This is a genomic window from Nostoc sp. 'Peltigera membranacea cyanobiont' 210A, assembly GCF_002246015.1.
Taxonomy (GTDB): Bacteria; Cyanobacteriota; Cyanobacteriia; order Cyanobacteriales; family Nostocaceae; genus Nostoc.
Window position 1 is genome coordinate 57,672 of sequence record NZ_NOLJ01000015.1, and the last position, 57,671, is coordinate 115,342.

The window sequence follows — 57,671 nt, forward strand, 5'->3', positions numbered from 1 at the left end:
AATGGGCTGATGTTTCGTTACCACTACCTGTGAGGTCTACATAACCTACTCGGTTGGGAGACAAGATACGAAAGCAGTCTTGACCTTTAGGAGACAGGTTAACATGACCTGTAGGACTCAAAGGTGCAGAGCCAACAAAGAAAAGGTGTTGGGCAGCAATAAAGTCTTGCAGTTCTTCAGTAATACAGTCAAACAATTTAGACATAGACTGTCTGATTTATATTTACAAATTGATCGTTTTCTCAGCCTATGTCTTAGCTAAAAATCTAGCAAGGTATAATTACTGATGTCTGGTTTATCGGAAGGGAGTGGGGAAAACTGTTACTGTCTCATATACCGACTAGCCATTTGGATGGCATCAGCGATATCGACATCACCATCACCATCAGCATCCAAAAAGGAATTTAGGACAGGATTTCCACCAGCTTGGGGATTTTGAGCATTGGCTCCTGATTGCAAAAACTTTAGCACCAAAGGTACTGCCAAAGGCAGCAATTGTTGAACGATACCAGCATCCAACCCAGTGCGTTGGGCAGCAACTTGAGCTACTTGCTGTTGTATCTGAGGAGAAAACAACGAATTGACGGCTTGGGGGTTGGGAGAAGTACCAGCGTATTGACTGACTAAATTTTGTGTGGCTTCATTACCATCTGTGGCTTGTTTGTCTTGTAAAGCAGAACGCACTTGACCACCCACAATTGACAAAACTGATTGAATGGTAGAAGGATCTGCGCCTGTGCGATCGCTCAACTGCTGTACAGTGTTAACAATGCTTCCTATTTGACCTAAGCTGCCCTGTTGATTGGGATTAGCGACAGCACCAAGAATTTGATCGAAAAGTCCCATAAGTTTGTTTCTCTCTTTGTTCTCAAAAACTTGCCAAAACTGGCTGGAAGTTTTTTGTGTACACGGACTTTTGTAAGTCTATTAAAAGATTAGAACACGTAAACTTATAATTAACGAATAAAATTTTAACAGCTACTAGCTCAAGTATGAGAAATCGATCGAGCAATGACAAATTCTGTGCTTCGATTTAACTCAGATTGGCAAGTAATTTTACCCTGATGTTTTTTGTTTTTCTACTACAATCTCAGATGCGTAGGTGTAATCCGCCGCAGGCATCGCTAGCCTTAAACCCTTAATGCGTCGTGGTTTGGTGTTGATATCATGTCCGTCAAATCACCCATAATAAAAGAACCCCACCCCCGACCCCTCCCCGCAAGCGGGGAGGGGAGCTAAAGCGGAGCTTTTGCGGGGTGGGGTTCCGGTTATTATGGTTAATTACCCGGACATCATATGAGAAATTCTTTAAAGTTCCAACTAAAAAGAATAAATCGCTGTCTGTAGAAGAATATTCATCTATGTTTCAGACAGCGATCGCAAAACGCTCGATTTATTTGACCGATATTTGCTCTACGCTAATGCCGCTACTTTCTCTAGTAAGCCTTGAAACAACCTCAAGCCATCACTACCCCCTAGCATTGCGTCTGATGCCCTTTCTGGGTGCGGCATCATTCCCAATACATTGCCCCGACGATCGCAAATCCCGGCAATGTTGTTCAGTGAACCGTTGGGATTTTCCCCTTCATAGCGAAACAAGACTTGCCCGTTATCTTCAATTTCTGCGAGAGTGGCTGCATCAGCGTAGAATCTACCCTCTCCGTGGGCAATGGGCAAAGTGATAACTTCACCAGTTGTATAAGCTTGCGTCCATAGATTAGTACGCTCAACTTTCAAGGGGACGCGATCGCAAATAAAATGTAAATCCCGGTTTCTGGTTAACACCCCTGGCAATAGTCCAGCTTCAGTTAATACCTGAAACCCATTACAAATACCGAGGACAAACTTACCCTTTTGGGCGTGTTCCACAACCTGCTGCATCACGGGTGAAAAACGTGCGATCGCACCACAGCGCAGATAATCCCCGTAATCTTATTTTCACTCAGTTGGAACAGAAAGTTATAGTATAGCGATCGCAGCATTCAGCAAAAGCCCGTGCAAACCAAGTATCTAGCCAAAATTTTCGTGACCCTTCGTCCTTCAGTTTTAGACNGTCTAAAACTGAAGGACGAAGGGTCACGAAAATTTTGGCTAGATACTTGGTTTGCACGGGCTTTTGCTGAATGCTGCGATCGCTATACTATAACTTTCTGTTCCAACTGAGTGAAAATAAGATTACGAAGCGGTTAAAGTTAATCGATCGATTAGCTCATCTAACAGCTTCAAACTACAGTGGCATACTTAAATAATTGTCTATGAGAGCTATACGCACCCGCAGTCAAGAGCGTATTTTCAACCTACTGAAAACTATCAAAAAAGGCATTTCCGCCCAAGATATTTACGTAGAACTACGTAATACGAATCAGAGTATGGGTTTAGCAACAGTTTACCGTTCTCTAGAAGCCTTAAAACTAGAAGGCATGGTACAAGTGCGGAATTTAGCTAACGGTGAAGCCCTCTACAGCCTAGCGCAGCAAGACAAACACCACCTAACTTGCTTGCAATGTGGTGTCTCAATTCTGATTAATCAATGCCCAGTTCATGATTTAGAAAACCAGCTAGAATCAAGCCATAAGTTTAAAGTTTTTTACCACACCCTAGAGTTTTTTGGGTTGTGCAGTCAATGTCAGGTAAACCAAGCTCCTGAGATTGGTCAATAATCATACCAATTTTATGAGAGGAATAAAGCGTTTTTTACTTCTGAATTCTGAATTCTGCTGTAATAAATGCTTTTTTTAAATAAAACTCAACCAACTAAATACATCTGCAACTGTTAATTGCCAATTTTCCAAAACACTCAAAACGGGTAAAATATCTTGCTGTTCTTTTAATTCTGGTAATTTATTGGGTTCAAAAATCATGATTGACTCATCAGCAGAATCGAGCAACCAACCTAGCTTTGCTCCATTTTGAATAGAAAATGTAATTTTGCGGATAACTCGGTTAGGTGATTGCTCTGGTGAGAGAATTTCAATTATCCAATCTGGAGGAATCTCAAATTTATTTGTAATTTTTCCATTAGGAAGCAATGGAATTCTTTGCCATTCAAACACAGCAATATCTGGTACTATCGAACGACCTTCAAATGTACAGCGTAATTCAGGAAAGGCATAAGCTAATTTTTGTAGTTTTGCAACTTGATTTATGGCAGAAGCTAATTCAATTTGTAAAGTACTGTGTTCTCCTTGGGGCATAGGTTTTTGGTATATTTGCCCGTTAAAATACTCGCTTGCTGGTTTTGTCTCTGGTAGTTTTAAGAACTCTTCTACATTTAATGCTGTAGTTGACTTAATAGATAATGTCATAATTTTTAACTTATCAAAACTTGATTATTTCATCATGAGAAGAATCAGACGGTAGTGTATAGCGATAGCCCGTCATAGACATTGCATTTTTTTCACTAACCATTGTAATTTTATCAAATGGGCTAGATGAAATGTGAGGTGTTGCCCGTTGTAGATATCGCACTAATTGACTACATAAGGGCTTCACAGCTACCACTAGTTATAGTGCTACCGTCCGAACCAAAGCAAGTATGGTGTTGAAAAATGAAGGTCAAAAGACAAAAAATTACTGTTGAAGAATTGTTGAGGAGATATGCTGCCGGGGAGCGAGATTTTACTTATGTTGCTATTGATGACTGGCGTGAAGATTTGCCCAAAGGTGTTGACCTCAGTGGTATTAATCTGGAGGGTTCCGCCCTCAGTGTTGACTTTAGTGGTGCTATTTTGAGAGAAGCTAATTTTCGATATACTGTCTGGGGCCACTGTAATTGGCAAGAAACCGATTTCAGTGGTTCCGACTTTACTGGGATTAACAATGTTGTAGAATGCGTCTTCGTTCGCTGCAACTTTAGTAATACTATCTGGGATCAAGCCAATTTGTGGCAATCCACCTTTGAAGATTGCAACCTAATTGGTGCCAACTTTGATAATGCCGATTTTAGCGAAGTTGACCTCTATGGGTAAATTCTGAGAAGAAATAGCTGAAAAAATATTGTCAGTAGATAATTGTGATTGTCTCGTTCCCAGTCTGAGACTGGAAACGAAGTTTGAAAAGGGTTTTAAACTGAAGTTGACACCAATGCCACTCCTCACTCCTAACCAGGACGGTTATTTTCTAATCCTGGGATTTGCTTGGAAAACAACTCGTTAGAGTCAATTTGACCATTTGAGATAACGGAACGCATACCCTCGAAAGCAGCAGGAATAGTACGCGGATCTATAAATAATACCTTGCTGCTATCGCTTCTACCAATTGTTGCGCCCATATCCAAATAACCCAAGGCAAACAGTACTTCCACTGCTTTATTGGCATTGGGATTTGTTTGGAGTTTTTGGGCAATAATTTCTGCTGATTCTGCGATCGCTTGGGCTTTTAAAACTTGTTGCTGACGTTCTGCTTGAGCCTTCAGAACAATTGACTTTTGTTCAGCTTCTGCTTGCAGAATTGTCGATTTTTGACGGGCTTCCGCATCCAATATTTGCGCCTCAGCTTTACCTCTGGCGCTATTGACAGCAGCTTCGCGTTCACCCTCAGAAGTTAAAATTGCTGCCCGTTTGCGTCGTTCTGCCGACATTTGCAATTCCATCGATTCACGCACTGCCTGAGACGGAATAATATCTCGCAGTTCTACTCGTGTCACTTTCACACCCCAAGGATCGGTAGCAACATCCAAATCCTGTAATAAAAGTTCACTGATGTGAGAACGAGCAGTAAAGGTTTGATCCAATTCCAGTTGTCCCATTTCGGCGCGAATTTGAGTCAGCACCATATTTACCATTGCCGACTGGAGATTTTCTACCTTATACCAGGCTTTTTCCATATCCACGATGCGCCAGTAAAATACTGCATCTACCTCAATGCCAACGTTGTCACGGGTGATGCACTGTTGGGGAGGAATATCTAAGACTTTTTCGCGGATAGTTTCTCGGTAAACAACTCTATCTAAGAAAGGAACGACAAAGTTTAGTCCTGGTTCCAGTTTTTTGTTATAGCTACCCAATCTTTCAACCAAAGCTTGATTGCCCTGATTGATGACTTTCACCGAACCTGCCACAGCAGAACCACCAAGAGCTAAAAATACTAGTAAAAAAAACTGTTCCATTGTGAATCTCCTAATTTTTAAGTATTAAATGTCACTCAAAAGAAGAGGAGAGTAAGGGACAAGGTAGCAAAAGAAGACGAGGAACTACTGCCCCCTGCCTCCTGCCCCCTGCCTCCTGCCTCCTTCCTAAGAATTCAACAGATTTTCCGGTACAACAATCAAAGTAGTACCTTCCCTCCTAACCACATAAACTCTTTGATGCGGTGGTATGGTAAATTTGTCATCGTCACATCTTGCTTGCCAAGAATTTCCCTCATACCGCACCCGCCCTGTTTTTCCAGGCAGAATTTCTGTTAAGGTTTCAGCTATGACTGCATCCCGAATTTTTGATTTGCGTTGTCTTGGTTGCAAAAACCGACGAGAAAGCACAATTAATACTGTGGAAAGCAAGAGCCAAACCACAATTTGCAACCATACACTTCCCATACCCACTCCAGACAGCAGCGCCACCCCAAAAGCGCTAATTCCCATCATGAAGGCGACAAACGCCGATGGTAAGAACAGTTCTGTTAAACACAAAACTGCTCCTGCCAGAAGCCAGATTAAGGTAAAACTTGGCATAGCGCCATCCTAGTTTCTACGATTGACGTAAATGCATTTCTACTATTAGATACAGCCAGACATAAGTTATTTACAGAAAACAAAACTGGGTATTTATACCAACAATTTTGATTAATTTCAGTAACAAGGTGTAGCTAGCGGTACACAAGTCCAGTTTATTCTAGCCTTCAATTCATTGCCAGCTAAAGTTAATCGAAGTTTATGTATAAAGAAGAATTCAGAACTCAGAATTCAGGAGTCAGTATAAATTTTGTAAACTCTTTGATAGCGCAGTGGTAGCGAGTATTCTCCCTTGACGCTAGCCTCTCCCTTTGGAAAAAGGGGAGACGCTAAGGGCAAACGAGCGTTGCGTCTAAATATTGGTTTAAAACCTTGTCCCTTGTAGGCAAAAATAAGTATTACATATTACCATTCCCAAACTCTATCCTTTTTTGGGTAGAGTATTCTGAATTCTAAATTCTGACTCTTAAATTCTGAATCCTGAATTCTGACTCCTAACTCCTATATTTATGATTTCTACTCAACTGATAATTTTTTGTATAAATCCACGCTGTAATAGCCCCATTAATCCTATGGGAGATAACGTTTGTGCTAGTTGCCAAACTCCTTTGGTTCATCGCTATCTTTGGGCGACTGGCTCATTGTCTGCTTACATCCCACCAGGCACAAAGGTAGCAGATAGGTATGAGGTAATTAAACAACAGATTTGGCTGGATACTCAACCGGGACTGCCGCCAGATGTACCTGAAGAATTGCCAACGGAAGTACTTCCTTATTTACAGTTATATCAAGAGCGGTTACATCTGCCCCAGGCTTATGGGTTTGTTAGTAATCTTGAGCAAGATACAACTGATATCCTCTTATTGGAAAATGCGCCAATAGATAAGACAGGAAATATCTATCCAACTATTGTTGAGGCTTGGGAGGAAGCCACGGCAGTACGACAAGTTTATTGGTTGTGGCAAATTCTCCAACTTTGGACACCTCTAGCAGAATTGGGACTTAGCCGCAGTTTACTAGTAATAGACAACTTGAGAGTCGAAGGTTGGTGTGTGCAACTGTTGGAACTCTACCAAACACCAGCTGATGAAAAGCTGAGTTTACAAAATCTGGGGGAGTGTTGGCAGTTTTGGGTAGCTTCTGCAAAGGCATCAGTAGCCAAAGGATTACAGAACATTGTGCAGGAGATGTGTGAAACTGAGATTGAGTTAGAGGAAATTAATATTCAACTCAATAATTTACTACTAGCGGCTGCGGCAGAATTGCCATTAGTCTTGAAGGTGGCAGGCTCTACAGATATTGGCCCAATGATGGCGCAAAATGAAGATGCTTGCTATCCCAATAGTTTGAGTGATTTAGATGAACCTTTATTGCGCCACTTGTCGATTGTTTGCGATGGCATTGGCGGGCATGAAGGCGGTGAGGTTGCGAGTCAGTTGGCAGTGCAGTCTGTAAAGTTACAAATTCGCGCTTTACTAACTGAGGTGACAGAACAAACTGCACTTTTTTCACCTGAGTTGTTGCAGGAACAATTAGAAGCAAGCTTACGGGTGGTAAATAATGTAATTTGTGCCCGCAATAACGAACAAAAACGCCAGGGCAAAGAACGCATGGCTACAACTATTGTCATGGCGTTGCAAGTTCCACAACGAGTCCAGACAAGTACTGGGTGGCAATCAAATAATACCCATGAGCTTTATTTGGCTAATGTTGGCGATAGCCGTGCCTATTGGATTACTCGCAATTATTGCCAGCTACTAACAGTAGATGATGATGTGGCAACGCGAGAAGTACGCTTGGCTAAAAGCTTGTATCGAAAGGCACTTTTAAGACCAGATGCAAGTGCCTTAACTCAAGCATTGGGGACAAGAGATTCAGAATCTTTGCGTCTCAAGCTTCAGCGATTTATTCTGGAAGAAGATGGCATTTTGCTGCTGTGTTCTGATGGTTTAAGTGATAATAACTGGGTGGAACATTCTTGGCAGGATTATGCAATACCCGTGTTAACAGGGCAAATGACAGTTGAAGATGCTGTCCGCAACTGGATTAACTTGGCAAACGAAAAAAATGGGCGTGATAATACTTCGGTTGTTCTCACTTATTGCCGCGTCTCTCCAGAATACTTAGTACCTGTGACTCCGGCGTTGCCAGAAGAGATTATAGAAGCAGAAATACAGGAAGAGGAATTAGAGGAACTAAAAGAACTAGAGGAACTAGAAGAACCAACTTCTTTTACAGAAAGTTCGCAAGCTTTGCTAGATTTGGATCTAGATTTGGATCTAGATTTGGATCTAGATTTGGATCTTTCAGAGGAACCACCTCTTAACCCAGAAATTCCACCAACTTTAATTACAAAACCAAAGTGGGATAAACGTTTGGTAATGCTGGGGGGAGTGTTGGCGTTACTTGTAGGGGGTACAAGTCTGGGATTATTTGCTTGGTGGCAAATTAATCCTCAAGGATTCCAGCAGATGTGTCGGCAACTTCCCCAAAAAGTGCAGTCAGCGTGTCCGACTGGGAAATAGGTTATACCGAAAAGTTCTAATGTTGATGAGAAATATTGCAGTATTGATAAGGAATATTGTAATGTTGATGAGAAATATTGCAATGTTTGGGAGAAACATTGCAATGTTGACAAGAACTACTTCTATATTCAAAGTGATAGAAAAGAAAGTAGCGATCGCTAAAAAGCTGCCATTTGTACGATTATCAGAAGGCAAGTTGTCTTCCCATTCAATCATCTCCCTCTTACAAGGCTTTGGGTTTGATAAACTTAAGGGTCATGCGATCGCTCTCCCCAATAGTAAGGAAGCGTTCCCTATCCTTTTCACCTTGGCTCAAGGTTGGTGGTAGTGTCCAAACTCCGCCCGGATAGTCCTTGGTATCTTTTGGATTGGCGTTAATCTCTGATTTGGCCACCAATTTGAAGCCAGCCTTCTCCACAGCAGCAATTACCCCATCTTCAGACATATAGCCTGTTTTTATACTCTCTTCTAAAAAAATCCCTTCAAGGGCGCGGTGTTCTTCCACTCCTAAAATGCCCCCTAGCTTCAATGCTTTGTAAGCCGCAGCGTAAACCTGCTCGGCATAGCCAGCTTTCACCCAGTTGTGAATATTGCGGAAGGTAACAACTATGTCCACAGAGTTTTCTGGGGCTAGAGTAAGTTCATTTGGGGGATTGATTTGGGCTACTTTGACTTTACCAAAAATCTCTGGATTCGCTGCCAGTTTCTCTTGCAAAGCCAAAGCGGGTTTACTTGTGCTTGGAGCAAAGTTAGTAACTATCAGTTGTCCTTTGGACGCTAGAAAGGGGGCTAATATCTCAGTATACCAGCCAGTACCTGGCCACAATTCAACCACCGTCATATTTGGGTGCAGACCGAAGAATTCGAGAGTCTGGGCTGGGTGGCGGTACTTGTCTCGGAGGCGATTCTGCTCTGAGCGATGACTGCTGGTGAGTATAGTTTGAAGTGTAGTTGCGCCGTTGAATGTCGCTTTTTCGCTCTCGTTGGCTAAAACATTGGGGGATATCACAGCTGCCAATACAAGGAAAGCTAGAGTCAGGGCTTTCAGTAAACCTTGGCGGAGGATGAGATTTTGTGTAAATTTCATAGCTGTTGTTTTCATTTTCCCCTTCAGCATAAGGGTTATTGACATCTTCCTCGATTGAAAATCGGGGGATTCTAAACTGATGTTGCTACGGGGTCTAAAAGACCGACTCCGCAACGTTTACGATATGATTTATTTAATCGCGTAAACAAATCAATTCGTTGTGGCACTGTCAAAGATGCCCTACCCACCTTGGCTAGATTTAAACCTAGCTGTGTGGCTACTTTTCTCATGATGTTGGCGCTTCCGTTGCAATCTGCATTGACAATGAAGCCATCACGACTTTTATATAATCCTCGTTCTATCCTCTTTCCTGAAGCTTTCCACCCTTGGGGCTTTTCGCCGTGTTTGGGCAGGGAGTCGCAATCAAGAAACGATGCCTTACTTGTATATGCCTCTTCAGTAATTGTCAAAGTAATTCCGTATTCTGGGCAGAGTTGTTTCAACCTCTCAATTAATCGACTAGTAGGAATAACGACAAAGTTTTGATTATTGCGTTTACCCATGTTGGAATTTTGTTTTTGTCCCGGATTCCAACCAATAACAATGTTGCCTACTTGGTCGTTAAGGCATTGGTTGATAATGAATCTAGCAGCCTTATTAATTGCATCTCGCATTTGGTTATTCCGTTTGCGTTGCACTCTATCAAGGTTAGAATCCCAATAAAAATCTGATTTTCCTTGCTTATATTTAGCAACTAAACGTGAATAACCTTGATTCAATGATCTGAGTTTGCGTCCATCAATAATTAAACTTTTTCCACGGGTTGAAACACCTGTCAGCCAATTAGATCCGCCGTGGTCAAAACTCCATGCTTGCGTGTAATCTAATTGGGGATTATTTTCTATCGGTTCTTTACTATCATCAATTACCCAGTCAATCCATAATTGCCCAAAGTTTGGTCGTACTGTTACTTCCTTAACCCAGCTTGAATCGATAAATTCTGGGAGATATAATCTAATCTCAGTCAGCAACTCTGGCTTGCTTTCCTTACTGATTGAAGGCTTGAAATATCCCTCATTAAAATTTAGAGCCTGACGCGGAAACGTAACAGCAGCTAGACCTCCCTTCTTACGATATTTTGGCAAAGATGGTTTATCGACCTCACCATTGTAATAAACTTTTACCAGTCCGTTGTAAGCTGTAATCGACTCGCCAACCGACTTTAACGTTTGTTGCGCTGATTGAGCCGCCATTGCTTTGTAATGCACATTCTGTTTAAGAATTAAATCTAATTCTGGATAAGTTGTAGTGCATCTATAAGTTTTCCATCCACTACGCAAATCATCATCACGCCAATAAGTAGTAAACGCACTTGTACTGAGCGAAGTCGAAGTATTACCATTTTCTTGTAATTTGGCGTAATGAATTTTCTTGATTTCGTACAAAGCACAATTAATTAAGCTGTTAGCATTCTCGCATTGGTTTAGCCAAAAAGCTGTTTCTTCATCATTAAATTTAGCTCTAATTGAACAGGTTTTATACACTTGTTTTTACCTCCTATCTATTAGCCGGAGGTTCTCAGCATAGGTACGATAGCGACAGCAAACCCTTTAAGTATATAGGATATAGAAAAGTCCCCAGCTTTAGGTTGCTAGGGACTAACTACTTTCGGCTTGTAAACTGATTTACTGATTTAGCAGTCCGATAGCCATTTCAAGGTGCATCTTAGCTTTGTGCAAGTTTAGTAAACTCTCTTGGTCGTATCGGTCAGGGTAGCTCATAGCCTTGCGCTCTAAAGTTATCCGAATTAGTGCCGCTTGTTCATCGGTGGGGGAGTTCATCTCATCTACGACTCCTTCGAGGAATTGAATAACACTAAAACCTGGTGACTTCAACCCTCTACCCTGTCTTAGTTGAGCGAGTGCTATCTGTGGGAATGCCATCAAGGTGACAATCCAACTAGTCTTGTACCCTCCATTCCCGGTAGGCTTTAATCCGTAACGCCTGCATAAGTCTCTCAACTCAGCAGTGGTTTTGATTTCGAGTTCTGACCTTGTGAACATAAAATAGAATTACCCATTTGTAAAAGTGGTATCGGTGGTGAACTGTTTTGACAGACGTGAACACCACCGATTTAAAACTCTATCTATATGTTCACGTATCGTTCAAGCTATATTTACATCTCTCAACAATGCCTAACCCTAAAGGTAATCCAGAAAATTTAAAACCACTTAAGTCTGATAGAGAAGAACCGCTAACACAAAATCTTAATTTTCGTGTCACCGAAAAAATGAAGGAAGAGGTAAAGGCACAAGATGACCCTCCTGAGTTTTGTAGAGAAGCTATTCAGAAAGCACTGGATGAGAAAAAAGGGAAGTAGTGAAAAGTTGTTGGAGTTTAGTGCAGCAGCTTTTCTAAAAATTGAGATTTTTGGTTAAAACTGAACCGTATTGCAGCTGGTTTAAAAAATCAGTGAAAAACACCACTTTTTGAAATAACAGAAAATGCTAAAAATCCCCACTCAAGAAGGCTACGGTGTATACACCGTAGCTCAAGAAGCAGGGATAGTGGAGTTGTGAAGTTTGGGGTCTTCTCGCCCACACAGCGCGTTCACAATCGCTGTGGCATGGCTTTTAGGTTCCCAGTTCACCGTACTGGGTTCTGATACCAATTCTGTATGAAGATGCGCCAAACTATATGAGGAACGAACCGCAAAGGGCGCATTCGCGCAGCGTCTCGTCAGAGAAGGACACAAAGAAGAAAGAAAATTTGGCGCAGCCTCACAAAGAAATGGTATGAGGGTTCCAAATTATTTTATGGCTTTCAAATTCAATTTTTTTATTAAGTGTTCTCTTAAGTTATCGATAGTACACCACTCAGACATTAAGTTGTTACTAGACAACGATTTAGCACAAGTGTCATACCAACCCCATTCGGCTTGCATTACCTCCTGATCAACAGGAATACTCTCCCAATTGCTCAAATTAGCAATCCAATGAACCTTAACCCATCGAAAAATCCCCCACGAAGACTTTTCCCATTGAGGTTCATCCTCACTTCCTTCATTCACCAGTTCAACTATGTGTGTCAGGTATCTCTTTTTGTACCCATCTGGTATTTTTTTTTGCTCTCCTGTAGTGTTGTCTTTGCACTCATGCGGGACTTGAGAAAGGATGATAAGAGATCCTTTTTTTTGTAGTTCACGCGCGTGAGATTCTACTACTGTTCTACTTTCACGTCTTTTAAAGTTCAACCGAAAGTAAGCTCCAATAGGATATTCAGGATACGCCCACTGTGTCTCATCACCTTGGTCAGTGACATTTTTGATAGAATCCAAACGATTACAATCCATTATTTCTTACTACTGCCTTGTAGTAACTAGACCTTTTTCCATATCTAGTTTGCCCAAACTCTCATTAAAAACTCTTAGGTTTATTTTCGCCCTACCTCGCCAAGTGCAGATGTACGCGCAAAATTCCTTGAATTACCTCTTGTACAGCTTCTTTACTTAAGCTGCCATCTACTCGCACAATTCTTGAGGGATGGGATGCTGCTAAATGTGCGTATCCTTGCTGAACGCGCCGATGAAAAGCGATTGTCTCTTGTTCAATGCGGTCTAGTCCTACTTTATCTGAGAGTTTGCGGGCTAGTCCTACTTCAACATCGACATCTAGCCAAATAGTTAGGTCGCTTTCTAAGCCACCAGTAGCAATATTATTAAGCTGATTAATTAAACTCATGTTCAGACCGCGACCATATCCTTGGTAGGCAATGGTAGAGTCAGTGTAGCGATCGCATAAAATATATTTCCCAGCTGCGAGATTTGGTTTAAGTTCTTGTTCAACGTGTTGCGATCGGTCAGCAGCGTACAATAAAAGTTCTGTCACCTCTGCAACTGGCTCGCCCTGAGCGGGTGACTTTTCTAGTAGCAAGCGGCGAAGATGTACACCTAACTCTGTTCCTCCTGGTTCGCGAGTTACCAGCACAGAAACACTGAGACTTTCCAACCACTCAGAACAAAGCTGCATTTGGCTGGTTTTGCCACAGCCTTCCACCCCTTCAAATACAATTAATTTCCCACCCATGCTTTTTTGTTCGCTGCTATAAACTGATTCGCTGACGTTTCATCAGATCAAGAATAGCGCGAAGTGTAAAATATTAAACTGCAATTGCGTAGGCGTAGCCCATCGTAGATATCGCAGTCTATGATTTAGTTGCCTGAAAATTGCTGTAATATCATGTCTGGATAAATAGTTATGATTCCCACAGTGATTGCACCCCACCCCCAACCCCTCCCCGCTTGCGGGGAGGGGAGACAAAGCGTAGCTTTGGCGGGGGTGGGGTTCTTCGGGTTTAATAAGCAATCAAGCGGTATAGTATCTCGCCAGCTTTCGGCACAAGTAATATACCTTCATCTTCTCGGTTAGCCCATTCAGTGGGTTGAATAGTCGCCGGATCACGATAGTTTAAGTTATGAGCAGCACAGCGTTCAGCAGAAATACCAGTAGCTAAAGTAACACGAATTCGGGCTTGTTCTCCTTTTATCGGATCAAAAGTACCCATCCCTTTTAAGTGAGTACTATGTGCTAGCACTCCAGCAGGATACTCTTGGAATTTATGCCACTGTTTGAGAAAGTAATCCCTGACATGATAGCCAACTTGGGATAAAATTTCGCCGTGTGTATAGCTAAACTCGGTAATGTGAGGAGCATATATAATTACTTCGCCTCCATCGGCCACTACTGGCTCTAGCTTGTACATTCCTTTTGCTGCTGTCCAAATGTCATCATACATTTGGGGCATGACTGAAAGCACTTGTTTAAAAGGCCGATCTACATATTTAATATGCAGTTTAGCTGATAGTTTTGCAGCGTCTTCCCAGGCTGACTCTGGTTGATCTATATAAATTCCAGCTAGCTGATTTGTTTTCGGTGCAACGACCATCGCCAAACAAAGCTTTGGGGTAGAAATCAGGTTAGCGGCTCGGTTAATCAAACGCCGGACTGGTGTGATTCCTAGCGTACCAATAATTTCGTAACAAGTAATTAAAGCACCTAACCAGTGTGAGAGATTAATTACTTCTTGACCACCAATACCAGGAAAAAAATATTTATTGCCACCAGAAAAACCGACAACTTCGTGAGGAAAAACTGGTCCACAGATCGCGATTAAATCGTATTCTATTACAAGCTTATTAATACGCACATCAACTGACTGATGTAGCATTCCACTACTAATCTCTGCTATCTCTTCTGCTGAAATTACTCCACAAGAAATAAAAGTATCTGGATCGTTCCAAAGATGGTTAAATATGCGAATTTTTTTAAAAGTTGTTTCTCGCTCCTCCGGTGTCACTCCTACCAAGTGATTGATTTGTTCTTCACTCATGGGATTGTGTGTACCCAGAGCAATTAAAAAATCCAGAGCCGCTACCCTTTGACTCAACTCCTGATGAAGCAATCGAAACATTTGCGGGATGGGAGCAGTGCGGGTACTATCTGGAATTAACACCAAGATGCGCTGTCCATCCAACTTAGGGTCTGATAAAGCTTGATGAACTAGCGCCGAAACTTGCTCATCTGAAAGTGTTCCGTTATTTACAGCCAGTGAATACATTATTAAACTCCACTGTAGATACTAAATCCACCGTCTACCGGGACAACTACCCCGTTAACAAAACTAGAACCAGAACTACATAACCAAATCAAGGTGCTGAGTAATTCATCTGGTTTTCCGAAACGTCCGGCGGGAGTATGGTCAATAATTTTTTGCCCGCGAACGGTCAAACTGCCATCTGCATTTAAGAGTAAATTTCGATTTTGTTCGCCAATAAAAAAACCTGGTGCGATCGCATTTACTCGCATTCCATCACCATACTTTTGGGCGAGTTCTACAGCTAACCAGCGAGTAAAGTTATCTATCCCCGCTTTTGCCGCTGAGTAGCCAACCACCCGACTAATCACCCGAATGGCAGACATAGAAGAAATATTCACAATGCAACCGTGGGGTTGACTTCTTTCCACCATTGCTTGACCAAAAACCTGACAAGGCAGGAGAGTGCCAACTAAGTTGAGGCTAACTACTTCCTCAAAGGCTGTATGTGGCATATCAAAAATATTCCCATCAGGAGTAATTGTGGCAGCCGGAATATTACCGCCAGCCATATTTACCAAGATATCTATTTCACCCCAACGCTGTATAATAACATCCTTAGCGATTTCTAATTGGGAGCGATCGCTAACATCTGCCACCACAGCCATACTTTCTCCACCACCAGCAGTAATCTCAGCCACCACCGCCCCCGCCCTGACTTCATTGCGACCCAAAACGACCACTCGCGCTCCAGCCAGAGCCAAACCCTTTGCCATAGCCCCACCAAGCACACCAGAACCACCAGTAACTACCGCTACCCGCTCCTTCAAGCTAAAAAGTTTACTTAAAATCAACTCCGACATCACCCATTCCCCCTCTGCGCTTTCCTCCGCGCTCCTTTGCGTTTAAATTCCCCCTCAATTCCCCTCAAACTTATAAGCAACCTTAGCGAGGTCATAAGCCAAAGCACGAGCCATACCATACCCTTCCTCCTCCTCAACCAATCCCCGTGCTACCAATCCAGCCAACCAATTACAAGCTACCCGCCGCCAGACATTATGACGAGCCGGAATCGAAATAAAAGCCCGCGTATCATCATTAAACCCGGCAGTATTATAAATTCCCGCAGTTTCCATTACCTGATTGAAATAACGCTCCATACCATTTACGCTGTCATGAAACCACCAAGGCGGCCCGAGCAATACACTGGGATAATGACCAGCTAACGGAGCCATTTCGCGGCTATAAGTGCTTTCATCCATACCAAAAATGATTAAATGGAAGCGGCGATCGCTACCGTAAGCTGATAATAACGGGTGCAGATTGTGAGTCCACTCTATTTTTACGGGAATATCAGCACCTTTATCAGATCCAAATTTCTCAAATAATGCAGGGTTATGGTTACGCATCACACCACAATGCATTTGCATCACCAAGCCATCTTCCACACTCATCCGCGCCATTTCCATGAAGATATGACCGGTAAAATGTTCGACATCACCTGGATTCAGCTTATTGGCTAATGCTCTCGCAAAGATAGCTTCGGCTTCTTGGTCAGAAAGGCGTGTGGTATAAGGTGTAGCTGCACCTTGATCGGTAGCTGTCGCGCCCATTTTTTTAAAGAAAGCTCGACGTTCTTCGAGAGCTTGGACAAAATTGGCGTAAGTATTAATTTCTCTACCGATACTGCTTTCCAACTTGCTAAGATTTTCCCGCCAACCAGGAGCATCCAGATTAACCACTGCATCGGGGCGAAAAGTTGGTCTAATTTGAGTAAAACCTTCTTCATGGAGCGATCGCTGATTCTCAAGGTTATCACTGGCGGCATCGGTAGTACAAAGCACTTCGATGTTAAAGCGTTTGAATAAAGCGCGAGGGGAAAACTCTGGTGAGGCTAACAAACGTTCTAGATAATCATAGATATGTCCGGCATTGTGAGAGTTTAAAGGTTCATCCATCCCAAAAACGTTAGTTAGTTCCTCTTTCAACCACAACCCGGACGGAGTACCCTGGAATAGATAAAAATGGTCGGCGAACAATTGCCAGATTTTACGATGGTCGGTTTCTCCTGGTGAACCATCATTGGTTGGTATGCCCAAAGCTTGCAGAGATACGCCCCGACTATAGAGCATCCGCAACAGGTAGTGGTCAGGGATAATCAGTAATTCCGTCGGTGAACCAAAACGGGCTGCGGGATTAGCTAACAAAGCTGGATCTACGTGTCCATGTGGGCAAACTAGAGGTAACGCAGATATACTATCAAAAAATTGATGGGCTAGTCGTCTTTGAACTGGTTCTGGAGAAAAGCAGCGATCGGGAGATAAACTCGGTTTTTTAGTTAACATAATTTTTGTATAAATTGTTTTGAGTTTTAAATTGTTAATAATGCTGCACTACTACTACGCTTTAATAGAACAGGAGATAAAACGCGGTTTTCCACAGTTTTTTCTTCTATTAAATCGAGTAACATTTGCATGGCATAGCCACCAATTTCCAACATTGGCTGGCTGATTGTGGTCAGCGCCGGCGTAACGTAACCGCCTAAAGCAATACCATCAAATCCGACGAGGCTTAAATTTCGCGGTACTAAAATACCTAATTCTTGGCAAGCTAACAGAGCGCCAATTGCTACCATATCGTTGTAACAAAATATGCCTGTAACTTCCGCAGCCAATAGTTTAGACAGCATATTTTGTCCGGTGTTCACATCGCTGGTTCTGGTATCATATTCATCACTAATTGAAACCCAATCAGTATTTTGTGGAATACCAGCTTCCGTAAGGGCCATTTGATATCCTTCTAGGCGCTGCTTATTTGACCTGCTGCGATCGCCTACACCCAGATAACCAATAGCAGTGTGTCCCAGACTAATTAGATGCTCTGTCGCTAATTTAGCACCTAAGCGATCGTCTATTGCAACTGAATGAAATATTTCCGATTGATCTTCAGTTTGACTGTTAATCAGAACTGTTGGCACAGCAATTTGTGTGAGTTGTTTAGTATGCTGTTTACTAATTCGCGAGTCGGCTATTAAGATACCGTCCACCCTGCGGCGATGAAAAGTATCAATAGCTGCCATTTCCTGCTCAAAATCTCGGTGTGAAGCACTCAATAAAACACTCAAACCCGCTGGTTTGGCTATCTTCTCGATTCCCTCTACCACCTCAGCATAAAAGGGATCTGAAATTGAAGTTACTACTACACCAATAGTATTAGTACGTTTATTTTGCAAACTTTGAGCAATAGCATTCGGCACATAGCTCATCTCCTCTGCCAGTCGCTTAATTTCTTCTCGCACTTTCGGGCTAATGAGAGCGTTATCTCGCAAAGCGCGTGAAACTGTAGAATGAGAAACGCCTGCTCTGCGGGCAATATCTTCAATTGAAATTCTTCGTTTATTCATTATTTTATCTTAGCTTTTAAATATTGCACACGTGTGCATTTGTATGTATTATAGAAAATAATCGTTATTTGTCAAGAGATTTTAATACAACTCACATTTCGCATGGAAAGGAGTTAAAAGTCCTGACTTTCACCTCCATTGATGATTACAACTACAAGTTACGAATTACAAATTCCGAATTAGTTGAACTTTTATTAAGAAAAAAATGATTATTATCGTCATGGGTGTATCTGGTTCTGGAAAAACCACCATCGGAAAACTACTAGCAGACTCCTTAGAATGGGAATTTAGCGACGCTGATACTTTCCATTCGCCAGAGAATGTTGAGAAAATGCGGCGCGGTATCCCTCTGAGTGAAGATGACAGAATACCTTGGTTACAAGATTTGCAAACAGCTATAAAGCATTGGCTGCAAGAAAATAAAAATGTGGTGCTAGCGTGTTCGGCTTTAAAAGATAGCTATCGGCAATTTTTGGTAGTGGATAGCGATCGCACCAAACTAGTTTACCTCAAAGGGTCTTATGAGTTGATTCAAATGCGCTTACAAGAGCGGAGCAATCATTACATGAGCGAAAAACTGCTCGATAGTCAGTTTTATACCCTTGAAGAACCAGTAGATACTCTATGTATGGATGTTGCACAGCCACCCCAGATAATTGTCCAAAACATTAGAACTGCTTTAGAAATTTAGCTTATTGGTGACAACCGTAATATTAAGATTAATCACGTATCTAGGAAAACACGAACTTTTGGCAACTAAATCACATCAGATGTAAGTCTAAAGGAATATCAAAGCAAGCAGATAACTGTAATGGTAGGAGAAAAGTAGTGTTTCTAAGATTAGCGCAACAGCATCAGCAATTCGTCCAAGACTTGGTAATGAACCTACAAGCCTTGACAATTATACTTGAGCGGCGTGGCTATACTGCCTCATGTTATACATGCGGCGAGCAAATGAAGAGTGCTTCATTTATGGTTAGCCTAAGAGAAAAGCACCTGATTCGGTTTTTAGTATCTGATTACGGGATTACTTGGATGGAGTTGTGGGACGATCGCGAATTAATGAAGTTGGAGGGTGCAGAAGCCATAAACCAGCTACAAGAGTTGGCTAATATTGTCAAGTATTACACTGCTGTACAATTGACAAATTGATACCGCGCTGGTTGAATCCGACAAAATCATAATAAGTATAGCTTTTGCACACGTGTGTAAACTAAAAGATTAGCTTATGTTTAATAAATTTATGCACAGGATAGATGTGCATAAACAAAAGCACCATTTTTATTCTGAACCAAACAGATCGGATAAAACACTTGGTGAAGTAGAGCGTGCATAGGTATGCAAAGACGAAATGAAACTTTACACACATTTTTGCACACGTGTGCAAAAATAAATAATAAGTCCAATACAGCTTTGCACACCTGTGCATAATAGAGTGTGAAAGTACCATTTAACAAATACAATATCGACAAGTAGGAAGATATGTCTCAAACTCTAAATAATGCTACTCTTCAAGTTCAAAACAATCCCTTACATTCACTAGAAGAGTGGGAAGAAGACTTACTTAATCGTTATCCCGATCCAGATAGCATAGTTAAAGAAGGTAAAACCACCGAAGAGTACAGGAATTACGAAACGACTATTAGAGATACGGTCAAAGAGTTTTATCGGTTAAATCATATTAATCAAACATATAATTTTGTACTTCAAAAAGAAAAAGAATTTTTGAAGTTTGATAAAAAAGAAATGTCTGTTTGGGATGCGGTCGAATTTTTGAATCAATTAGTCGATGATTCCGATCCTGATACAGACATGGATCAGTTACAGCATTTATTGCAAACATCAGAAGCCATTCGCGCCGATGGTCATCCTGATTGGATGGTACTTACTGGCTTCTTTCACGATATGGGGAAAGTGCTTTGTTTGTTTGGTGAACCTCAATGGGCTACCGTAGGAGATACTTATCCTGTAGGTTGTGCATTTTCTGATAAAATTGTTTTCTCAGAATTCTTTAAAGAAAACCCTGATTATAATAACCCCGATTACAACAGTAAATATGGCATTTATGAGCCTAACTGTGGATTGAGTAATGTACACATGTCATGGGGGCATGATGAGTATTTTTATCAGATGATGAAAAACTATTTGCCCGAACCTGCATTGTATATGCTTCGATATCACTCATTTTATCCTCAACATCGTGAAAATGCGTATGAACATTTGATGGATAAACATGATAAAGAAATCTTTAAATGGGTACGTTTGTTCAATCCCTACGATTTGTATTCAAAAAACCCTGTTCCTCCTGATTGGCAGAAATTAAAACCATACTATGAAGATTTGGTGGCTAAATATTTACCCGCGACATTAAAGTTTTAAACTGCTTGGAGAAGAATTCAGAATCCTTTATCTCTAAGGGAATAGAGTCAGAACAAGAGATTACATCTGTAAGAAATAAAACAGGTATGTAAATGTTCTTTATGCCTAATCAGGCTTAAAAAATGACTCCTCTATTGTCTTCAAGTGATAGAGAAGCAATAACAAATAAATATGCTTGGCAAGGAGATTTGAGTTAATTTATAAAATCTAACCAAAGGATGTTTACATTTATCCAAATCTAGCACTCATAATCAAATATTTCTCTACTATAACAGTATCTTTTCTGAAAGAGATTGATTGAGAAATGTTAACGTTTTTAACATTGACACTAATATTCAATAGGCTAATTTATCCGAATGCTTAGAAATGAAGACCTTGAGTTATATCGGGAAATTTAAAAGCTTTTAAATTTGTAAAGTTCGATAAACAAAATTAATTTTTATACTGGAGCGGGATAAAATGAAAAAAGTCTAAAACAAATAAAGACTTACAAGTTTAATAAAACTAATTTTTGGAAGTTTCACTTAAAAGCTGTTTTCAGGCTATGCACTACGAAGTAATCTTACCAAAAAATAATGCAATTGTTTTAAGTAGTGTAATGTTCGTGATTTTGCTTTAAACAGAAAACATTTAGCTTAGTGAAACTAATAGCAATAACTCCAATTACGTCAAATTACAAGACCTTTAGAGTTTAAGTTCCAAAAGCTAGTATCAACGCTAGGTTAGGTCTAAGTTTTTCAGACCTAGTTTATTTTGTGATTACCTTTCTCAAATTTAAATTAGTTGTTAGAAATAGATGAATATGAAGAGAATTTCGCTCATAGTTGGCATATTAGGTTTCGCAGTTGTTGGTTGCACAAATGGCGCTCAAAATGGCAACACTGCTACTAATACTACTAACAAGGCTACTAATATAAGTGCAGAGAGTCTTAGTACGCCAAATAGAAAATTGCAAACAATCGGCGTAGCTTTGGGTGATTTAGGCAATCCTTTCTATAATGCTGTGCAGAAAGGGGCTGAGACAGAAGCTCAAAAAATCGGGGGTAATATCAGAGTTAATGCGGTTTCCAGTGCCTTTGATTTGAACCAACAAAGCAATCAAATCGAAAATTTTACGGCTGCGAATACTGACCTAATTATCCTTAGTGCTGTTGATAAAAAAGGAGTTAAACCAGTTATCGATCAAGCAAGGCTTGCAGGTAGGGTTGTGATTGCATTAGATTCAGCCGTTGATGCAGATGTAGATGCGATGATTAGTTCCAACAATACCCAAGCTGGTGAGGTTGCTTGCCAATATATTGCCGATCGCCTCAAAGGTCAAGGTAGTGTAGTCATTCTCAACGGTACTCCGATGGACTCAATCAATCAGCGAGTGAGTGGCTGTGAGAAATCATTGTCTAAATATCCTAATATTAAACTCATCTCTAAAGAGCAAAACGCTGAAGGGACAAGGGATGGAGGACTAAGAGTCATGAGCGATTTGCTGACAACCTTTCCCAAAATTGATGCTGTTTTTGCCACTAACGACCAAAGCGGTGTTGGCGCAGATTTAGCAGCTAAACAAGCAAGACGTAAAGAATTTTTTATTGTTGGGGTTGATGGATCGCCAGATGCAACCAAAGCAATGGAAGATAAAGATGGTGTATTTGCTGCAACTGCGGCTCAAAATCCCGCAGGGATGGCTCAAAAAGCGGTTCAGATTGGCAACGATATCATCCAGGGTAAAAAACCTGAGTCACCAAATATCCTGATTCCAGTCAAGTTGGTTACTAGGGAGAACCTCAGCAGCTATCAAGGCTGGTAATTTATAATTTCGTAATTCGTAATTCGTAATTCGTAATTCGTAATTATAAAACACAGAAAAAGGCTTGATACAGGAGGGTTAGAACATTTTACCCTGTTTTTTTAATACATCGTTTCCAAAATTTGTGTAAGTCAGAATGACTTGTAGGAGATATATGAATGTGAAAAAGATTACGATCGCAGCTAGCATACTAGGTATCATCAGTGGCAGTCTTATCGGCTGTACAAATGGTTCTCCCGATGGCAACACAGCTACTAACACTGATACAAAACCTGTTACTAATACTAGTGCAGAAACTAAAACTGCCACTGGGAATGGAAAATTAAAATCGGTTGCCTTCACTGTTGGTGATTTAAGTAATCCCTTCTTCGTCCTTATGGGACAAGCAACTGAGGCAGAAGCGAAGAAAATCGGCGGTAAGGATGTCAATGTTACCGTAGTTTCTAGTGCCTATGACCTCAACCAACAAAGCAATCAAATTGAAAATTTTACTGCTTCCAATACTGACATCATTATCGTCAATGCTGCTGATAAAAGTGGCATTAAACCAGCAATTGAGAAAGCGAAACAAGCAGGTAGAATTGTCATTGCGGTAGACACAGGTGCGGAAGGAGGTGTAGATGCCACCATTACGACTAATAATGTCCAAGCTGGAGAAGTTAGTTGCAAGTATATTGCTGACCGTCTCAAAGGTAAAGGCAATGTTGTCATAGTTAACGGCCCGCCAGTGGACTCGGTGACTCAGCGAGTTAGTGGCTGCGAGAACGTATTGTCTAAATATCCTGATATCAAAATACTCTCCAAAAACCAAAATGCAGAGGGTAGTCGGGATGGGGGACTCAGAGTTATGACTGATTTGCTCACAACCTTTCCCAAGATTGATGCGGTTTTTGCCATCAACGATCCCAGTGGAGTTGGTGCAGAACTAGCAGCGAACCAAGCACAACGTAAAGATTTCTTTATTGTCGGGGTTGATGGTGCGCCAGAAGCAATCACTGCGATCGCAGCGAAAGATGGTATATATGCAGCAACTGCTACTCAAAATCCGCGAGGGATGGCCGAAAAAGCAGTTCAAGTTGGCAACGACATCTTAAATGGTAAAAAACCTAGCAATTCCACCATTTTGATTCCGGTTAAGTTGATCACAAAAGATAACGTCAGCACAGAAAAAGGCTGGAAGTAATATAAATTGTAAAATTGCAATTGAAAAATCTGTCTTTTGATATCAATCCTTTGGTGCATTTGTAAAGTTTTTGCACATACCTAGAATGTCCGGCGTTTTTCACTTAAATTAATACCAAACCTCATCTTTGTTCCTGTGTTTTCTTTAATAGAAAGATGGGTTTAGAAAGAGGTTAAAACTCTGCTGCACCCAATTGATAATCGCTATGTATGTGCATCAGTGGAAAGTTTGAGTGTCTATTTATAGCACTTAGACTTTCCCAAGAATCTCTCTGAACTAACGTTAACAACAAAGGATGAAAATATCTCTTTACAACTCCTAGTCAGCTTTTAAAACATGATTTTGCGATCAATCAAATATGAATTTATTAATTTCTAATTCCCGCTCGCGAATTTTAAATAGTTTTTACAGGTTTTGCTCATGACAACCAATATTGAAACCTCACGTTCTGATACACCAACTAGCACCCCAGTGTTAGAAATGCAAGGAATAACAAAACGATTTCATGGTGTATCTGCGCTCCAAAATGTTAATCTCACGATTTACCCAGGAGAAGTTCACGCCCTGATGGGTGAGAATGGAGCAGGCAAAAGCACATTGATGAAAATCCTGGCTGGGGCTTATATTGCCGACGAAGGAGAAATTCGCATCAATGGTCAACCTTTAAAAATTACCGATCCGGCGACAGCACGGAAGTCGGGTATTAATCTCATTTATCAAGAACTAAATGTTGCACCGAATTTAACCGTTACCGAAAATATGTTTATGGGTAGCGAGTTGCGGCGAGGTCAGCTTTTAGACCGCAAAGCGATGCAACTCGAAGCAGAAGAAGTGCTGGACAGCCTGGGAGCCAATTTTACCGCGCAGACTATAGTTGGTACTTTGTCCATCGCCGAACAGCAGCAAGTGGAAATTGCCAGGGCGCTGAAGGATAAAAGCCGCGTTTTGGTAATGGATGAACCAACAGCCGCCCTATCTGACCGCGAGAGCGACCATTTATTTGAAGTCATTCGCAAACTGCGGCGTGATGGCATTGCCATTATTTACATCAGCCATCGCATGGAAGAAATCTATGCCCTAGCTGACCGGATTAGCGTGTTGCGTGATGGTCAATATATTGGCAGTCTGACACGCAGTGAAATTTCTCCACAGCGATTGGTGCAGATGATGGTCGGTCGCTCCATGCAAGACTTTTACGAACATCAACGGCAAATGAATCCTGGCCCAGTGGTGCTGTCAGTCAGAAATATGAGCGATGCCCGCAAGAAGATTGAGCCGGCTAGTTTTGAACTTCATGCTGGAGAAATTCTGGGTTTAGCTGGGTTGGTTGGTGCCGGACGCACAGAACTATCCCGGCTGATTTTTGGTGCAGACCGTAAAGCTAGTGGCGAAGTATTCTTGAATGGCAAAAAACTGGAAATTAATACGCCCAGTGATGCCATTGAAGCGGGAATTGGCTACGTTCCTGAAGACCGCAAAGACCAAGGTTTATTTCTGGAGATGAGCGCCCGCAAGAATATTGCTATCAATACACTCAAGCAAGATGCAAAGGCTGGAATTGTTAACTGGCCTTCAGTGAATCGGCTGTCAACAGACGCGGTGGAAAACTTTAATATCCGCCTAGCCAATTTGGAAATTAGAGCATTGGATCTTTCTGGTGGTAATCAGCAGAAGCTACTGCTAGCGCGTTGGTTAGCCATTAAACCGAGAGTGTTGATGTTAGATGAACCGACACGCGGCGTAGATATCGGTGCTAAAAGTGAAATTTACCGAATTATGAGCGAATTAGCAGCGCAAGGTGTTGCTATTTTAATGGTTTCCAGCGAACTATCAGAGATTGTCGGCATGAGCGATCGCGTCTTGGTGATGCGAGAAGGACAGCTGGTAGGCGAACTGGATGGCAGTCTTGGCAAAGAAATCACCCAAGAAAAGATTATGCACTATGCAACTGGAGCATCGGAGGTATCAGCATTATGAGTCAAACAGTCAGACCGCCTATCAATAAATCAGCCAACAATCCCGCAGCTCGCAACCGGAAATCAATCAGCACTCTGTTGGAAGTTGCGGGTATTCTGCCAATTCTAGTAATTATCTGCATCTTATTTGCATTCCTTTCTCCCAACTTCCTGACCGGCGGTAACATCGTCAATATCTTGCGTCAGGCATCAATCAATATTGTGCTGGCGACAGGAATGACCTTTGTAATTCTCACCGGAGGTATTGACCTTTCTGTTGGGTCAATCTTAGCTGTTTCTGCGGTAGTTGCATTGCTGGTATCGCTACTACCGGCTTTAAGTTGGGCGGCTGTACCTGCTGCGTTGCTTGCAGGATTGCTGTTAGGCTTACTCAACGGTGCGCTCATTACCTTCTTGGATGTGCCACCTTTTATTGTCACGCTGGGTTCACTTACAGCCTTGCGGGGTGTTGCCTTTTTAATTGCCAAAGGCACAACCCTGATTAACCGGGACATAAATTTTGCTTGGGTGGGTAACACATACGTCGGCCCCATTCCTTGGCTAGTGATAATTGCGCTACTGACTGTAATTGCTAGCTGGTTTGTGTTGCGGCAAACTGTTTTAGGAGTGCAGATATATGCCGTTGGTGGTAACGAGCGGGCAGCTAGATTAACAGGGATTAAAGTTAATCGGGTGTTGCTATTCGTCTATGGTATTAGCGGATTACTGGCAGGCTTAGGAGGAATCATGAGCGCCAGCCGTCTTTATAGTGCCAGTGGCGTATTAGGTCAGGGTTATGAATTAGATGCGATCGCAGCTGTTATTCTAGGTGGAACCAGTTTCACAGGTGGTATTGGCACCATTGGCGGCACACTTTTAGGTGCATTAATCATTGCGATTCTCAACAACGGTTTAACCTTGTTGAACCTATCTTACTTCTGGCAACTAGTCGTCAAAGGACTAGTAATTATTTTGGCAGTAATGATCGATCGGTTACGCAGACGTTCCAGACGTTGAAGCATGAAATGGATTAGTAGTCTGTCAAATTCATTTTGACGGTTAGAGAGACGCGATAAATCGCCGTCTCTACAAGAAATTTATCCATCAATTATTTATTGACAGACTACTAGAGACTGGGGATTGGGGAACGCAAAGAATAACTAACTATGCCCAATTCCCAATACTTCGGCTTCTCTACGAGACGCTACGCGTAGCTTGCTTCCCCAGAGGGGTACGCTCAGTACAAGTGCCCAATTCCCAATTCCCAATTCCCAATATTTAAACTATGTCTTCTACTACTATTCGTCGTAAAGCCAACACGTTTTATGTAATTTTGATTGCTGGTGCCGCCGCCCTCGGCGGGTTTTTATTCGGTTTTGATACTGCTGTAATCAACGGTGCGGTTTTATCTTTAGCAAAAGCTTTTAATACCAGTAGTTGGGTAACAGGGCTAGCAGTGTCCCTAGCGTTGCTGGGGTCTGCGATAGGAGCCTTCTTTGCTGGACAGATTGCAGACCGTTATGGTCGAGTCAACGCAATGGTGGTCGCTTCGGCGTTGTTTACTATCAGTGCCATTGGCTCTGGATTTGCCTTCACAATCTGGGATTTTATCTTTTGGCGAGTATTAGGTGGGATTGGCATCGGCGTTGCTAGCGTCATCGCCCCAGCTTACATTGCCGAATGTTCTCCCACCCATTTGCGGGGAAGGTTAGGATCTCTGCAACAATTAGCGATCGTAGTGGGAATTTTCGTTGCCTTATTGAGCGACTACTTTATCGCTACGTCAGCAGGTTCAGCAGACTCGCCGTTTTTGTTTGGGGTTGCAGCTTGGCGCTGGATGTTTTGGACAGCAGTCCCACCAGCAATATTCTACGGGATGGTAGCTTTAACAATTCCTGAATCTCCCCGTTATTTGGTTGCCAAAGGACGAGAATCAGAAGCTGCTAACGTTTTGACCAAGATTTTAGGGGGTGACGTACTGCCAAAAATCGAAGAAATTCGGCAGACAGTGCTTCGCGAACGCCAACCCAGGTTTTCTGACCTCTTAAGCAGAAGTGGCGGACTCCTCCCAATTGTTTGGATAGGAATAGGCTTATCTGTATTACAGCAATTTGTTGGGATTAATGTAATCTTCTACTACAGCAGCGTTTTGTGGCGTGCCGTTGGGTTCTCAGAAAAAGATTCCCTAACAATTACGGTGATTACAGGAGCCGTCAACATTATTACAACATTGATTGCGATCGCCTTCGTAGATAAATTTGGCCGCAAACCCTTACTCATAATCGGGTCAATCGGCATGACATTGACCTTGGGGACGATGGCTTATCTCTTTGGCAATGCTCCCCTTGATGCTGCTGGGAACCCCAATCTCACCGGAAGCGCCGGGACTATGGCTCTCATTGCAGCCAACCTCTATGTCTTTTGCTTCGGTTTCTCCTGGGGGCCAGTGGTTTGGGTACTGTTGGGAGAAATGTTTAATAACAAAATTCGAGCCGCCGCACTTTCGATTGCTGCTGCTATGCAATGGGTTGCTAATTTCGTCATTTCCACAACATTTCCTCCTATACTGCAATATTTCGGTCTAGGTTCTGCCTATGGACTCTATACAATTTCAGCAGCTACCTCATTCTTTTTCATTCTCTTTTTTATTAAAGAAACCAAAGGAATTGAGTTAGAAGATATGTAATTCGTAATTCGTAATACTTCGGCTACGCTCAGTACAAGTTCGTAATTCGTAATTCGTAGTTCGTAATTTGTAGAGGAGGAGAGGTATTTTCTCTCCCCTTGCTCTCCTCTGCGATCCTACATCCAGTAAACAAATATCAGGCAATAACTAAATACCAAATTTCGCTTCAGTCAATTACTAAAAAGATGGAAACTATCAATACGGCTCTTTGTTCTTCTGGTTTATCCGGCATGGTATTTCATGCGCCGTTTATTGATTTGCATCCCGGATTTAAATTAGCCGGTTCTTGGGAAAGAAGCAAAAAGCTGATACAGCAACATTATCCTCATGTAAAAAGCTATCCTTCTTTAGAAGAATTGCTAGCAGACGATCGAGTAATCTTAGTGGTCGTAAATACACCCACTTATACCCATTACGATTATGCTAAACAGGCATTGCTAGCAGATAAACATGTAGTGGTAGAAAAAGCATTCACCACAACGCTAGCAGAAGCCCAAAACCTGAAAGAATTGGCGCAAAAACAGGGCAAAAAATTATCTGTATATCAAAACCGGAGGTGGGATAGTGATTTTAAAACAGTCAAAAAAATTGTCCAAGAAGGTTTACTAGGTGATATTATTGAAGCAGAATTTCAGTTTCAAAAATACAAACCAACCCTCAGCCATAAACAGCATGTAGAAGTTCCAAGTCCGGGGGCAGGAACATTAAATAATTTAGGGCCGCACTTGATAGACCAAGCTTTGCATCTATTTGGGATGCCTGATGCTATTTTTGCAGACATCCGTATAACCAGGCTGCGATCGCAGGTAGATGATTATTTTGAGTTGATACTATACTACGACAAACTGCGCGTCAAATTAAAAGCAAGCTTCCTTGTGCGTGAACCTGCGCCAGCCTATATCATACATGGCACGAAGGGTTCTTTTCTTAAAAGCAGAGCCGATAAACAAGAAGAGTATTTAGTTGCAGGGATGAAGCCCAACACACTTGATTGGTATACAGAGCCGGAAAGTGAATATGGCTTGCTGCATACAGAAAAAGACACAAAAGTAATTCGAGAAAAAGTCAAAAGTTCACAAGGTAGCTATTTAGGCTATTACGATGCCGTGTATAAATCTATTGTTAATAATCAGCCAATTGCTGTTACTGCCGAAGACGGAATTAATGTAATGCGAATTATAGAAGCGGCTATTAAAAGCAGCAATGAGCAAAAACTCATAGCGTTGCTTTAAGTGACCTAAAACCCCAAATCAAAATATGTAGATTAGCTCATGTAGCGTTTCCTAATCATACAAGGTACATCTTAGCCCCCTCCTCGCTTGCGGGGAGGGGGTTGGGGGTGGGGTTCTTGTACTCTTTCGTTACAAAGTCAGATTTAAACCATTTTCAACTAATAAACCAATGATCAAAACTCTTTTTTATAGCTTTTTTCTTCTATTTTTGGCAATTCCAGCAGTTTGGGCAGCACCTCCAGAAGATGATCCTAATGCAGCAGATGCTAATAGGAGTTTGCAGGGACAAGTCACTTCTGTTTCCCAGTTTTCTGATGTACAACCAACCGATTGGGCATTTGGTGCATTGCAATCGCTGGTGGAACGCTACGGTTGTATTGCAGGTTATCCCAATTCCACCTATCGCGGCAACCGTGCCTTAACCCGTTATGAGTTTGCCGCAGGTTTAAATGCTTGTTTGGATCGGATTAATGAGTTAATTTCTACAGCTACTAGCGATTTAGTTAATAAGCAAGATTTGGCAGTGATGCAAAAGTTGCAGCAAGACTTTGCCACAGAACTGACAACTCTGCGCGGACGAGTAGATACCTTAGAAGCACATACAGCAACATTGGAGGCGCAGCAGTTTTCCACAACTACTAGGTTGAATGCTCAAATTATTACCGCCATTAGTGATACCTTTGGTGATAGAGTAGGTGGCGATCGCGATGAATCCAATCTCTACTTTTCAAATCGGGGTCGTCTCAACTTTGAGAGCAGTTTCACTGGCAAAGATTTATTGCGAGTCCGGCTAGAATTTGGTAACTTTGCGTCCAATGTTGGCAGCCAAATTGCCGCAGCCACAGGCACAGGGATGACACGCCTGAACTTCGATTATGACAGCAACGAGACACTTTTTGTCCCTCACATCCGTTATTACTTCCCAGTCAGTGATTCCCTTAACTTCGTTGTTGGGCCTACAGGCATTGGTTACACCGACATTTCAACCACCGTCACTCCTCCCACAATTGCTGATGACGGCAATGGAGTTCCCTCACTTTTTGGGTCATACAGTCCCTTATTCCGGCGAGGTGGCGGTGGTGCAGCCGCTAACTGGAACATTACCAAAGACTTGGTTCTTACCTTGGGCTATTTAGCAAACAGTCCTAATGTGCCATCGGGGAGCAACGGCTTGTTTGATGGCGGCTACAACGCCTTAGCGCACTTAGCCTATTATGGTAAGCAAGGAGCAATTGGTGTTGCCTACTCTCATGGCTATAGCCCTGGTGGAGTACCCGATATCTCCGCTGGGACGGGTAGTGTCTTGTCAAACGCTCCCTTTGGCAACAACATTGCTACTTCCAACGATATTGTCGGCACACAGGGATACTATCGCTTCTCCCCGAATTTCCAAGTCCACGCTTGGGGTGGATATATTTGGGCAAATGCTAAGAGTTCTGGTTTGAGTGATATTTCCAATGGTAGGGGTGGAACAGATTCTCTATTTGTGAACAATGGTGACAATGCCAATGTCTGGTTTGGGGCGATTGGTGTGTCGTTTCCCGATGTGGGTGGTAGAGGCAATCTGCCAGGAATTCTCTTTGGTATACCACCCCATGTCTCTAACAGTGATGTTCGTCAAGAGCGAGACAACGCTTACCATATCGAAGCATTTTATCGTTATCGACTAAATGACAACATCTCAGTTACTCCTGGTTTTTGGGTGATTCTCAACCCGGAAAACGACAGCAGCAATGATACGCAGTATGTGGGTGTGCTTCGGACAACCTTCGATTTTTAACTGAATAGACCTCTTGCAAAAATCCTTGAATCACCCCTCCCCAACCCTCCCCTTGTGAAGGGGAGGGCGCAAGATTTCAAGTTTCCCCCCTTTATAAGGCTATCCATTACCCGCATCTTTCTCAACAAAAATACAACTTACTTAAAATATGCCAAAAGCATTGATAGGTATAGTTTTTGAGAGAAGAGAATATTTGAGGGTAATGGTGCATCATGGAAAAATGGGCAGCATCCGAATTAAAACAGGCAGATTTAGGAGACGCAAGACGAAACAAGCGTCTGGTAAGGATCGTAGAAGACTTGGCAGCACAACCAAGCAGCAGCGTACCTCAAGCCTGTGGAAACATACAAGCGAAACCCAGAGCGTGATGCAAGGACAGCAAAACTAACACTCTTTCAAGCCACTTTTGAGATACAAGTACCCTTACACCATATCCGACGTTTACAGTTGAAGCCTGTAAAATTGCAGGTAATTCTGGCACTTGAAGAAAACCCGCCAGATGGAATCAAACCGATTAGCTGGTTGTTGCTTACTACCCTTAAAGCTAACAGTTTTGAAGAGGCTGCCCGTTGCGTTCGCTGGTACACATATCGTTGGTTGATAGAACGTTACCACTACACATTAAAAAGTGGTTGTGGAATTGAAAAATTACAGCTTGAAACCGCAAGGCGAATCGATATGGCACTGGCAACATATTCAATTGTGGCGTGGCGTTTGTTATGGCTAACTTATGAAGCCAGATTTAACCCTGATATGCCATGTGATTCTGTTCTAGAAATCGATGAATGGCAGTCTTTGTGTGCCACTATCAACAAAAATCCAATCCCACCCAAAAAGCCGCCTTCTTTACGCGAAGCAGTACGAATGATTGCAATATTAGGTGGCTTTTTAGGTCGAAAGGGTGATGGAGAACCTGGTGTTAAGACTATTTGGCGGGGATTACAGCGATTACACGATATCGCTGCAACCTGGAAACTACTCTACCAGAATTGTCAAATATGTATTTAGCGATCGCCGATCAAATTAACCTTATTCACATTCTCCTCCTTTTGTCAACTATCTACATGTTGCATTGTTCCATAATCCTTTTCCTGACTTACTTACAGCAATGTTAAGAAACATGTGACTAATGCATAGCCTTATAAAGGGGGGAAATAAGAAATCTTGTTCCCTCCCCTTTCCAAGGGGAGGGTTAGGGTGGGGTAAAACTGACGCGAAAAACCAAGTGAGTAAGCTATTTTTGGCGATGCCTACGGCTGGCTACGCCTACGCATTTGTTACTTTGGCGATCGCATTTGCTATTTCAGCGTACTCATTTGCTATTTCGGCGTACGCATTTGTTATTTCGGCGTACGCATTTGTTATTTCGGCGAACTCATTTGCTATTTCGGCGTACGCATTTGTTACTTCAGCGTACGCATTTGTTATTTCGGCGTACGCATTTGCTATTTCGGGGTACTCATTTGTTATTTCGGCGAACTCATTTGTTATTTCGGCGTACGCATTTGTTACTTCGGCGTACTCATTTGCTATTTCGGCGTATTTTAGCCAATACGCGCTACTTCTGCATATTCCGCTTCATTTGCTCTAACTCATCCTGAGTTTCCCAGCTACGGAACTTCTCTTCTAAATCATCAAACCCACCAGAATAATTACTAGTCTGATTCGACCAGCCAATGCTTTCCGAACGCTGCTGGGTTTGCGCTTTAGCACGGGCTGTCTGTGCTTCGGCGGCTTTAGCTTGTACCTCCTGTCGCCGTTGCTGAATTTTTTGCAGTAGTTCCTGAGATTGGTTAATGCGTTCTTTCAGCCCTTGCATGTGTCCCCAGCGCTGATTTCCTTCGCGCAACAGGGCTGCTTCTCGCTCACCCGCCGCCGCCGCCAAATCCTCTCTATTGGCGTTTTTGGCTTTTTGAATTCGGATATGCCAACGCTGAATTTCTTGCGCGGTGGAGAGAATTTCTTCTTGCGATCGCTTCTCTTGTAATCTTAAATCTGCGATTAGCTTTAATGTGTCTTCTTCTTGCTCACGCAGCTGTTCTAGCAGCGCCTCTAACTCCAAATGTGGATTATTACGCAAGAATTCTTCTAAACGGTTTTCTAGAAACCGACTCAAATCATCAAATAAGCCCACTGCTAGAACTCCAGAGATCGGGTGCGTGACTATTTTATTGTAGTGGGCGGAATGTAAATTTTAATAGTTCCCATCGGGTGAACTCTGGGTGTTAGTTAGATTTCAAAGTTGGGAAGAATGTATTTAGTGAAACTACGCAAATAACCCTGACTTACAAAATAAGGCTTTAATCAGTATGAGTTCTGACTTTCAACCACCACCTAAGAGCTTGTCTATACTAGCTTCTGTAGGAGGAGTAGTTACCGCTGCGATCGCGATCGCACTTTTAAATGGTTGGTCTAAGCAGCTTTCCAATACTTCTATAAAAAAACCTGAAATATCAACATCCCCAACTGCTTCCCAACCAGAGAAACCCCAAAGCCCTGTCTCTAGTGCAAAAGAAGCTGAAATAGTTGCTAGCCTTGATGCTCAATCCGTAGTTTTGCCAGGTCAACCCATTCCTAAGAATCAATTAACAGTAGCCATAATTCCATACGTTGCTCCCGGAGTTGGAAAACTGACCCCAGAAGAAATGACAACGGCCCGTCAGGCTTGGTCATACTTCCAACGCAACTGGAACGATGAAACTGGCTTGATCAATTCTGTTGATGGCTTTGCTGCTGTAAGTATGTGGGATCAGACAGCAGCGATCGCAGCCTTAGTCAGTGCTAGAGAACTGAATATCGTGCCTGCGGCTGAATTTGAAGCCAAAATGAGCAAAATGTTGAATACACTGGCGTCAATGCCTTTGTATAAAGGAGAACTACCTAACAAAGTTTACAATGCGAAAACTCTCGTACCTGTTAATTATGGTCAACTAGAAAAACGGGAAGAAATTGGTTGGTCAGCCATTGATTTAGGAAGAATGGCAATCTGGTTGAAGATTGTCGAGGCAAAGTATCCAGAAATGCGATCGCAAACAGCAGCAGTTTGGAAACACTGGCAAGTCAAGCGTCTGACCACAAACGGTCAAATGTATGGTACTGCTGTCATCAAAGGCAAAGAACAATACAATCAAGAAGGTCGCTTGGGCTATGAGAATTATGCTGCTTATGGTTTGAAGCTTTGGGGCTTGGATGTTAATAAAGCTTTAGATTATCAGTCCCATACTGCCTTTGTCGATCTTTATGGACAGGGAATTCCTTACGACAAACGTGACTATAAAAACTCTGGAGCCAATAACTACGTTCTTAGCGAACCCTATATCTTAGATGGCATTGAAACTGGGTTTCAAGCTTTGCCTAAAGCTTATGCCGATCGGATTTTAGCTGCCCAAGCAGCGCGTTATGAAGCGACAAAACAATTAACCGCCGTCACCGAAGACAACTTAGATCGCGCGCCATACTTTGTTTACAGCAGCCTATTTGTCAACGGACAACCTTGGGCAACCATCGCAGATACCAGAGAACAACACAACGATTTGCGATTCCTCAGTGCCAAAGCTGCGATCGGCTGGCATGTGCTTTATAACACTACTTATACCCGTCAGTTATTTGATTTCGTTCAAGGCAATCTTAAGTCTCAAGAAGGCTGGTACAACGGTTTTTATGAGTCTCTGCATCAGCCGAATAAAACTCTCACCGCTAACAATAATGGTGTAATTCTGGAAAGCTTACTGTATAAGCAAGTTGGGCAGCCACTTACTGTTTGGGCAGGAGTCAGGAGCCATAAGTCAACCGAGAAGACTATAAAAAGACCGTAAGTTATACCAATTTGAAAAAAGAATGCGACAAATAGACCATTTGTAGAGACGCGATTCATCGCGTCTTTACCCAAGGATGTGTTGCAATCATTAATTGAATTGGTATTATTTCATGTCCGCGATCGTATCCCTCCTCAATCCTCTATTTGCTACAGTGTGTAGACGGGTATTGCCCACTCAAAATAAATCGCATAAAAAAACCCCTAGCATTTCTACTAGGGGTGAGAAATAATACCATTTCACTTAATATTTGTCTGAGATGACCCTGTTTGTGCCTCTGCTCTACGCAAGAGGCTGGAGTGTTTCTCAAATATTACAGTAAAAAGCGATCGGGTATAAAATTAGCCAACATTTGCCAAGAGCAATTCTCGTTTTTCTGATTTTTGTACTCTCACTTTAGAGTCATCATCAACATCGATAAGGGCTGTGTCTCCATCTGTAATTTCACCAGACAGCATTGCTTCGGCGAGAGAATCTTCTAGGAGGCGCATAATTGCCCGACGTAACGGCCTAGCGCCGTAGCTGGGGTTATAGCCTTCTTGTACCACAAGCTCTTTGAAGCGATCGCTAACTTCTAAGATAATTCCTTTTTCTGTCAAGCGGCTAGCAACATCGCGAAGCATAATTTCGGCGATTTGCTTAACTTCATCCCTGGAAAGCTGGGTGAAGACGATAATCTCATCAAGACGGTTAAGGAACTCAGGACGGAAGTAAGCTTTCAATTCCTCATTTACCAAGGTGCGGATGCGGTTATAACTAGCATCAGCTTGAGTGTCGAAGTCAAAGCCTAAGCCACTACCACCTTTTTCAATCACCTTGGAACCGATGTTAGAAGTCAAAATGATCAGCGTATTCTTGAAGTCCACTTTCCGACCTTTGGCATCGGTAAGATGACCGTCATCCAAGAGTTGCAGCAACATATTGAATACATCGGGGTGCGCTTTTTCGATTTCGTCGAATAGCAGCACTGAGTATGGTTTCCGCCGCACGGCTTCTGTAAGTTGTCCGCCTTCGTCGTATCCTACATAACCAGGAGGCGAACCAATTAGCTTGGCGACGGTGTGGCTTTCCATGTATTCGGACATATCTAGCCGAATCATCGAGTCTTCCGCACCGAAGAAGTAGGAAGCTAGTGCCTTAGCCAATTCTGTTTTACCAACTCCAGTGGGGCCAGAGAAGATAAAGCTAGCAATGGGACGATTGGGATTTTTTAAGCCGACACGGGCGCGACGAATACCGCGAGAAACAGCCGTAACTGCTTGCTCTTGTCCGATGAGCCGCTGATGCAGAGTGTCTTCTAGGTGTAGAAGCAACTCTGACTCAGATTCAGTTAGCTTGTTGACTGGTACGCCAGTCCAAGAGGCAACGATTTGGGCAATGTCTTCTTCGTCAACTACAGTCGAGTTGACAGGTTGCTCATTTGGTGTAAACGTTGCTTGCAGTTGTTCTGCGAGTTTTAATTCTTGGTCGCGCAGTTGTGTAGCTTTGTCAAAATCTTGGACTCTGACTGCTGCTTCTTTTTCTTTGGTAACGCCAGCGAGTTCACGCTTAAGTTCTTTATTGGGAGAACTTTGGGAGTTCCGCAGACGAACGCGAGAACCAGCTTCATCAATCAAGTCTATTGCCTTATCGGGCAAGAAGCGATCGCTAATATAGCGGTCTGATAATTCTGCTGCTGCCACAAGTGCCGCATCCAAAATTGTGACTTTGTGGTGTTGTTCGTAAGCACCGCGCAAGCCGTAAAGAATTTGTACGGTTTCCTCTACCGATGGTTCCCCAACCTTAATCGGTTGGAAACGACGCTCTAGGGCAGCATCACGCTCAATATGCTTACGATACTCATCCAAGGTAGTTGCGCCGATGCACTGGAGTTCACCCCGTGCTAAAGCAGGTTTGAGGATGTTGGCTGCATCCAAGCCACCTTCTGTACCACCAGCGCCAACCAAGGTGTGAATTTCGTCAATCACCAGGATGATATTGCCCACAGTGCGAACTTCTTCCACGACTTTTTTGATGCGTTCTTCAAAATCGCCCCGGAAGCGAGTTCCAGCTACCAATGACCCCATATCGAGGCTGATAACTTGCTTGTCTTGTAAGCTTTCAGGAACATCCTGGTTGATAATACGTTGAGCTAGACCTTCTGCGATCGCAGTTTTACCAACTCCGGGTTCTCCAATCAACACTGGGTTATTCTTAGTACGGCGACCGAGAATTTGGATCGCCCGCTCAATTTCCTTTTGGCGACCAACTACGGGGTCGAGTCTGCCTTCTTGGGCTAATTTGGTCAAATTTCTGCCAAATTCTTCCATTGTTAATGGTTGGGTGCGCTTTTGATTACCACTACCAGCAAAAGCTGGTGCATTTTCACCCAAACGGCGAACTATGGCACTGCGGACACTCTTGAAGTCAACCCCTAGATTTTGCAGTACTTTGGCGGCGACACCTTCACCAGCCTCGGTTAACCCTAAGAGTAAGTGTTCAGTGTTTATGTAATTCTGTCCTAGACTGTGAGCTTCTTTAAACGATTGCTCGAAGAGGCTTTTTACTTTAGGAGTAAAAGGAATTTCTGGTGGTACAAAGCCAGAACCCCTACCAATAATTTTTTCTACCTCGCGACGTGCATCTTTGAGGGTAACGCCTAATTCAGCTAGCACTTTAGCAGCAACCCCAGTTCCTTCTCCCATTAAACCCAGGAGAATTTGCTCAGTTCCTACGAAGTTATGTCCCAGGCGACGTGCTTCCTCCTGAGCTAACATAATTACTCTAATGGCTTCGGAAGTGAAGTGTTCAAACATAATGGGTTATTGCTCCCTCGCTGCTTGGACTTTGGGTGAGATAAAATTCACCCTCATCTAAAGTTTTTTGTATTTTCTTAAGGACTAATGTAACTTTATTTAAAGTTAAGTGGCAGTGGTGAGAGCCGTAAGACATCAGGTGTACTTGCCGTCTAATGTGAGTTAGGAGTAATGAGTTAGGAGTAATAATTAAGTAAGGAGTTATCAATTTTACAATTAGCTTTTAAGTGCAGAAGATTATTTTATTTTGTCTTTTCTGCTCCTCTGCTCTCGGCTAAACTTAAAAACCAAGACTCAGTACTCTTAACTTTTAACTTTTAACTCCTAACTCCTAACTTATCACTCAGGACTGAAAATGACTGAAGCAACGGCCGGTAAAGATCAACAACATCCACTTTATAACCGCGATCGCCCCCTTATTGATATTTTACTCGCTCAAGAGGCGACAGACTATAACTTAGCAGAATTGGCTAGACTGCGAATGCGCTATCAAGGGTTTCCAGGGGCGAGAGACATCCAAAAAGACCTAGATAAAGTTTTGCAACAGTGGGGTTTGACCGAAGCCGAGCTTTTTGAGAAAACTCGTCAAATTCACGATTTGGGTGGAATTTACAAAAGCCGTGGCAAGAAAGATGAACAGGATTGGAATTAGTTATTCTTTTCCATTCCTAACTCCTGACTCAGCGCTGGAATCGCGTTGGCAAAGCCCGCACTTCGACAAAGCTCAGTGACCACCGTAGGCATCGCTAATTCTGTGCCTTTGCTTAATTCAGATATCACTGTGAATTGTACACCATGTTTTTCTTTTCTAATCTACCGGGAAATGGCTAATCATAAGGGAGTATTTTTACTTACTGGGTTAGTGGTAAATAAATAGCCAAATAGTTTTTGGAATATTAAAATAAACCTTGCTTGCGATCGCTATAGCGTTTACTAATCACATGAGGTACATCATAGTCCCCTCCTTGCTTGCGGGAGGGGGTTGGGGGTGGGGTTCTTGTACCTCACTCAACTGAGAACTGCTATACCTCGTTTCCAGAACGAGATGAGTTTAGACAAGTCTTGTTGGAAATAGTCTAAATCGATTGTGGCGATCGCTTCCTCAATTTCTGCTCCTGGATCGGGAAAGTTTTGCCAACAAAGCTCGATAGCTGCCAGAGAATCGTAAAACTTGAAATACAGCAGATTTCAAGTTTGTTTGCCCAAATATAAAGCGTATTTTACTCCTGAATTCTGAATTCGGAATTCTGCTCTATGTTAGGAATTTGTCTTGGCAAAAGTATTACATTTCTGAGGATCGCCCGTTTGGATACCTTGTTTAAACCAACGAACCCTTTGGGCGGAACTACCATGTGTAAAAGATTCTGGCACAGCATAGCCTTTAGCTTGTTTTTGCAAGCGGTCATCTCCAATACTGCTAGCTGCGTTCAATGCTTCTTCAATATCACCTGTCTCCAGAACTTGCCGTGAGCGTTGAGCATGATTAGCCCAAACACCTGCAAAACAGTCTGCTTGTAATTCTAATCGCACAGAAAGCTGATTTGCTTGTGTCTGACTCACTTGGTTCTGCAAGGTTTGAACTTGCTGCGAAATCCCCAGTAAATTTTGGACATGATGCCCAATTTCATGAGCAATCACGTATGCTTGAGCAAAATCTCCAGGTGCCTGATATCGAGTCTTCAAATCGCGATAAAAACTCAAGTCAATATACACCTTTTGATCGCGCGGACAATAAAACGGCCCAACTGCTGAACGTGCAAATCCACAAGCAGACTCTACCGCTCCTGAGTAAAGAACTAACTTTGGTTCTACATAAGTTTCTCCGTCTTGCCGAAACTGCTCACTCCATGTATCTTCTGTATCAGCCAGTACAACAGATACAAAATCCGCCATTTGATCTTGAGTTTGAGATCCTGTTGTTTGAGGTGACTCAGCTATCGGGCTATCACTTGGTGGGGAATCTTGTTGCCAAAGGGCACTAGGATCGCCACCCAATAGTAAAACCAGTAGCGATATGAGCGCTGCTCCTACACCCCCACCCACGACAGGAGCGGAAATCTTCATCCCACGCCGATCTTCAACATTTGTACTCCGACGACCTATTTGCCAACGCATAATTACTGCTTACCAAATTCATAAAAAAATACGGCTTGAACTAGGTAGGATGAAATCTACACAAGCCTTTTAGCTATATAAATGAATATTACTTATTCTATATATCGATCTCTTCTGCCTACGGACAAACTATAAATAAAGGACAGTCAGCCTTTAGGAAGGTTTTGTTAAACAGGTTGTTCATCAAATCACACAGAATTCTCGGACTCCTTATAGGGAAAACCACAGTCAGGACAGAAGCGAAATTTCAAACACGTAATTTGCATTCCATGACCAAGCTGTGAGAATTTAAAATATCAACACAGGGGAATGTCGTTATGTCTGCGTTGAAAATACAAATTTAGTTGAGGCTGTCCCATGTCACTCACTAATAATAATTTCGCATCAGTTAGGGATCTTCCCTGGTGTATTCACTTTTTGACTTGCACCGTTGAGGCTGTTACTGCCTACCTAATGAGCGAGAGAATGTATTTTATTACTAAGGATAGTTTTGAATTGAACCAACTCGTATTTAATATAACAAGTACTGAAGAATCAACTTTGTCAGTGATTAATCTTTCCCCTGCGACCAAGGAGTAATTATGGTTTTAAGTCAATATCAACGTGCTGTAGGCGTATTTACTCATCGGATAGATGCGGAGAAGGCAATACATGAGTTGAGAGATTCTGGCTTGGCGATGGAGAAAGTATCTGTAGTTGTACAAAATTCAGATCGGAATCATGAAATTACCGATAATGAAGTTAAAGAGGGCACTGGTGATAAAGCTGACGAAGGTGCAACAGTAGGAGGGCTTTCAGGGGGCGCTGTTGGTGGGTTAACTGGTTTATTAGTGGGTCTTGGTACTTTAGCAATCCCTGGAGTTGGCCCAATAATGCTGGCTGGGGCAGCGGCAACTGCTTTGGTTACAACCCTTGTTGGGGCAAGTATTGGTGCTGCCACTGGGACTTTTGCTGGTGCATTAGTTGGTTGGGGAATGTCGTCAGAGCAAGCTAGAGCATATAACGAGCGAGTAGAGGATGGACACTATTTAATAATCGTGGATTGTACATCTTTTGAAATTGCTAAAGTACAAGAAATACTACAGCGTTGGGGTATTGAAGAGTTTGGTATTTACGAGCATTTCAACAGTGAATCTGAAACTACAAATTCTCTGACCACAACGACTTCTGCTACTGCAATTCCTAATAAAAGTGGGATGATGTCTAAGTATAGTGTTAGTTGCTTTAATAGCATAGATAATGCTGAAGCGGCAATTAAGGATATGTGTATCGCTGGTTTTTCAGTAAACCAGATTTCCTTAATTTGCAAAGACTTTTCTCAATTGGTTGGGTCAACAGGCATTAATTTAAGTGAACGCTTTGACGCTATGAGGTTAGGAATAGCAGATGAGTGGGCACGCTTTTATAATGAGCAAATAGAGCAAGGCAATTACATACTTATCGTTAGTGGCACAGATCATGAGCAAGATATAGCTAGGTCTATTCTGTGTAATTATGGGGTTCAAGAGTCTCAAATTTATGACCCAATGTTAATTCGTTCTTAAAAGCGGGTGCTGTCATTAATGAGAGCGAACTTATTTGAGTTTTGGAAGATATAGGATTACTATTTGATTTTTGAACAAAATTAGGTACTGTAGTGGCGTGTCAAGGCTAAAATGTTGCAATAAATTTTCTTGTGGGGCGGGCATCTTGCCCGCCAATTAGGACGGGCTAGAAGCCCATCCCACAAGAGTTTGCTAATGCACAAATTTAGTCTTGACACGCCAGTAGTGGCGTGTCAAGGCTAAAATGTTGCAATAAAAAATTGTAGGTTGGGTGGAGCGGAGCGCAACCCAACAGATATCAGGATGTTGGGTTACGCAAAGCCTCCACCCAACCTACGTCTAATGCACAATTTTTTTGCTTGCCACCCCACTACCTATACTTAGATTTGTTCAGGAATCAAATCGGATTCCTATACAGCAGAATTCAGGAGTAAAACACGCTTTATATCTGGGTAACAGACTTAGCTTGTGTACCTTACTTTCCTTGAAATCTGCTGTATGACTAAGCAATGGGTTTTGCAGCCTGAAAACTCTACTATGCAAACAATCGACACCTTTCAAGGTTATACCGAGTGGTGTCGATGAGCTTCAACACATTCACCTGACAGTAAAATATCTTATATCATGTCCGCTTGATTGCTTATTAAACCCGAAGAACCCCACCCCGCCAAAGCTGCGCTTTGTCTCCCCTCCCGAAGAGCGGGGAGGGGTTGGGGGTGGGGTGTAATGACTGTGGTTAGCATAACTAATTATGCGGACATGATATTACTTAAAATTTTCAACAGTTTGGCTTTGCTCAGGGTCAGCAGTGAGCGAAGCTGAAGGGTCAACCTGTATAGCCTCTGTCTCCGTCTCCAGTTGCTCCCGTTGCTTGCCATACTCCCGCAGCTGCTTCAAAAGGTTTTCTTGGGATGAGTTTGGGATAGACGGACTGAGACTTGGTTGAAGGTCGGTGTCGGTACTTACAAAATTACCCATTGAGGGATTATTTTCGTAGACTGGTAGCGACTTGTCATTAAACATCGCTTGTTGGGTTGGTGCTGGGGTAGAAATTAGATTCTTTGGTTTGCTCACAGCAGCTTTTACCGAATCTAGAGTAGTAGCAACCTGCACTTGTTGCTGCATCTGTTGTGTAGAAGATACTAAACCACTTAAACCATTCACCAATTGCCGCAGATTTTTACGGAAATTAGGATCGCCTGTCAATTCATCTAAATCAGATGTAATTTTTTGGGTATTTTCAAAGGTTACTCGTGCTGAATCTAAAGTTTGTTGCAGCAACACCGCATTTTTTGGATCGTTTAAGGTTTTAGAAGCATCGCGTAAATTAGCTGAGGCTTGGGCTGCGTTTGCTGAAAGCGTTTCTAAATTGTTGAGTAATTCTCCTTGAGTCAATCGATTGACAGATGGTGATAAGCTACTGACTGTAACACGCAATTGGTTACTGGTTTCGGTGATATTGTTCAACGCACCAACCAGCGTCGAACGATTTGTTGTCAACAAATTATCCAGGTTATTCAGCAACCGATTTGCTTGAGTTGCAGTTGCACCGAATTTATTGACTGTTTGATTTGCGGATGTATTAAGTTGGTTTGTCGCCCGTTGCACTGAATTAGCCGTAGCGGAAAAGGTATTAAGTTGTAGTTGCAGGCTTTTGGTCAAACCTTGTAAATCCTGACTTAGCTCACTAAAACTGGATGCTGCGCCTGTGGTAGTTTCTAGAACCCTATTGACATTTCTATAAAATTTTGGATCGTTGTATGCACCAGCTAGCTCAGTTGAACTACGAATTAGTTGATCGACACTGATACCAACCTGACCTTTTAACCGAGAGCCATTACAAACTATGAGACTGGTATCACAACTTTTATCTAGGGGTTTAGCAAGCACAACCTCAGTAGGTAAGGTTGCTTTTGGTGTGATGTCGATAATACTTTCGCTAATTAATCCGCTTTGATTAGCTTCCACTACTACATTACGGGGAATAATGAGGTCAGTTTGGGCAATTTCAATCTCTACATCAATGGCATTTGGGCCTGGTCGAACATGGGAAATAGTTCCTACCTTAACGCCACGATAGCGAACTGCTGCTCCCTTTTGCATTCCGCCAGCGTTGGCAAATTCTACAATAATTTTGTATGAACGGCCAGCAGCGGTGAATCTATTTAACCACAGAAAGAGTAATCCAAATACCCCTAGTCCTAGCAGGAGTAATAACCCCACAGAACCTTCTCTAAATGTTCGCCCAGACGCGAAGCGGCTTGTCATAAGACCTCGCATTTTTTTGCCTCCACCAACAACCAATAACCAATTAGGTGTTAAAAGTTAGGAGTTAGTAGTTAAATTTAACTTTTTACTCCTGGCTTTTAAGTTTCTAACCGGCGACTTTAATCGGGCCTTTAACACTTCCACTGATAAATTGTCTGATCAAGGGATGTTCTGTGTTGTATATTTCACTAACTGTACCTTGCCACTGTACTTTACCTTCATAGAGAAATATAAGTCTATCAGATGTACGGCGGATAGTGCTGTCCTGGTGGGTAACAACAGCATAAGTACTACAAACTCCATTTAAACATTGCAAGTGACGGATTAAATCTTCGATGACTGTCGAGGCAATGGGATCGAGTCCGGCTGTTGGTTCGTCATATAGTAGAACTTCTGGCCCTTCACTGGGATTATCAGGGTTAGACATAATCGCACGGGCAAAACTCACCCGTTTGCGCATTCCCCCGGAAAGTTCGGCTGGGTAGAGGTGGCCTATTGCTGGCAAACCTACCATCTCCAATTTTTCTTCTACCAAATCTCGGATGCGCGATCGCGACAGCTTTGAATTTTGATAAAGTAAAAATCCCACATTTTCCTCTACTGTCAGCGAATCAAATAGCGCCGCCTGCTGAAACACCATACCAATGCCAACCTGCTGGCCACCATCCTCAATCAAACCGTCTCGCCGCACTCCTTGCACATAAATTTCTCCTTCATCGGGACTAAGTAACCCCGCAAGTATTCGTAAGATAGTTGATTTCCCAGTCCCTGATGGCCCAATAATACCCAGTGCTTCTCCCCGATAAACGGTCAAGTCTACATTATCTAGAACTTTATGGCTACCAAAGGACTTAGAAACACCTTTCAGTTCAATCAATGGTTCAGTCATTAGTTATTAGTCACTTGTACTGAGCGCAGCCGAAGTATTGGTCATTGATCATTGGTCAGTAGTCAGTAGAAAATAAACAAATGACTACTGAGAACTAACAAAGGACAAATATGCCCAATAGTGATTTCATAGTTATTGGTGGTACATTGTATAGTGTATTATAAGTACATAATTAGCATTCTAATTAGCAAACTTTATTTTTTTAGCATAATATTTAGTTATTGACGATGTTTATCGTCTCAAAATACCCTCAACGCAAGGCTGGCGAAGACACCGTAGTAATGAAACATCTCAGTGATGTTAAAATAAGATTCCGGTTTTCTGTAGACATCAGCAAAGTCATTTATATATTATTAATATCCTACTTAACTTTATAACTACTCAGGTTGATACAAGATAGATAATCAGATTTAAGTTGTGAAACCCAAAAGGTTCAGACTTGCTATTTTTTATATAAGTCAAAAACCTTGTTTTTCATTAATTATTAACTATGGCTCTAAAAAAGTTAGCTTCCTGCTATCCAAAGTTATTGTAATTAGCAGAATTAGTAAATAATTGGAAATGTTAGTAGCATTACTCGCCAATGGATTTGGCAAAGTCCAAAATTATTTACTAGTATTGTAACAACTACTGTTAAAAATCAAAGTAAAAATTATGAGTAGCCAATTAGAACAGTTTGCAAGTGATAATTCCTCTGGTATTTGTCCTGAAGCACTGGAATATATGATTAGGGCAAATCAAGGTAGTGTTCCAGCTTATGGAAATGATGAATGGACTCAAAAAGCAACAGATTATTTTCGGGAACTCTTTGAAATTGATTGTGAAGTATTTTTTACCTTTAACGGCACAGCCGCAAATTCTTTATCTTTAGCTGCTCTTTGCCAGTCATATCACAGCGTCATTTGTCATGAGACATCTCACATAGAAACAGATGAATGTGGCGCACCTGAATTTGCATCTAATGGCTCTAAACTGCTACTTGCGCACGGTAAAAATGGCAAATTAACATCAGAGTCTATAGAATCGATTGTTCTCAAACGTACTGACATTCATTATCCCAAACCTAAAGTTATTAGTATTACACAATCAACTGAATTAGGAACTTTATATTCTATTGAAGAACTTTTAAGTATTAAAGAAGTTGCAAACAAATATAACTTAAAGATTCACATGGATGGCGCTCGTTTTGCAAATGCAGTTGCCGCTATGAATAAAAGCCCTGCTGAAATTACTTGGAAAACTGGGGTGGATGTATTGTGTTTTTGTGGTACCAAGAATGGAATGGCATTAGGTGAAGCCATTCTTTTCTTCAATAAAGCGCTAGCAGAAGATTTTGATTATCGATGCAAGCAAGCAGGCCAGCTAGCTTCAAAAATGCGGTTTATTTCGGCTCCTTGGTTGGGTTTATTGGAAACTGGTGCTTGGCTAAAAAATGCCAGACATGCTAATCAATGTGCTGAATACTTAGAAAATCAACTATTAAACATAGAAGGTGTTGACTTGATGTTTCCTAGAGAAGCCAACGCCGTATTTGTGAAATTACCTGAAGAAGTCATTCACAGCTTAAAAGCTAAGAATTGGCAGTTTTATACATTTATTGGTGTGGGAGGAGTACGTTTTATGTGTTCTTGGAACACTACTCAATCAAGGATTGATGAGTTGATTGGTGATATTAAAAACGCAAAAAAGTAAGCGACTTAGCCTACTTGTATCATCTCCGCATAAGTTAGTTATGATTCCCATAGTCATTGCACCCCACCATTAAATCTGACTTTTCACGAGATGTGGAAAAGTCAGGTCTAACAGAAAAAGGTAAGAAATAGATAAAGTGTAAAGTATTGTTGCACAAGCGTTTCTTTTAGGTGCGACCTTGCAATACTTTTGCTGGGTTGTACCAGTCGCAATTGGGGGAGCCAAACCAATGCTACTAACAAGGTTATCTAATACTGGTTCGCTAGTAAGTAGGTAGGCACAATTAAACCGAACTGTGTAAACGTATAAAAAGTGTCAGAAATGCTTTGTATATAAGCTTTTAAGCGATTTAAATTTATTAATCTAGTTGTATTTTTTTAGCGCCCACCTACTTATTGCGCCTTTAAGCTTGTATATCAAATTTATAAATTTTATCAAAGTAGATTTTATAAATCAAAAATATCCTTCATACTTTAAAACAGTAATCCTACGTAAAATTTAAGGAAGGGATGCCAATGACATCTCTATTACAGCGACTAAGTGCAGAACGAAATCGCAAATTCGTGGGACGTGGGCGGGAACTGGAGCTATTTCTTGATGCGATCGCATCAAGAGAATTACCTTTTCACATTTTGCACGTCTTTGGCCCTGGTGGTGTGGGCAAGACAACCCTCATGCAGCAGTTTTTGCGGTTTTGTGAACGGTCAAAAATATCAACTATCTACGTAGAAGGACGTAATATAGAAGCTGCGCCCGAATCTTTTGTTAGCACATTGCATTCGTTGATGGGATTGAATGAATCAGATTCTCCTTTGCATCTGCTAGCCCAAAGAGAAGAACGGAATGTAATTTTAATTGATACCTATGAAGCTATTATCCAGCTAGATGAATGGTTGCGAGAAGTATTCTTACCCCATTTGTCTGTTAATACCTTAATTGTGATTGCTGGACGCAATCCCCCCTCATCTGGTTGGTATAGCGATCCAGGTTGGCAAGCTTTGATGCACACCTTGCCTTTACGCAACCTGACCCCAGAAGAAAGTCAAACTTATCTCACCACACAAGATATTCCCACCACACAACACCAGGCGATTCTAAATTTTACCCACGGACATCCTCTAGCATTATCTTTGGTTGCTGAAATGTTTGCTCAGGGAAAAGAAATCTCTTTTCAAGCAGAATCTGCTCCCAATATTGTTAAAACACTGTTGTCAAGATTCATAAAAGAAGTACCAACACCCCTACACCGTATCGCTTTAGAAGCTTGTGCGGTGATCCGACTGACTACCGAAGCCGCACTAAATCAAATATTGGCTGTGCCTCAAAATACTTTGGCTGGTGAAGCTCATTCTTTAGGGGAAATACTTGATGTTCACGATTTATTTGAGTGGTTGCGCGGACTGTCGTTTATCGAATCAGGGCAATTGGGTTTATTTCCCCACGATTTAGCACGCGAAGTTTTAATTGCTGACTTGCGTTGGCGTAATTCGGAATTCTACACTGAATTACACCACCGAGCGCGTCAATATTATACTAAACGACTAGAACAAACTCAAGGGCAAGAAAAGCATCGAGTGCTACTTGATTATATTTTTTTGCATCGGGATAACTCGGCGATTCGATCCTGTTTCACCTGGGGTGAGCAAAGTAGTTTATTGACAGACTCACTACGGGAAAGTGACAAAACCGCACTGCTGCGGATGGTGGCAGAATACGAAGGCGAAGAATCAGCAAAAATAGCAGATCACTGGTTGAAGCGCCAACCGCAGAATGTAGTAGTATTTCGTGACTTGCACTCCGAACCTGCGGGATTTGCCATGATGGTGGCATTGCATACAGCGACTATTGAAGATTTGAGTGCAGATCCAGGCGCTCTTGCATCTTGGCAATATCTCCAAACCCATGCACCATTACGCCCTAGCGAAGGCGCAACTATTTTCCGCTTCTGGATGGCGCGGGACACCTATCAAGCTGTTTCCCCCACCCAAAGTCTAATTTTCATTAATTTTGTCCAGTATTTTCAGAAAACAGCGGGGTTAGCATACACCTTTCTACCTTGTGCCCAAGCAGATAATTGGACAGCAATGTTGAACTACTTCGACTTAACACGACTTTCTGAAACTGATTTTACAGTTGGGGGAAGACACTATGGTGTTTATGGGCATGACTGGCGAATTGTGTCGCCTGCCGCATGGAAGGAAATTTTGGCACGAAAAGAGGTTACAACTGACGGAGAATCTGTAGACAATACTCCAATCGGTGAACCTCTGTTAGTTCTTAGTCAGCCAGAATTTGTGGAGGCAGTGCAGAATGCGTTACGTAACTTTAGTTGTCCCGATGCATTACAGAATAATCCCTTAGTGCGATCGCGAAGCGTGTACGAAGTACTCTCGCGCAGCGTGGAAGAACAAATTTTCACAAAAACAAGTATGAGCGGGAGTCCAAAAGACATGCAACTCTCCGAGCAGCCGGATTATGGGCATCTACGCGAACGAATTAACGTTTTACAAAATCTGGTGAAACAAGCAGTTGAATCCTTACAATCATCCCCGCGTGATGAAAAACTCTACCGCGCTGTTTATCGAACTTATTTAAATCCCGCCCCCACGCAAGAACAAGCAGCTGAGTTACTAGATTTGCCTTTCAGTACCTATCGCCGCCATCTCAAAGCTGGGATGACGAGAGTTACAGATATTTTATGGCAAAGAGAAATTAGCTAATCAGCGAAAACTATGAGTGCGGAGTGCGAAATGATTTCGTCAGGGAGAATTTCAAAGACTCAAATTCAGCCAAAAAAGTTTTTCAGCCTGTGACAAGCTAATTTCAAAGTAGCCTATTATGCACAAAGCAGTTATTAAAGAAATGAAGATAAATCGTTTCATATTTTCCTCAAAATCAGATTTTCTGACAGACTCATCATATACAACTAGCAATTAATTAGATAGATTACGACTATCCTTAGTTATTGCTACTTTTGGGAGTTTATATTCAGCCCATAACGGGTGATTGCCCGTTAAGTTAATACCAATTATTCATTAAGATGCACTTAATATTTATTCCAAGAACCGCAAAGTACGCAAATAAATTAGTTATTAAATGCAAGTTTACAGAGAATTGGTATAAGTAATGAATCTGGGTGATTCATTTGGAGTTTAGTTGACAGATGTTAGCTTTTTTAGTTTGCGCTTTAGTATTAAGGTGCTACCAAGAATCCCAAAGACTATGGTGCTGGCGATTGAAGAAGGTTCGGGGACAAGTGTAATATTGCCAGGGCCTGTAATGGTATTGGTAAAAGTACCAAAACTGTTATTGCTATTGTCAAATCCAGTAGTGACTAAGAAATATTGATTATTGGCAGTTAAGCTTAAGCCACTAAAACCAGATGTGCCTTCATCTGGGAAAGGATCATTTCCACTGAGTAAATCAACTAATGGGGTAGTTGGGTTGAAGCTGTTTTGGTACAAGAACTGGATGCCCAGGAAGTTTTGAGAACCTACAACATCATACAAGCCAGTAGTATCAACTAAGAAAGGCTGGCTGTAATAAGGAACGGCGATGCCATTACTAGAAAGAAATGTGGGTGGGTTTGTACCACCTTCAAACCCTTCCGTTTGAGGACGGTTAAAAGTTGGTGCGTTTGTTGTGTCACCAGAATATGAAATGGTGGATGCCTCAGATGGCAAAATAACACTTACAGATAGACCGATTGCAGCAGAGGCAATAGGGATTAAGCGTCTTAGCGATTTTTGCCAAAAATTAAATGAACGCTTACTTAAGCTCTTAAGCTTGGCTGTTTGTGAAAACTTGCTAGAGCGATGAGATAGATTGTTTTCTGAGACGATGGATTCTTTAATTGCTTGTGACATATAGTTGTTCAGGGTTGTTTTTACAAAACTGAGTGCTTTGTATGATTGCACTTTCATCTAGTTCCAGGGATGAGCGAGCAAAGCCTGTGAAGTAATACCTAAGCCAATTAGGGTGATACATAAGGCACTTGCTACGGGTAACATCTTGATCCTGGGGATCTGGAGTGGCAAATGCTCAAACCGATTTTTGGCGTAGACTAGCATTAAGCCGATTCCAGTTAGTACTGCTGCTAGACCTAAGCTAAAGGCAGATACTAGCGCTAATCCAAAGCCAACTCGTCCCATTGCGATCGCACTCAGCAACACTACTAAGGCTGAAGGACAAGGTAACAAGCCGCCCGATATTCCCAGCGCTAATAGGCTAGACCACTTCATGGAAGTTAGATCACCGTCAGGCAAATGTGAATGCTCATGATGTACATGGTTGTGATGATGATGCAAGCCGTGGCTGTGTTGATGACTGTGTACATGGTCATGTGAATGAGATACCTGAGTCTTTTGCAATCGACTGATAAACAAATTCAGACCAATTACAGTTACCAGCACACCAGAGACTACACTTAACCAAGGGTACAATTGCTCTGTCAAGATAAACTGGGATGTGCCAAGAGTGACCAGACCGAGAGCAAATATACCAGCAGTATGGGTAATCGTCATAATCAGCCCCAGGAATAGGGCGTGTTGGGCATTACTGCGGGAACCCACCAAATAAGCACCAACTATCGTTTTTCCATGACCAGGGGACAGGGCGTGTAAACCACCCCATAAAAAGGCGATCGCTAGAGCTATTACAATAGTCAGGAAGTTATGATTTTCCTGGGTAATTAGACTAGTAAAGACATCGTTACTTCTTCCTGTCAAAGCATTATCTAAACGGCTGAATGATTTAACAGACGGTGGAGACGCTTGTTCACTCGATGTCAGAGACGGATTGAGTTTAAAGTCAATCCGACGCTGGTCGAGAGGACTGCTGAGTAACTCAGTGGGGTAATCTCTCAAGCGGTTGGTGATACTCAAAGAAGTAAAATCACCTTGAATGGGAACACCATTTGTAGCGACAGTAATTTCACGCCAACCTAAGCGCTGTGGATAAAATTGATCTTCAAACTCGATTAATTGATTCGCGCCTACTAACTCTCTTGTCCCCTGAAAGTTACAACTCAGCCGCAGTGTAGATAATCCTCCGACACCTGGAGGAAATTCGACTGTTGATTTGATCAAAGAAAGTGCTAAAGGCTGTTTATTGATCAACAGTTCTAGGTGTGAGTTGACTTCTTGGCATTTTTGGTTAGGGTATTGAACCGTCTCTATAGGTTCAGCTTTGCGATCGCGATTGGTATCTAAGTGATTAATCTCCTGAAAAGCCGGAATCTCTGCCATGTCTAGAACATAATCAATTCCCACACCATCTGGTGCTACTTGCACTCCTGCGTAGTGATTGATGGTGAAATTGCCTAAAGGATGAGCATCTGCCCTCGGCATCCAAAATAAACATATTGCGATGATTGCAGTACTCCAAGTCAAGTAATGTAGCAGCTTTTTCATAAAGAACTCCCTATAGCGTTAGCAGTGGGAAAAGAGACAGAGGGTACTAAGTTAGCCAAGACTTGACGAGCTTCATCAGCATACTTGTGATGAAATTGAGGATTGAGGTTAACAGCTTGAGTTAATCGCTTTATTGCTTCCTCACGATTACCTAAGTGAAGTGCAATCATGCCAGCATGAAATTGCAGCAAAGCATCCTCGGTTCCGAAGCGAGTTGCCCGTTGTGCTGCCCTTTGCGCTTCTTGCCATTCCCCATTAGCCGCAGCTGCCCAAGCCAAAGTATCCTCTGCATATACATCGTCTCGCACTGCTACTTCACTACGGGCAATCTCTAGCGCCTCTGTTAAATGAATTCCATGTTCGGTGTAGTAAACTGCCAAAGCGCGATCGTAGATTCCTTTAACCTTGCTCAGGTAAGCTACTACTGCGATTAAATCTTCAGTTTCAGCTGCGCCTTTTTGATCTCCCAGAGCTAGTAGAGCATCAGCCTTATACCCCAGCGTTTCTACCAACGGCATCAGTTCTATACCCTGGTTTGCGATATTTAGAACATCCTGCCAGCGATGCTGTGCCGCATAGAGGCGGGCCAGCCCTGTAAACGCAGCTAGATGCCGTGGGAAGAGGTCAAAGCTCTCCCGATATCGCTGCTCAGACAGGGCAAAATCTCCGGCTGCAAAAGCCAGATCCCCAGTCCGCACATGAAACCAAGCACGGGTTTCTGCGCTCGTCGTGTAGAAAGAGTCCATCTCCTGCATAGCCTCATCTAGCAGTTGCCGTGCCGAGGCTAGATTGCCAGTTAACTCTAAGTAACGGGCGACAACCGCGTTATGACCAGAGTTTGATTCTTCCTCAGCAAGGTTCTGCAATAGATGATGAGTTGCTTCATAGTCGCCCAACTCCATCTGAATCGATGCCCTCAGCGAGACAATATTGGGATTATCAACAGATGAATTATTTAACACATCTAAAGCTTCTCGAAATTGGTGTTGAGATAGTAAAGCTGATGCTAAGAGCATGGAAGAAACCTCATTATGGCGCGGCTGTAGTGCCAGGGATCTACGTGCCGCTTGTTCTGCTCGTAACACATCGTCTATATCTCCAATTTCTCGAAAGCGTCTCAAGTATTGATCGGCTAACAGACGTAAAAATATTGAGGAATCGGGAGATTGAGCAACTTTCTGCTCATAGACGCTGATAATGTGCGATCGCTGTAAATAATCGGGGAATACTAAATCTGACTGCTGAACTGGTAATATCTGCCTAGAATTAACAGTCAGCAGTTGCACGGTAGAGGAATATGTGTCTACTAATCCATTGGTGTAGTCTAAACTTAGCGCTTGTGTATCACAGGGTCTTAGTAAAACCAGTAGGCTAGTCAGCACTAACACCCATAGTATTCGTAGATGCATAAACCTTACAAAGGATTACCTAAATAAGGGAACTCAGAAAGAAAGTTAGCATTATTAGGCGCAACATTATCGCTAGTCAGCCCCGGAATTTGGCCTGTAGAAATGCCTGTAACTGCATCACCAAAGACAACAGATGCTGTTACATCGATTACGTCATCTTTTGGTCTTCTACCACCAAAATTGTTGCCTAACTGAGTACCAAAATAACTACCGCTAGGTTTAGAAAGGTCAGCTTGGATCACATCAGGAATTGCTACTGAGATAACTGCATCAGCAATCCCTTTAGGTCTGCCGATCGCTTTCACAAAGGCTTGAATGAATTGGGATTGATTGCTAGCGTCTTTTGTTGGTGTCTGAAGATTACTATTATTATGAGCTTTAAAGTCCATAAAAAGTTCATTCAGGGCTGGAACTGCTAACCGCTCAATCTGAGCAAAATGCCCATTTCTGAGTCTAGGAGTTTTAACACTAGTTGTCATCCAAGCACCAATCTTACCTTTACCAAGCAGTTTCCTGGGTAGCTCGACAATAATTGAGTGGACATTGAATGGGGCTAGGGTGTCTTTTGCTTGTCCAGGTGATCTAAAGGTAAGAACTGTGAAGGGAGGGCTAGGATTAGGCTGAAGGCTATAGTTCCGATCCGGGATGATTTTAAAGAACTGTTCCAAATCGAAAAAGAACGGGTCTTTGCGTGTGCCAACAAAGAACTTCATGCCGTTATATGCGGCGAATGTTTGGTTGAGTTGCCCTGTCCAAGTTACTGGCAGCAAAGCTGACTCTGTTCCTACTGTGGTTGGACGACATGGGCCGCGGACTGTGACAGTTTGGTGTGAGCCTTTACCATTTATATTGAATTGGAGTACGACATCTTCAATACTGTCGCCAGTGTTATCAATCTTGAACTGATAAAGAACGTTTGGATCGAATGGTCTTTTTTCACCAGAAACGATCAGAGGGTCGAAGTCCATCACCAAGACAACATTTTTGGAGTTTGTCGGACTCTCAAACACATACAAATCTGTGAGATCCGCAGCAGTCAGCTTAGTAGCTAGAAAAGTTGTGTCTTGGTGGTCTGAAGCCAAAGCTTTAGGGGTTGCATAGGTTAGGACTATGAGCAAAATAGCGACAAATGCCACTAGGGGACGAAAAAAATGAGTCGCTTTAGTCCAATATAGCGATCGCTTGATGGAAAGAAATACCATATTTTGGACTGCTTTATCTATGAGTAACCTGCCTTCAGTTGCTATAAAAGACGTAATACTCCGAGCATTTATTCTCATAGTTGCCCTTCTTGAGGTGTTTAGCCTCTACTGATTGGTGTGGAAATAGCAAGTTGATTTGGATTTCAAAAAAGACTGCGGATATTACCGAAGCGCTTCACAGCTTATTTGCTCTTACTACTCACTTTCCAGACCAAAACTTGCTCATTTCTTGCTCACCCTTGTCTATATTGATTTTCTGCTAAGGAATAAAAATTCCATTCTGACTTTTTGATTACTTATGCTGATTTCCATCAATAAAGCCCTCATAAAATCTCTGAGGGCATTGATTAATATCTATGTTACTTATCAAGTGCGGAAATGTCTTTTACCCTGCCTGTGCTTGACAATTTCTTTAGACTTGCGTTTTTCAATAGGCGTTTTAAAGTGACAATACTTTCTGGTATCTGGAAAAATCCCAGCCGAAGAACGTGGAGTAATTAGGTTTTTAAGGTTTCAACCACCTTATCCACAAGTTTTATTGGATCAATTGGCTTGGTAATAAAAAGTTTAAACCCTGCTTTTAAAAGCTAGTGTTCATTGGCAATTTCGATTGTTGCCACAAACCCAAATGCTTATTTTTAGCATTAGCTTCTGCAATTAAAAATTTGGTTTTGCTCTCATAGCAATTTTGTAAAGATTCTTGGTCAACGACGGCATTACCTGACTCTACCAAAAGTAGATTTACTGACCGATTATCTACAAACACTTCACCCGCTGGACGACCATTTTTAAGTTGTTCTGTGCTTCTAATCACGACAGGAGTTTGAGGTGGTAATAGCTGTTTTAGCCTTTGTGTTGCTGCTAAACCATAGCGCTTGTCAGTTACCTCTGGTGCATTAATACACGCTAACTTGACTATAGTTGTTTGTCCTGCATTATCTTTAACCAAAATTGTGTTCCCATCTGTAACACCAACTACTGTACCTAGCACCAACATTAGTTGAAGTAATTCCATCATATATGTAATATTTTATGCACACATAGAATTTTATTTCAGTGCTGAGGTTGCTAGTGTGATTTAGCTCACAAGTTGCAAATCAAAATAAAAGTAATAAATATTATCATTGCAAAACCTGACATTTATATCAATCAAAACTTTATTTAATAACTACAGGTAATTGAACACTCACAGTAGTTCCTGTCAAGAGGTCAGAAGAGATTAACAGTTCCCCATTATGAGCATTGACGATGCGTTTACTAATAGCAAGTCCTAGCCCAGTGCCACAAGGTTTTGTAGAGAAGAATGGCTGAAAAAGTTTGGTGATAACTTCCGATGGAATTGGCTCACCGCCATTATGGACATTAATGCAAACTTTATCTGTATGGGAACAATCTACTTTCAATTTAACAATATGTTCTGCTGCAACTGCTTCGCAAGCATTGCGAACAATGTTGATAAATACTTGTTTAAGTTTGTCCTTATCTCCCAAGATTTTTACCGTAGGCGATGCCGGAATAAATTCAATTTGTCGTTCTAGAGCTTCTGGCATTTCACTAATGCATACAAGCAACTCATGAATAAATTCATTCACGTCCAATTCATAAAGTTGCAACACTTGAGGCTTGGCATAGAGCAAAATTTCACTTAATAGACGTTCTAAACGACTAGCTTCGCCCAGTGCCAACGCTAATCGTTCTTGAGCAGATTCAGTTAAAATGGTTTTTCGGAAATATTTCAATCCCATAATCATTGTAGTCAGGGGATTACGAATTTCATGCACAATAATAGCGGCAAATTCACCAATTGCTGCTAGTCTTTCCTGCTCTAAAAGCTTGGCTTGGGCTGCTTCTAATTCTGCGGTGCGCTTTTCTACTTCAGCTTCTAGAATATGATTAAATTTGCACTGTTGTTGATAGAGATGATAGTTGTCAATTGCTGTTGCAGCTCGTTCAGCAAATAATTCCACAATTTGGATGTCTTCTTTTGTAAAATCACGTGCTAGATGGTTAAAAGAACAGATAGTACCAATCACTTCACTTTCAGCAGTCCGCAATGGTATCCCTAAATATGCACAATAACCTTCTGGAGCCTGTCCATACTCTGGGTATTTTTGAACATCTTCTACTGCTAATGATTGACCCATTTTGATAACAGTACCAGTCAGTAAACCATGTAGTGAATAAACATGTTCGCCTTCGCCCATTTCAAGGCTACTGGCTAGAACAGTTTCAAACCCCTCTTGGCAAAAGGTAACAACTGTCCAATCAACTCCAATGAGTTCGCTGACTCCGCAAGCAATGTTGTGCAAATAGCTACCCAGTTCGCCAGTTCGATAGTTCAAAGAAGATAAACGTGCTATTATTTGCCGTTCACGATGCCAAGTTTGCTTGTGCAACAACATTTCGTCATCACTGGTTTTGCTCATGGATGCCTATTGCATGGGTTTTGAAGCCTGTTTCCGCAAGCTTGGTTTGGCTAGCTGCGATTCTAATCGTTTAGATGCAAGCAAGATGTGAGTTGATAGAAAGATTCTACTAGAGACATCTGCTATTTGTATACAACAAAATTATGAAATTTTACTTGACTAAATTTAAATTTATACAAGAATTAAATAGGTAAAAATAAGCGGTATCATTGTAAGCAAAGTTAAATAATTCTAGAAAATTATGCTTGGTTGATTTCAGTCTGTTAGTTTACGATAATAAAATCGTATTTATTTATACCTAAATGCTTGCAGACTGAAAGTTTAGATTTTGCTGAGAAATCCATAAGAACTTTCTAAACAAAATATCAGCTTTTTGGAGATTAATCCTTAGAGGATGTTTGAAAAGTCATGATTGATGTGTAAAATTTTTTTACCCCACCCTAACCCTCCCCTTATAAAGGGGAGGGAACTGGATTTTATTGTTTCCCTTTATAAGGGCAGGGCTGATTCATTCCATTTCAAACAGGATTTGTCAAGATGGTTAGCAAGAAAATTGTAAGTAAGCGTGACGAAGAGATGAACATTTAAGCACTGAAATATCAGTAAAATAGTTGGTTTAATCGGCACGCTAGTAACAAAATAACTAATTTTTAATCGCTAGAACCCTTGATTTTTCAAGCTCTTTGGGGAATGAATCAGCCCTGCTTATAAGGGGGGTAATAATTCGATTAAAATCACAACATACTATTTTTCAAACAACCTCTTAGATATCCATAAGTTTTAGACTCATTATGTAAGCAATAATTAGTTTAAAGCTCAATTAAAAACCTATATTGTTGATTATGAAAATCAAAAACTTATCAATACTAAT

At 41.9% G+C, this 57,671-nt stretch carries 47 protein-coding genes and 2 pseudogenes (2 of these 49 cut by a window edge); 22 read left to right on the forward strand and 27 right to left on the reverse strand.

Annotation, left to right across the window (positions count from 1 at the left end; genetic code table 11):
* From CDG76_RS33270 to purQ, 3 genes and pseudogenes are all read right to left on the reverse strand, one after another.
* Positions 1–205, reverse strand: partial view of a pyridoxamine 5'-phosphate oxidase family protein gene (locus CDG76_RS33270; RefSeq protein ID WP_094353106.1) — the 5' portion only. Its footprint begins 350 nt before the window's first position; 205 of the gene's 555 nt are visible here — the first part of the coding sequence; the start codon lies at positions 203–205; its stop codon lies beyond the left edge, outside the window.
* Between the two features lie 116 nt (positions 206–321).
* A complete protein-coding gene (locus tag CDG76_RS33275) occupies positions 322–846 on the reverse strand; it encodes a DUF937 domain-containing protein (RefSeq protein ID WP_094353107.1) in 525 nt (174 codons plus the stop codon).
* 567 nt (positions 847–1,413) lie between these two features.
* Positions 1,414–1,929, reverse strand: a pseudogene (purQ, locus tag CDG76_RS33280) (phosphoribosylformylglycinamidine synthase subunit PurQ); the annotation flags it as partial.
* 326 nt (positions 1,930–2,255) lie between these two features.
* Here purQ and CDG76_RS33285 point away from each other — a divergent pair.
* Positions 2,256–2,660 (forward strand): Fur family transcriptional regulator, encoded by a 405-nt coding sequence (locus CDG76_RS33285; RefSeq protein ID WP_094353108.1) that lies wholly within the window; start codon positions 2,256–2,258, stop codon positions 2,658–2,660.
* Between the two features lie 75 nt (positions 2,661–2,735).
* Here the strand turns inward: CDG76_RS33285 and CDG76_RS33290 are convergent, their stop codons facing one another.
* Complete coding sequence (locus CDG76_RS33290) at positions 2,736–3,305, reverse strand: Uma2 family endonuclease (protein WP_094353109.1); 570 nt, start codon at positions 3,303–3,305, stop codon at positions 2,736–2,738.
* Positions 3,306–3,548: 243 nt separating this feature from the next.
* Between CDG76_RS33290 and CDG76_RS37950 the strand changes: the two genes are divergently transcribed.
* Complete coding sequence (locus CDG76_RS37950; RefSeq protein WP_094353110.1) at positions 3,549–3,968, forward strand: pentapeptide repeat-containing protein; 420 nt, start codon at positions 3,549–3,551, stop codon at positions 3,966–3,968.
* Positions 3,969–4,099: 131 nt separating this feature from the next.
* On the opposite strand, the gene CDG76_RS33300 is transcribed toward CDG76_RS37950, so the two are convergent.
* Together CDG76_RS33300 and CDG76_RS33305 are read right to left on the reverse strand one after the other, a co-directional pair.
* On the reverse strand, positions 4,100–5,107 hold the full coding sequence (locus CDG76_RS33300; protein WP_094353111.1) for an SPFH domain-containing protein: 1,008 nt from the start codon (positions 5,105–5,107) through the stop codon (positions 4,100–4,102).
* A 126-nt stretch (positions 5,108–5,233) separates the two neighbouring features.
* Complete coding sequence (locus tag CDG76_RS33305) at positions 5,234–5,668, reverse strand: NfeD family protein (protein ID WP_094353112.1); 435 nt, start codon at positions 5,666–5,668, stop codon at positions 5,234–5,236.
* Positions 5,669–6,177: 509 nt separating this feature from the next.
* On the opposite strand from CDG76_RS33305, the gene CDG76_RS33310 reads away from it, so the two are divergent.
* On the forward strand, positions 6,178–8,193 hold the full coding sequence (locus CDG76_RS33310; RefSeq protein ID WP_094353113.1) for a protein phosphatase 2C domain-containing protein: 2,016 nt from the start codon (positions 6,178–6,180) through the stop codon (positions 8,191–8,193).
* Here the strand turns inward: CDG76_RS33310 and CDG76_RS36770 are convergent.
* The 4 genes from CDG76_RS36770 to CDG76_RS33325 form a co-directional block, all read right to left on the reverse strand.
* Positions 8,170–8,409: a hypothetical protein gene (locus CDG76_RS36770; RefSeq protein WP_143854215.1), complete on the reverse strand. Its 240-nt coding sequence runs from the start codon at positions 8,407–8,409 to the stop codon at positions 8,170–8,172. The two genes, CDG76_RS33310 and CDG76_RS36770, sit on opposite strands and share 24 nt — an antisense overlap.
* 7 nt (positions 8,410–8,416) lie before the next feature.
* On the reverse strand, positions 8,417–9,280 hold the full coding sequence (locus CDG76_RS33315; protein WP_223265496.1) for a class I SAM-dependent methyltransferase: 864 nt from the start codon (positions 9,278–9,280) through the stop codon (positions 8,417–8,419).
* A 71-nt stretch (positions 9,281–9,351) separates the two neighbouring features.
* Positions 9,352–10,764: an RNA-guided endonuclease InsQ/TnpB family protein gene (locus CDG76_RS33320; protein ID WP_094353115.1), complete on the reverse strand. Its 1,413-nt coding sequence runs from the start codon at positions 10,762–10,764 to the stop codon at positions 9,352–9,354.
* A gap of 141 nt (positions 10,765–10,905) precedes the next feature.
* On the reverse strand, positions 10,906–11,283 hold the full coding sequence (locus CDG76_RS33325; RefSeq protein WP_094353116.1) for a hypothetical protein: 378 nt from the start codon (positions 11,281–11,283) through the stop codon (positions 10,906–10,908).
* A gap of 128 nt (positions 11,284–11,411) precedes the next feature.
* Between CDG76_RS33325 and CDG76_RS33330 the strand changes: the two genes are divergently transcribed.
* Complete coding sequence (locus CDG76_RS33330) at positions 11,412–11,600, forward strand: hypothetical protein (RefSeq protein ID WP_094353117.1); 189 nt, start codon at positions 11,412–11,414, stop codon at positions 11,598–11,600.
* Positions 11,601–12,029: 429 nt separating this feature from the next.
* On the opposite strand, the gene CDG76_RS33335 is transcribed toward CDG76_RS33330, so the two are convergent.
* The 6 genes from CDG76_RS33335 to CDG76_RS33360 all read right to left on the reverse strand — a co-directional run bounded on the left by CDG76_RS33335 (position 12,030) and on the right by CDG76_RS33360 (position 18,215).
* Positions 12,030–12,572: a hypothetical protein gene (locus tag CDG76_RS33335; RefSeq protein WP_094353118.1), complete on the reverse strand. Its 543-nt coding sequence runs from the start codon at positions 12,570–12,572 to the stop codon at positions 12,030–12,032.
* A 91-nt stretch (positions 12,573–12,663) separates the two neighbouring features.
* Positions 12,664–13,305, reverse strand: a complete 642-nt coding sequence (tmk, locus tag CDG76_RS33340; RefSeq protein ID WP_094353119.1) for a dTMP kinase — start codon at positions 13,303–13,305, stop codon at positions 12,664–12,666.
* Positions 13,306–13,573: 268 nt separating this feature from the next.
* Positions 13,574–14,836, reverse strand: a complete 1,263-nt coding sequence (locus CDG76_RS33345) for a lactate racemase domain-containing protein (protein ID WP_094353120.1) — start codon at positions 14,834–14,836, stop codon at positions 13,574–13,576.
* 2 nt (positions 14,837–14,838) lie between these two features.
* Complete coding sequence (locus CDG76_RS33350) at positions 14,839–15,675, reverse strand: SDR family oxidoreductase (protein WP_094353121.1); 837 nt, start codon at positions 15,673–15,675, stop codon at positions 14,839–14,841.
* Positions 15,676–15,729: 54 nt separating this feature from the next.
* Positions 15,730–17,157 (reverse strand): glucuronate isomerase, encoded by a 1,428-nt coding sequence (uxaC, locus tag CDG76_RS33355; RefSeq protein ID WP_094353122.1) that lies wholly within the window; start codon positions 17,155–17,157, stop codon positions 15,730–15,732.
* Between the two features lie 26 nt (positions 17,158–17,183).
* On the reverse strand, positions 17,184–18,215 hold the full coding sequence (locus CDG76_RS33360; protein ID WP_094353123.1) for a LacI family DNA-binding transcriptional regulator: 1,032 nt from the start codon (positions 18,213–18,215) through the stop codon (positions 17,184–17,186).
* A 205-nt stretch (positions 18,216–18,420) separates the two neighbouring features.
* On the opposite strand from CDG76_RS33360, the gene CDG76_RS33365 reads away from it, so the two are divergent.
* From CDG76_RS33365 to CDG76_RS33420, 12 genes and pseudogenes are all read left to right on the forward strand, one after another.
* Entirely contained in the window at positions 18,421–18,906 is a 486-nt protein-coding gene (locus CDG76_RS33365) for a gluconokinase (RefSeq protein WP_094353124.1), read from the forward strand.
* A gap of 137 nt (positions 18,907–19,043) precedes the next feature.
* Positions 19,044–19,367 (forward strand): DUF1815 family protein, encoded by a 324-nt coding sequence (locus CDG76_RS33370; protein WP_094353125.1) that lies wholly within the window; start codon positions 19,044–19,046, stop codon positions 19,365–19,367.
* Between the two features lie 330 nt (positions 19,368–19,697).
* Complete coding sequence (locus CDG76_RS33375) at positions 19,698–20,594, forward strand: inositol oxygenase family protein (RefSeq protein ID WP_094353126.1); 897 nt, start codon at positions 19,698–19,700, stop codon at positions 20,592–20,594.
* An 802-nt stretch (positions 20,595–21,396) separates the two neighbouring features.
* Positions 21,397–22,398: a substrate-binding domain-containing protein gene (locus CDG76_RS33380; protein ID WP_094353127.1), complete on the forward strand. Its 1,002-nt coding sequence runs from the start codon at positions 21,397–21,399 to the stop codon at positions 22,396–22,398.
* Positions 22,399–22,552: 154 nt separating this feature from the next.
* Positions 22,553–23,581 carry an ABC transporter substrate-binding protein gene (locus CDG76_RS33385; protein ID WP_094353128.1) on the forward strand — a complete coding sequence of 343 codons (1,029 nt, stop codon included), beginning with the start codon at positions 22,553–22,555 and terminating at the stop codon, positions 23,579–23,581.
* 420 nt (positions 23,582–24,001) lie between these two features.
* Positions 24,002–25,558, forward strand: a complete 1,557-nt coding sequence (locus tag CDG76_RS33390; protein WP_094353129.1) for a sugar ABC transporter ATP-binding protein — start codon at positions 24,002–24,004, stop codon at positions 25,556–25,558.
* Positions 25,555–26,553: an ABC transporter permease subunit gene (locus tag CDG76_RS33395; RefSeq protein WP_094353130.1), complete on the forward strand. Its 999-nt coding sequence runs from the start codon at positions 25,555–25,557 to the stop codon at positions 26,551–26,553. The genes CDG76_RS33390 and CDG76_RS33395 overlap by 4 nt, the downstream gene beginning before the upstream one ends.
* Before the next feature lie 268 nt (positions 26,554–26,821).
* Complete coding sequence (locus CDG76_RS33400; RefSeq protein WP_094353131.1) at positions 26,822–28,222, forward strand: sugar porter family MFS transporter; 1,401 nt, start codon at positions 26,822–26,824, stop codon at positions 28,220–28,222.
* Positions 28,223–28,407: 185 nt separating this feature from the next.
* Positions 28,408–29,454, forward strand: coding sequence for a Gfo/Idh/MocA family oxidoreductase (locus CDG76_RS33405; RefSeq protein ID WP_094353132.1), 1,047 nt, complete (start codon positions 28,408–28,410; stop codon positions 29,452–29,454).
* Between the two features lie 169 nt (positions 29,455–29,623).
* A complete protein-coding gene (locus tag CDG76_RS33410; RefSeq protein WP_094353133.1) occupies positions 29,624–31,234 on the forward strand; it encodes an iron uptake porin in 1,611 nt (536 codons plus the stop codon).
* A gap of 212 nt (positions 31,235–31,446) precedes the next feature.
* On the forward strand, positions 31,447–31,602 hold the full coding sequence (locus tag CDG76_RS33415) for an IS4/Tn5 family transposase DNA-binding protein (protein ID WP_094348690.1): 156 nt from the start codon (positions 31,447–31,449) through the stop codon (positions 31,600–31,602).
* Positions 31,583–32,242 (forward strand): annotated as a pseudogene (locus CDG76_RS33420) (IS4 family transposase); the annotation flags it as partial. The gene CDG76_RS33415 and the pseudogene CDG76_RS33420, both read left to right, overlap by 20 nt.
* A 550-nt stretch (positions 32,243–32,792) precedes the next feature.
* On the opposite strand, the gene CDG76_RS33430 reads toward CDG76_RS33420, so the two are convergent.
* Positions 32,793–33,368, reverse strand: a complete 576-nt coding sequence (locus tag CDG76_RS33430; RefSeq protein ID WP_094353134.1) for a TIGR04376 family protein — start codon at positions 33,366–33,368, stop codon at positions 32,793–32,795.
* A 175-nt stretch (positions 33,369–33,543) separates the two neighbouring features.
* Here CDG76_RS33430 and CDG76_RS33435 point away from each other — a divergent pair, with 175 nt between their 5' ends.
* Positions 33,544–35,049, forward strand: a complete 1,506-nt coding sequence (locus CDG76_RS33435; protein ID WP_190241064.1) for a DUF3131 domain-containing protein — start codon at positions 33,544–33,546, stop codon at positions 35,047–35,049.
* A gap of 341 nt (positions 35,050–35,390) precedes the next feature.
* Here the strand turns inward: CDG76_RS33435 and CDG76_RS33440 are convergent, their stop codons facing one another.
* Positions 35,391–37,844 (reverse strand): ATP-dependent Clp protease ATP-binding subunit, encoded by a 2,454-nt coding sequence (locus CDG76_RS33440; RefSeq protein WP_094353135.1) that lies wholly within the window; start codon positions 37,842–37,844, stop codon positions 35,391–35,393.
* 355 nt (positions 37,845–38,199) lie between these two features.
* Between CDG76_RS33440 and CDG76_RS33445 the strand changes: the two genes are divergently transcribed.
* Positions 38,200–38,496, forward strand: a complete 297-nt coding sequence (locus tag CDG76_RS33445; RefSeq protein WP_094353136.1) for a DUF3288 family protein — start codon at positions 38,200–38,202, stop codon at positions 38,494–38,496.
* Positions 38,497–39,101: 605 nt separating this feature from the next.
* On the opposite strand, the gene ypfJ is transcribed toward CDG76_RS33445, so the two are convergent.
* A complete protein-coding gene (gene ypfJ, locus CDG76_RS33450; RefSeq protein ID WP_094353137.1) occupies positions 39,102–39,959 on the reverse strand; it encodes a KPN_02809 family neutral zinc metallopeptidase in 858 nt (285 codons plus the stop codon).
* A gap of 581 nt (positions 39,960–40,540) precedes the next feature.
* On the opposite strand from ypfJ, the gene CDG76_RS33460 reads away from it, so the two are divergent.
* Positions 40,541–41,503 (forward strand): general stress protein, encoded by a 963-nt coding sequence (locus CDG76_RS33460; RefSeq protein ID WP_094353139.1) that lies wholly within the window; start codon positions 40,541–40,543, stop codon positions 41,501–41,503.
* 765 nt (positions 41,504–42,268) lie between these two features.
* On the opposite strand, the gene CDG76_RS33465 is transcribed toward CDG76_RS33460, so the two are convergent.
* Together CDG76_RS33465 and CDG76_RS33470 are read right to left on the reverse strand one after the other, a co-directional pair.
* Positions 42,269–43,783 (reverse strand): MlaD family protein, encoded by a 1,515-nt coding sequence (locus CDG76_RS33465; protein ID WP_223265497.1) that lies wholly within the window; start codon positions 43,781–43,783, stop codon positions 42,269–42,271.
* 94 nt (positions 43,784–43,877) lie between these two features.
* A complete protein-coding gene (locus CDG76_RS33470; RefSeq protein WP_094353140.1) occupies positions 43,878–44,660 on the reverse strand; it encodes an ABC transporter ATP-binding protein in 783 nt (260 codons plus the stop codon).
* 654 nt (positions 44,661–45,314) lie between these two features.
* Here CDG76_RS33470 and CDG76_RS33475 point away from each other — a divergent pair.
* A complete protein-coding gene (locus CDG76_RS33475) occupies positions 45,315–46,352 on the forward strand; it encodes a threonine aldolase family protein (RefSeq protein WP_094353141.1) in 1,038 nt (345 codons plus the stop codon).
* A gap of 515 nt (positions 46,353–46,867) precedes the next feature.
* A complete protein-coding gene (locus CDG76_RS33480; RefSeq protein ID WP_094353142.1) occupies positions 46,868–49,072 on the forward strand; it encodes an ATP-binding protein in 2,205 nt (734 codons plus the stop codon).
* Between the two features lie 432 nt (positions 49,073–49,504).
* On the opposite strand, the gene CDG76_RS33485 is transcribed toward CDG76_RS33480, so the two are convergent.
* The 6 genes from CDG76_RS33485 to CDG76_RS33515 all read right to left on the reverse strand — a co-directional run bounded on the left by CDG76_RS33485 (position 49,505) and on the right by CDG76_RS33515 (position 56,800).
* Positions 49,505–50,269: a hypothetical protein gene (locus CDG76_RS33485; RefSeq protein ID WP_223265498.1), complete on the reverse strand. Its 765-nt coding sequence runs from the start codon at positions 50,267–50,269 to the stop codon at positions 49,505–49,507.
* A 6-nt stretch (positions 50,270–50,275) separates the two neighbouring features.
* Positions 50,276–51,763, reverse strand: a complete 1,488-nt coding sequence (locus tag CDG76_RS33490) for a nickel/cobalt transporter (RefSeq protein WP_094353143.1) — start codon at positions 51,761–51,763, stop codon at positions 50,276–50,278.
* Complete coding sequence (locus CDG76_RS33495) at positions 51,760–53,172, reverse strand: tetratricopeptide repeat protein (RefSeq protein WP_094353144.1); 1,413 nt, start codon at positions 53,170–53,172, stop codon at positions 51,760–51,762. Before CDG76_RS33495 ends, CDG76_RS33490 begins: the two co-directional genes overlap by 4 nt.
* A gap of 5 nt (positions 53,173–53,177) precedes the next feature.
* Complete coding sequence (locus tag CDG76_RS33500) at positions 53,178–54,452, reverse strand: DUF4331 domain-containing protein (protein WP_094353145.1); 1,275 nt, start codon at positions 54,450–54,452, stop codon at positions 53,178–53,180.
* A 502-nt stretch (positions 54,453–54,954) separates the two neighbouring features.
* Complete coding sequence (locus CDG76_RS33510; RefSeq protein WP_223265499.1) at positions 54,955–55,392, reverse strand: thermonuclease family protein; 438 nt, start codon at positions 55,390–55,392, stop codon at positions 54,955–54,957.
* Positions 55,393–55,531: 139 nt separating this feature from the next.
* On the reverse strand, positions 55,532–56,800 hold the full coding sequence (locus CDG76_RS33515; protein ID WP_094353146.1) for a GAF domain-containing sensor histidine kinase: 1,269 nt from the start codon (positions 56,798–56,800) through the stop codon (positions 55,532–55,534).
* Positions 56,801–57,642: 842 nt separating this feature from the next.
* Between CDG76_RS33515 and CDG76_RS33520 the strand changes: the two genes are divergently transcribed.
* On the forward strand, positions 57,643–57,671 hold the 5' end (the start) of the coding sequence (locus CDG76_RS33520) for a DM13 domain-containing protein (RefSeq protein WP_094353147.1). It continues 487 nt past the right edge of the window; only the first 29 of its 516 coding nucleotides appear in the window; it begins with the start codon at positions 57,643–57,645; the stop codon falls past the right edge of the window.

Excerpts from the sequence above, each read along its gene's own strand:
- CDG76_RS33275 (WP_094353107.1), bottom strand. The coding sequence starts at position 846 with ATGGGACTTTTCGATCAAATTCTTGGTGCTGTCGCTAATCCCAATCAA.
- CDG76_RS33285 (WP_094353108.1), top strand. The coding sequence starts at position 2,256 with ATGAGAGCTATACGCACCCGCAGTCAAGAGCGTATTTTCAACCTACTG.
- CDG76_RS33290 (WP_094353109.1), bottom strand. The coding sequence starts at position 3,305 with ATGACATTATCTATTAAGTCAACTACAGCATTAAATGTAGAAGAGTTC.
- CDG76_RS37950 (WP_094353110.1), top strand. The coding sequence starts at position 3,549 with ATGAAGGTCAAAAGACAAAAAATTACTGTTGAAGAATTGTTGAGGAGA.
- CDG76_RS33300 (WP_094353111.1), bottom strand. The coding sequence starts at position 5,107 with ATGGAACAGTTTTTTTTACTAGTATTTTTAGCTCTTGGTGGTTCTGCT.
- CDG76_RS33305 (WP_094353112.1), bottom strand. The coding sequence starts at position 5,668 with ATGCCAAGTTTTACCTTAATCTGGCTTCTGGCAGGAGCAGTTTTGTGT.
- CDG76_RS33310 (WP_094353113.1), top strand. The coding sequence starts at position 6,178 with ATGATTTCTACTCAACTGATAATTTTTTGTATAAATCCACGCTGTAAT.
- CDG76_RS36770 (WP_143854215.1), bottom strand. The coding sequence starts at position 8,409 with ATGATTGAATGGGAAGACAACTTGCCTTCTGATAATCGTACAAATGGC.
- CDG76_RS33315 (WP_223265496.1), bottom strand. The coding sequence starts at position 9,280 with ATGAAATTTACACAAAATCTCATCCTCCGCCAAGGTTTACTGAAAGCC.
- CDG76_RS33325 (WP_094353116.1), bottom strand. The coding sequence starts at position 11,283 with ATGTTCACAAGGTCAGAACTCGAAATCAAAACCACTGCTGAGTTGAGA.
- CDG76_RS33330 (WP_094353117.1), top strand. The coding sequence starts at position 11,412 with ATGCCTAACCCTAAAGGTAATCCAGAAAATTTAAAACCACTTAAGTCT.
- CDG76_RS33335 (WP_094353118.1), bottom strand. The coding sequence starts at position 12,572 with ATGGATTGTAATCGTTTGGATTCTATCAAAAATGTCACTGACCAAGGT.
- tmk (WP_094353119.1), bottom strand. The coding sequence starts at position 13,305 with ATGGGTGGGAAATTAATTGTATTTGAAGGGGTGGAAGGCTGTGGCAAA.
- CDG76_RS33345 (WP_094353120.1), bottom strand. The coding sequence starts at position 14,836 with ATGTATTCACTGGCTGTAAATAACGGAACACTTTCAGATGAGCAAGTT.
- CDG76_RS33350 (WP_094353121.1), bottom strand. The coding sequence starts at position 15,675 with ATGTCGGAGTTGATTTTAAGTAAACTTTTTAGCTTGAAGGAGCGGGTA.
- uxaC (WP_094353122.1), bottom strand. The coding sequence starts at position 17,157 with ATGTTAACTAAAAAACCGAGTTTATCTCCCGATCGCTGCTTTTCTCCA.
- CDG76_RS33360 (WP_094353123.1), bottom strand. The coding sequence starts at position 18,215 with ATGAATAAACGAAGAATTTCAATTGAAGATATTGCCCGCAGAGCAGGC.
- CDG76_RS33365 (WP_094353124.1), top strand. The coding sequence starts at position 18,421 with ATGATTATTATCGTCATGGGTGTATCTGGTTCTGGAAAAACCACCATC.
- CDG76_RS33375 (WP_094353126.1), top strand. The coding sequence starts at position 19,698 with ATGTCTCAAACTCTAAATAATGCTACTCTTCAAGTTCAAAACAATCCC.
- CDG76_RS33380 (WP_094353127.1), top strand. The coding sequence starts at position 21,397 with ATGAAGAGAATTTCGCTCATAGTTGGCATATTAGGTTTCGCAGTTGTT.
- CDG76_RS33385 (WP_094353128.1), top strand. The coding sequence starts at position 22,553 with ATGAATGTGAAAAAGATTACGATCGCAGCTAGCATACTAGGTATCATC.
- CDG76_RS33390 (WP_094353129.1), top strand. The coding sequence starts at position 24,002 with ATGACAACCAATATTGAAACCTCACGTTCTGATACACCAACTAGCACC.
- CDG76_RS33395 (WP_094353130.1), top strand. The coding sequence starts at position 25,555 with ATGAGTCAAACAGTCAGACCGCCTATCAATAAATCAGCCAACAATCCC.
- CDG76_RS33400 (WP_094353131.1), top strand. The coding sequence starts at position 26,822 with ATGTCTTCTACTACTATTCGTCGTAAAGCCAACACGTTTTATGTAATT.
- CDG76_RS33405 (WP_094353132.1), top strand. The coding sequence starts at position 28,408 with ATGGAAACTATCAATACGGCTCTTTGTTCTTCTGGTTTATCCGGCATG.
- CDG76_RS33410 (WP_094353133.1), top strand. The coding sequence starts at position 29,624 with ATGATCAAAACTCTTTTTTATAGCTTTTTTCTTCTATTTTTGGCAATT.
- CDG76_RS33415 (WP_094348690.1), top strand. The coding sequence starts at position 31,447 with ATGGAAAAATGGGCAGCATCCGAATTAAAACAGGCAGATTTAGGAGAC.
- CDG76_RS33435 (WP_190241064.1), top strand. The coding sequence starts at position 33,544 with ATGAGTTCTGACTTTCAACCACCACCTAAGAGCTTGTCTATACTAGCT.
- CDG76_RS33440 (WP_094353135.1), bottom strand. The coding sequence starts at position 37,844 with ATGTTTGAACACTTCACTTCCGAAGCCATTAGAGTAATTATGTTAGCT.
- CDG76_RS33445 (WP_094353136.1), top strand. The coding sequence starts at position 38,200 with ATGACTGAAGCAACGGCCGGTAAAGATCAACAACATCCACTTTATAAC.
- ypfJ (WP_094353137.1), bottom strand. The coding sequence starts at position 39,959 with ATGCGTTGGCAAATAGGTCGTCGGAGTACAAATGTTGAAGATCGGCGT.
- CDG76_RS33460 (WP_094353139.1), top strand. The coding sequence starts at position 40,541 with ATGGTTTTAAGTCAATATCAACGTGCTGTAGGCGTATTTACTCATCGG.
- CDG76_RS33465 (WP_223265497.1), bottom strand. The coding sequence starts at position 43,783 with ATGCGAGGTCTTATGACAAGCCGCTTCGCGTCTGGGCGAACATTTAGA.
- CDG76_RS33470 (WP_094353140.1), bottom strand. The coding sequence starts at position 44,660 with ATGACTGAACCATTGATTGAACTGAAAGGTGTTTCTAAGTCCTTTGGT.
- CDG76_RS33475 (WP_094353141.1), top strand. The coding sequence starts at position 45,315 with ATGAGTAGCCAATTAGAACAGTTTGCAAGTGATAATTCCTCTGGTATT.
- CDG76_RS33480 (WP_094353142.1), top strand. The coding sequence starts at position 46,868 with ATGACATCTCTATTACAGCGACTAAGTGCAGAACGAAATCGCAAATTC.
- CDG76_RS33490 (WP_094353143.1), bottom strand. The coding sequence starts at position 51,763 with ATGAAAAAGCTGCTACATTACTTGACTTGGAGTACTGCAATCATCGCA.
- CDG76_RS33495 (WP_094353144.1), bottom strand. The coding sequence starts at position 53,172 with ATGCATCTACGAATACTATGGGTGTTAGTGCTGACTAGCCTACTGGTT.
- CDG76_RS33500 (WP_094353145.1), bottom strand. The coding sequence starts at position 54,452 with ATGAGAATAAATGCTCGGAGTATTACGTCTTTTATAGCAACTGAAGGC.
- CDG76_RS33510 (WP_223265499.1), bottom strand. The coding sequence starts at position 55,392 with ATGATGGAATTACTTCAACTAATGTTGGTGCTAGGTACAGTAGTTGGT.
- CDG76_RS33515 (WP_094353146.1), bottom strand. The coding sequence starts at position 56,800 with ATGAGCAAAACCAGTGATGACGAAATGTTGTTGCACAAGCAAACTTGG.